Genomic DNA, 56,917 nt, shown 5'->3' on the forward strand with positions numbered 1-56,917 from the left:
CGCAGGGTGAAACCGTGCTCGATGCAGAAGTCGACCATGTCGCCGACCTCAGTATCGTTGATGCCGCCCATCACCACCATGTTGATCTTGATCGGGTCGAGCCCGGCGCGCTTCGCCGCCATCAGCCCGTCCAGCACCTTCTCCAGCTTGCCGCCGGTCACGTCCTTGAAGACCTCCGCGCGCAGGGTGTCCAGGCTCACGTTGATGCGCCCGACCCCGCCCGCGGCCAGCGCGTCGGCGTGCTTCGCCAGACGCACCGCATTGGTGGACAGCGAGATGTCGTCGATGCCCGGCAGGGCGTTCAGCCGCGCCGCCAGATCCGGGAGGCCGTGACGCACCAGCGGTTCGCCGCCGGTCAGGCGCACCCGCCGGGTGCCAAGGCGCCCGAAGGCCGCCATCACCCGCTCGATCTCGTCGAAGGTCAGCCAGTGCTCGGGCACTTCGAAGTCGCGAAAGCCCTCCGGCATGCAGTAAAAGCAGCGCAGGTCGCAGCGGTCGGTGACCGACACGCGTACGTATTCGATGCGCCTCCCGTGCCGGTCGACCAGACCCCGATCGCCGTTCCTGGATTGGTCAGACATGCTTGCTCACCGCCGCCGGCAATTCCACCGTGGTTTCCGACAGTCCCATCTCGCCGGCACGACAATCCGGACAGGCCTCCAGGTGTTCGGTCTCCAGCCCGCGCGCCTGCAGCTGCTGCAGCATGAACACCATGTCGCGGCCCATGGCGAATTCCTTGCCGCACACCCGGCAGGCGGCCGGGGCCTCCAGCGAGCGCTCGGGCGCCATGCGCGCGTCCAGTGCCTCTTCCAGCGACGGCCTGGCGGCGGTTTCGGCGTGCACTTCGGGAGCCAGGGCCTCCAGGTAGACCACGTCGGCCTCCAGCACGTCGCGGGTCACCCGCCCCAGCTGGCGCCAGGCTTCCGCGGTCGGGAGGTGCGTTACCGCCTCGTCCAGCTGTTCCAGCCATCTGGGGAACCACGACAGCATCAGCTGACGCACGAAATAGCGCGCATCACCGGCGATCGCGGCGCATTCCTCCCGGTCCTCCGTCTCCGCGGCCTTCGCATGCAGGAAAGCGACGAACTGGAGTTGCAGGGCCAGGTGATCCGGAAGATCGCGGAATTCGCGGTCCCGGGTCAGGCCGTGGCGCTGGTAAAAACGTTCCATCTCCACCGTGCTCTGCCCCATCAGGGCCCCGTCGAGCTGGATGCCGGCATTCAGAGGAGCCGGAAACGGAGGAGCCAGGAACAGTCGGCTGTAGACGCGCAGCAGGCCGCCCTCGGCGTCCGCGGTGGACCGCAGTGCCGACGCCAGGGCGTCCAGTGCCCCGGCTGCGGGGACTCCGGTCGCTTCCCGCAGGGCTTCGAGATCCGGAACCAGGTCGTCCCGCAGGGCATTCGCCCGCTCGGATTCCTTCGGCGTCAGGAACGCCTGCCCGAGGCAGAGCAGGGTCTCGCCGAAGGGGACCAGGAAATCGGTTTCGGTTTGCGTTGCTTCAAGGTTCATTTTCGCTCCTTGTATACAAAAACGGGCCGGAGGCGTACCCCGGCCCGTCCCTGTGGCCGTGCCACATTCACGCGGATGGCCGGCCGCTCAAGAGCGTGCTTCGGCCGTGGCTTCGGGTTCGGCTTCGGCCTCGCCCGGCTCTGCCTGCGGCATGTCGCTCAGGTTGAACAGCCGCTCGCCCAGGGCATACAGGGCGAAGACCAGGGCGATACCCATGACGGTCAGCACCCATTCCGTCGGCGACGGCACGTAGGCCACCAGGTCACGCTCCCAGGTGCCCTTGAACAGCGGGACCACCTGACCGCCAACCACGAAGTACAGGCGCTCGATGAACATGCCCACCAGCACCAGCACGGCGGCCAGCATCTGGATCGCCGGCGACTGGCGCAGGCCGCGTGCCAGCAACAGCACGAACGGCAGCAGGATGCCGCCCCACACGCCGAGATGGAACCAGCCCGAAGCCAGCAGGTAGTCCGCCCACACGACGTTCACTTCGGTCGCATTGGCATACAGCCCGGTGGTCAGACGCGCCAGGAACATCACCAGGGTGATGAACAGCAGGATCAGGAACAGCCGCGGCAGCGGGCCTTCCATGTCCATGCGCAGCGCCTTCGGCATGCGTTCGGTATTCATGCCGTAGCTCAGGTAGGTGAAGAACACCAGCGCGGCGACACCGGTCAGCGCGGCGGTGGCGTAGAACCACACCGGCAGGGTCGGGTCGTACCAGAACGGACGCATGCTCATCATGCCGAACACCAGCGCCAGCGTCCCGGCGGCCAGCACCACGGCGATGAAACCCGCGATTCCGACCTGACGGCTGAGCTTGCTGCTCCAGTCGCCGCGTTCCATGCGCTGGAACTTCCACAGCAGGAAGATCAGATCCGCCAGATAGAACACGCCCATCCAGAACATGGCCGACTCGACCTGCAGGTTCAGCGGGATGGCCCACAACATGCGGAAGGTGTGACCGATCTCCATGGCCAGCACCGCAAGCCCGGCGACCAGGGTGATGATCGCCAGCCAGATGGCCCGCTTCACCAGCGGGTAGTACTGCTTGAACCCGAACACCATGGCCAGCGCGGCCAGCAGCGTGAGCCCCGAGGACATCAGGGCGAAGTACACGTAGGTGGAAATGGGCAGACCCCACGCCACGTTCGCATCCATGTTGAATGCGGCGTGACCCTGGGTCATCAGCATGAAGCCGGAAAAGACGAACGCGATGATCGCGATCGCCGCTCCGACGTAGAGCATCGGCGTGAACAACGCCGGATTGCCCGATTGGTTGTCTTGCGCAGTCATGAATCGTCTCCCTTACGACTTGGGCTGGAACGCGGGGATGCCCGCGCCGGCGCCGAGGTAGTAGACCTGCGGGCGGTTGCCGGTGTGGTCCTTCAGGCGAATGCCGTTCTTGTTCCCGATCAGCTTGTTGACATTGCTGGCGGGATTGTCGAGATCGCCAAAGAACCGGGCCTTGGGCGGGCAGGTCCGCACACAGGCCGGAACGTAATCGACCAGCTCGGGATCATCCTCGTCGAGGTCCGGGACCCCTTCGGGGGCTTCCTTCACGCGGTGGTAGCAGAAGGTGCACTTGGACACGACGCCCTTGGGCTGCACGCCGATGCCACGGCGATAGTCGGTATCCGGGCTCTGCCCCGGCGGATCCCACAGCTGCCCGCCGCTGCCGGCAAAGACCTCCTTGAGATCCGGCTCCACCAGCGGCTTTTCATCCGCAAAGAACCGCACGCCGTAGGGGCAGGCGATCATGCAGTACTTGCAGCCGATGCACTTGTCCCAGTCGATGAACACGATGCCGCCCGCATCGTGGTCCTTGTAGGTGGCCCGGGTCGGGCAGACATGCACGCAGGACGGGTCCTCGCACTGCATGCAGGGCCGTGGCAGCCACTTCATCTGACCACTGGGATACTCCCCTTCGGTGTAGTACAGAACGTCCTGCCAGCTCTCGCCCGGCAGGGTGTCGTTCTCCATGTCACAGGCCGTGGTACAGGCCTGGCAGCCCGTACATTTATCGAGGTCAATGACCATTCCCCATTTCGCCATTCTCTAGTCTCCTCTTGCGTTCCGGACCGCGCGCTCAGACGCGCTCGACATCGACCCGGCCGGTGTAATAGGCCGCCAGGCCCGAGATCGGGTCCGAGACGTTTTCGGTCATTTCGTTGGGGTTACCCGGTGCGGTGGCACGCTCCTGGGCCTCGGCCCAGCGCCCCTGGGCCCAGTGCCCGTGCTCGTAGGGCAGGATGATGGTGTCCGGACGGTTCTGCGGCATCAGGCGCACGTAGGCCTCGATACTGCCGAGATCCGCCGTGATCCGGACCCGGTCGCCGTCCTTGATGCCGCGCTCGCGCGCCGTCTGCGGGTGCATCTCCACGTAACAGCGATCGTTGCCGCCAACGCTGGGCTGCATCAGGGCCGTGGCCTGCGGGATATTCCCGCTGCGACCCTCGGCGGTCATCGGGGTCTTGGGCGTGACGAAGTGCAGGTCCCGATTGCCGCCCGTGTATTCCGGATCCAGCCACTGCGGGAAACCGACCCGGTCCCGGCTCACGTTCAGATGCTGGGTGATGTAGTCGACCTCAGCGCGCAGGTAGGAGGAATCGAACTCGAACTTGCCCGATTCGGTGGGCATGAGCTTTTCCCTGACCTCTTCCTCGGTCATCTCGATGTTGTAGCCCTCGCCATCCCACTCGTAGAACACGCCACGGTGCTGCTTCCAGTGGTAGGGCTTCTTGTACCAGACCCCCTGCTCTTTCCAGGCCTCCCAGCCGTCGACGCCGTTGTCGCCGGGATCATCCTCGAATCCGCGGGCAAGGTGCTTCAGCAGGTTCTCGACGTTATCCACCTGACGGTAGTAGTCGCTGGTGGGCCCCTTAATCCGCTTGCCGATCTCGATCATCATGTTGCCGAACTCGGTGGTGTCGTAGATCGGCTCCACCGCCGGCACGCGCAGCGCGGTCATCGGCCAGCCCTCGAACGGATAGGTCGGCGAGTCCTGCAGGCGCTCGAGGTAGGTCGATTCGGGCAGCACGATGTCGGCGAACTTCGCGGTCTCGCCGGGATACGGCGAGGTGTCCACCACGAAGATCTCGCTCATCATCTTTTCCCACTCCGGCGCATCCGGTGCGGTCCAGATGGGATTGGTGGTGTAGAACATCGCCATCTTCAGCTTGTAGGGGTCGCCGGCGTTATGGTTCTTCGCGACCTCCTGCATCATGGTCCCGGCGAACGGCCAGCGCTCGGTGCCGGCCATGTCGATGCGGTCGTACCGGCCGTCCATGTCCTCGGCAATGTCGTCCATGTAGTCGTCCGCATCGGCCGGCCCGGAGGCGTAGGACGGGCCCATCTGGTAGAACAGCCCGCCCTCGGCGAACATCGAGCCCGACAGCGCGTTCAGCGCATGGATCGCCATGCCGTTATAGACCCCGTTGGTGTGCGCGGTGGGGCCGCGCTCGAAGATCGCCATGGCCGGGCGCGTGGAACCGAATTCCACCGCCGTCCGGCGGATGTCGTCCGCGTCAACGCCAGTGATCCCGGCCGCCCATTCCGGCGTGCGGTCCTTGAGCTCGGCGTTCCACCAGTCGGCGAGCCCCCGGGTCCAGACCTCCTCGAAGCGCTCCGCGTCCACGGTGGAGCCGGTGGAGAAGCGGTTCTCGCCGTCGTCGAAGTCCCCCACGAACTCGCGATCCCACAGCCCTTCGGTGAGGATCACGTGGGCCATGGCCAGGGCCAGGGCCCCGTCGGTGCCGGGTTTGGTCATCAGGTAGCGGTCCGATGCCGCCATGGTGGGGTTCATGCGCACGTCCACCGTGGTGACCCGGGTCTTCGGGCTCTTGGTGCGCATGTGACCCCAGACCTGCATCAGGTAGTTGTACGGGCGGAAGGCCTCGAGAAAGCCCGCGCCGAAGATCAGCAGGTAGTTGGTGTTCTTGTAGTCGTAGGAGTTGTACGACACGTTGCCTTCCAGTGCGCCCTTGGCGTGTTTGGAACCTTCCGCGCAGATGGAGGCATGACCAATGGCCGCGTTGGGGGTGCCCACCAGCTTGCCCCAGTCGCCATACAGGCCCGCGTCCGAGGGCCCCCAGCCGCGACCGTACAGATGCGCAATCTTGTGAGCCTCGCCATTCTCGCGCAGTTCGTTGATCCGCCCGGCGATCTCGTCGTAGGCCTCGTCCCAGGAGATGGGCTCCCATCCCGGATCCTCGTCCCGACCCTTGTTCGGGTTGGTCCGGCGCATGGGCTGCTTGAAGCGGTCCGGGTCGTAGAGGAAGTACGTTCCCAGATGCCCCTTCGGGCACAGCTTGCCATTGGCGATCGGATTGCCCGGGTCGCCGTAGATGCTCGTCACCCGCCGGTTACCGGTGGACGGGTCTTCATGGGTGTAGACATTGATGCCGCAGCGGGCCGGACACTGGTGGCAGATGTTCTTGGTCATCTGCAGGTCCTTCCAGCTGCCGTTGGAGGCCGCGGCCGCATTCGACGGTGCAGCCCCGCCCGCCCCGGCCGCGGAAAAGCCGGTCAGCTTGGCCATGCCGGCGGCGCCGAACGCCGCGGCCCCGGTTGCCCCGGAGGTCTGCAGAAACCGCCTCCGCGTGAACATGCTCTCGAGGATATTCTTCATATCGGACTCTCACTCCCTCTCGTCTTCGCATCGGCGCTGGCCGCATCGCGACTCGCCTGTTGTACCCGGGCACCGCAGCCATCGGGCGCCCGGGAATCGGGGGCCTGCCCGAAGAGCAGCTCGTAACCACCCCCCGCGAGCAGGCCGTATTTCTTGTCGCAGGACGGACAGAAACGTCCTTCGCCGCCCGCGAACGGTCTCCGGCATTCCGGACAACGGCGGAATGCATGCCGGGTCAGTTCTCCCGACTGCCCCCCTTCGGGGTACGAGGTGAGCGCGCGCTCGGGACATACGCGCACGCACAATTCGCAACCGATGCAGTCCTCCGGGCGGAACTGCAGGCCGCTGCTTCCCTCCGCGTCGAAGCTGTCCAGCGCGCCGGTGGGACACAGCGAGGCGCACACCCGCTGGTTGCAGCAGGCGTCCTGGTCCACGGTCAGTCCGGGGCGCTGGCTGGCCGGGAGCGTTTCATCGAAACGCTCGAGCGCGCGCACCATGCGCTGGCGCGGGGGCGCGGGGATGCGGTCACGCAGCGGGCGCGACGGGCCCTCGCCTTCGGCCTCAATGGGTGTGTCATTCAGCGCCCCGGCGACCTCGCCGGCCATGCGCCGGAACAGGCCGCGACGGCTTATCCCCGCCATCGCCGAACGCGAAGGCGGCCCCTCGCCGCGGGCGCGGTCAGTCGGCAACGGGTCCGCTTCAAAGCGCGGCAGCAGGGAGTCCACCGCGTCCGCCGCCTCCAGCGCCGCTTCCGCGGCCTCCACCGCGGCCCCGGCCGGTCGCTCGCAACCGCCGGCCGGGCACTCCCGGCACCAGCCACGATCGAGCACCACCACCGGCCCGTCACGCAGGCTGGTCAGCTCGGCCACGGTGCCCGCGTCCAGACCGCCGGTACACGGCACGCGCAGGGCCCCGTCGGGCGAGGCCTGCTCCGGGACCCGCCAGCAGTCCACATACAGGGGTTCATCCCGCCGGGGGGGCAGGTCCTGCAGCGCTTCGGTACGCGGAAAATCGGCCGCACGCAGCGCTCCGGTGGGACAGGCCGCCGCGCAGCGACCGCAGCGCAGGCAATGCGCATCCAGCGTCAGCCGGCCCTTCGCGGCCGCCAGCGCATCCACGGGGCAGGCTCGTGCGCATGCGTCACAGCGCGACAGCGGCGAACGCGCGGGCAGGCAGTCTTCCGCCAGAAACGCCAGCTCCGGGATCTCCGGATGCAGACGACGAAAGCGGATCGGGACGGATGCATCGGACGCCATGCACACTCCTGGCCGGTGGATTAAGGACCCGCGAAATCCGGGCTCTCCGCCGCTGGAGCAATGCGCGTGCCGGTGATCGGAAACCGCGTCATGGCGCGACTCCGGGGCCCACCGGGGAAACCGGCGTTACCGGTCGGTGACATCCGCCGGGGACCCGCGACCGAGGGTGTTACCGTTCGGTGACGCTCGCCGCACCGGCCACAAAAAAGCCCCGGCACCGTCTCCGGTACCGGGGCTCGGGGCCCGGGGCCTGCACCCCCGACCGACCGGAGGTGCTCCGGCTTCACGCCGGCCTTTCCATCGATCTATTCCATGAAGAGATAGGTGCGGTTGACGTTGGTGCGATGCCAGTCGCCGAAATGTTCCAGGTGTTCGAACTGCGGGGCATCACCGAGGTCGTCCACCGCCTCCTGCAGCGAGGCCCAGTCTTCCAGCGCCTGTTCCACGCCACTGATTACGAACCGCAGGTAGTCCCCGGTTTCGGCGGTCACGAGGTCCATGCCCGCGACGTCCCCGTGGCCGGGCACCACGGCGGCCGGTGCCTTCTCTTCCAGCTTTTCCACCGCGGTCAGCCAGGCCACCGGATCGCTCCACGGATGGATACCCAGCATGCGGTCGAGATAGACCATGTCTCCGGAGAAGAAGACATCGGTCTGCGGCAGATACACCACCGCGTCGCCGGGGAAATGGGCATCCGCCCAGAACTCCAGATGGAATTCGGTGCCGCCGATCTTCAGCTCGTGGCGGTCACCTTCCAGTGGCTCGTCGGTCACCACGGCCTCGGTACCCTCGAAACGGTCTTCGAGGATCCCCGACATGCGTTCGATGTGGTCGTCGGCAAAATCCCTGCGGGTCTCGGCCGTACGTTCCAGGGTGATCAGCTCGGCCCCCTGCTCGCGGAAATAGCCATCGGCCATCCAGCGGTGATCCTGCGAACCGATGCCGATGACATGCGTGACCGGCTGATCGGTGACTTCGCCGATCGCGGCCTCCAGCATCTCGCCAAAGGCGTACGACGGACCGGAGTCGATCAGCACCACCCCCTCGTCGGTCACCACGAAGCCCAGATTCATGGTCAGCCCGAGGTTGTCGTAGCTGCGCCCGTCGATGGAGCCGATGATCGCGTACACGTCTTCCGCCACGCGCACCGGCTGCAGTTCGTCCACCCGTTCCAGGTCGCTGGTGCGGGCATCACTCAGGCGCTCGTCTTCCGCGGGGATCTCCACGCCGGCCGTCGCCGTGCCGCCCATCGCCAGGGCCAGACACCCCGTCGCCAGCCAGTTACTCAGTTTCATGTTGGTTTCTCTCCTCGTTTGCATCACCGCCGGTCACGGGCCCCCTGCCCGGCATCCGGATTCTGCAGGGACGGGCAACCCCGTTGCGCCATTCCCCGAACCGGCGCGCACCGCCCATGTTACAGGTCCGTAACGGACCGCGCCCCGTTTCCGGCCGGGCCGCATGCCGGCGGGAAACGGACACCCATGAAAGGTCTTCATGTATCTGATTTAAAACACCCGAACAACTTTTGGCATCCTGTTTGCAGGGAAGTCCAACGAAGCGTGCTCCTCCTGTGGGCCTTGTCGGGGGTCCGCACAGCGCTGCGGACCCTGACCTTTTTGCTTCCTGAATCATTTTCCATGGCCCGGACCCGAAACATGCCGAACCCTGATGCCGTTACCGGCCGGACTCTGCGTTCCGGCGATACCGTACAGCTTCGCTATCGCCTGCTGGGCAAACCCGAACTCCCTCTGGAGATGGCGGGTCTGGATCGCGAGGAACACGAAACCCGTTTCCGTATGGACTGCGATCCGGCACCACTGCCGGGACTGGAACGAGCCCTGGTGGGACTGGCACCGGGACAAACCCGCCACGTGGACATCCCCCCGGGGCAGGCCTTTGGCGAACGCCGTCCGGAGCTGGTGTTCGAGGCGGTACGCGACAACCTGCCCGCCGATGTCGAGCTGGTACCGGGCCGGCCGCTGTACACCGGCGATCCGTCGGGGCAGCGCGCGTGGCAGCTGCGGGTGGTGGAACGCACCGAACGCGGGGCCATGCTCGACGGCAACCATCCGCTGGCCGGGCATACCCTGCGGGTGGAGGCCACGGTCGTCTCCATCGAGGCGGTCGACTGAACCGCGAAAGACCTGCCGTGTACAGCCCGCCCCGTCCCGGGCGAGAATGAAAGCCGGTGGGTCTGCGAGGCCAATGAGGCGGGTGATGGCCGTGGGGACAATCCTGGATCGACGCGGTTTTCTGGGGCTGGTGCTGGGCGCGGCGGCGGGCAGCCTGCTGGCCGACGACGGCGCCGGCGTCGACTCCGAACGCCCGCTGTATTTCGGACTGACGCCGGTGTTCCTCGACCACCGCGTGGCGCTGCTGCGGCGCTGGCGCGGGTTTCTCGAAAACCGGCTGGTACGGCCGGTGCGCTTCATCCAGCGCGGCAGTTATGCGGAGATCGTCGAGCTCCTGCGCCAGGGCGATCTGGACGTGGCCTGGCTGTGCGGCTACCCCTTCGTGCAGGAAGAGGCCTGGCTGGATCTGCTGGTGGCCCCGGTGTACGCCGGGCAGCCGTTGTACCGCTCCTACCTGATCGTCCCCCAATCCGACCGGGAGACCTCCACGATCACCGACCTGCAGGGCGGCTTCTTCGCCTACAGTGATCCGGATTCGCTGTCCGGTTACCACCTGCCGCGGCATGCCATCTTTGCCACCGGCGCCGACCCCGATGCCTATTTTGCCCGCACGGTGATGTCGTGGACGCATCGCAATGCCGTCGAGGCAGTCGCCGACCAGCTGGTCGACGGAGCCGCGGTGGACGGCTATGTATGGGACATGCTGCAACGCCACGAACCCGGAGTGACCGACCGCACCCGCATCGTGTCGCGCTCGCGTTTTCACGGATTCCCGCCGATCGTGGCGCGCGACGGTCTCCCCGCGGAGGACGCCCGGCACTGTCGCGAGGTCCTGGGGGCGATGGACGCGCACGACGAAGGCCGGGAAATCCTCGCGGCCCTGGGGCTGGACGGCTTCGCCCCGGTCGACCCCGCCCTGTACGACAGCGTTCGCCGGATCGCCGATGAAATGGCTTCCTGACTGGCTGGCCCCCGCCAACCTGAGTCTGCGCTACAAGATTCCGGCGCGGGCCACCGCGCTGATGCTGATCACCGCCATCGCCCTGACCAGCGCGATCGTCACGCGGGTCTACGATGAACTGCGCGAAGACCTGTTCGTCAACGCCGAAATCCTCGGCGGCGTACTGGGCGAGACCGTGGTCGAGCCCATGCGCAACGACGACGTCTGGCGGGCCTATGAGATCATCCGTGCACCACTGGCGGCCGGCGACAACGGAGCGGACAAGCTCCTGCTGGTGGACGACCGCCAGCGCGTGTTCGTCTCCAGCCAGCCCGGCGAAACGCGCATGCTGGCCGCGGTGGACGGCGAAGCCGTATCGCCGTCTCCGGTGGCCGAGGCCATCGCCGACATGAACCGCACGACCACCCGCGGCGACGACGCCGGGCAGCCCGCCCCTGCCCCGCGGCGCCTGGTCGAGGACGAGCACTATTACATGCTCCATCCGGTCATGGCCGATGGCGTGATACTCGGCACCCTGGTGCTTCGCTACCCGCGCGACATCCACTGGCCGCGCTTCGTGGGGATGCTCGAACGCGCTGCCACCGTCACCCTGCTGGTACTGCTGGCGCTGCTCCCGCTGAGCTGGTGGTGGGGACGGCGCATGGCGCGCCCGCTCACCACTCTGGCCGACTGCATGCGCCGGGTCGGGGACCGGATCCCGGAGGAACCCGAGTGCCGCCTGCGTGAATCCAGCGACGAGGTCGGTCAGCTGTCACGCCGGCTGCGCGAGATGCTGACCGAACTGCGGGAGAAGGAGGCGCTGGAGAAACAGGTCATGGCCTCCGAGCGCCTGGCCGCGGTCGGCCGCCTGACCGGCGGCATCGCGCACGAGATCAACAATCCGCTGGGCGGGATGCTCAACGCGATCAGCACGCAGAAGCGCCACGGCACCACCGACGAGCGTACCGCACGCACCCTGGACCTGCTCGAACGGGGCCTGCTGCAGATCCGCGACACGGTCTCGGCGCTGCTGGTGGAAGCGCGCCCCGATCGCCAGCCCCTGACCCCGTCCGACCTCGACGACGTCCGCACCCTGGTCCTGCCCAACCTGCAGCGGCGGGATGCCCGTCTGGACTGGGACGGCGGGCTGGACGAATCCGTGCCCCTCCCGGCTGCCCTGGTCCGCCAGACCCTGATCAACCTGCTGCTGAACGCCAGCCAGGCGGTGGAAAGCGGTGGTTTTGTCCGCTGCCGCATCCGCACCGACGCCGAGGGCCTTTCCCTGCAGGTCGCCAACAGCGGGCGCCACATCCCGCGCGCGCGTCTGGCCCATCTGTTCGAACCGGACGCCGCGCCCGGGACGGAAGGTAGCGAGGAGGCCTCCGGACGCGGCATCGGCCTGTGGATGACCTGGCAGATCGTCACCCAGCTGAAGGGATCCATCGACGTCGACAGCCGCCCCGGCTGGACCGAATTCCGCGTGCGTCTGCCCTGGACCGAGGGCCTGGACCCTGACGTGTCACCCATCCGCGACGAGCCCCGTGAACCATGACCGACACCGTCTGCCGCATCCTGCTGGTCGAGGACGACCCCATCATGGGGGAATCCCTCAACGACCGTTTCCAGCTGGAAGGTTTCGAGGTCGTCTGGTGCGCCAGCGCCGGCGAAGCCCGCGCAACCCTGGAGCGACAGCCACGCTTCCAGCTGATGGTCAGCGACATCCGCCTCCCCGACCTGCCCGGCGACGTCCTGTTTGCCCGGCTGCAGGAAACCCTCGCTCAGGACACCCCCCGCACCCTGTTCATCACCGGCTACGGCTCGGTCGAGAGCGCGGTCGACCTGCTCAAGCGCGGCGCCGCCGACTACATCACCAAGCCGTTCGATCTGGATCACCTGATCGACCAGATCCGGGATCTGTGCGCCGAGGAGCTCGCTCGACTGCAGGCCGCCGAGTCCATGGAATCCGCGGCCAGCAGCACGCTGGGGCGCTCGCAGCCGATGCGCCACATGGCCACCATGCTGCCCCGGGTCGCCGAGCGCGCCACCACGGTCCTGGTGACCGGGGAGTCCGGAGCCGGCAAGGAATTTGTCGCCCGGGCCCTGCACGAGGCCGGCCCCGACCCCGACAGCCCGTTCGTGGCCGTCAACTGCGCCGCCCTGCCGGAAAGCCTGCTGGAGGCCGAGCTCTTCGGCCACGAAAAGGGCGCCTTCACCGGCGCCACGCGAGCGCGCCGCGGGGTCTTCGAGCAGGCCGACGGCGGGACCCTGTTCCTCGACGAGATCGGCGACATGTCGCTGCCCATGCAGGCCAAGCTGTTGCGCGCGGTGCAGGAGCGCACGATCACGCCTCTGGGATCCGAGACCCCCCGCCCGGTACGGCTGCGGCTGGTGTGTGCCACCCACCGCAACCTGCGCGAAAACGTCGACCGCGGCGATTTCCGCGAAGACCTGTATTACCGCATCAATGTCGTGCACCTGCGCATCCCGCCGCTGCGCGAACGGCGCGAGGACATCCTGTGGCTGGCACACCAGACCCTCGCCGATCTGGCCGCGCGGGAAGGCGCTGCCCCGCGCCGCCTGACGCCCGCCGCCGAACAGGCGCTGCTGGAACATCCCTGGCCGGGGAACGTGCGCGAACTGCGACACTGCCTGGAACGCGCCACCATCTTTTCCGCCGGCGCGGTCCTCGACGAGCCCGACCTGTGCGATCCGGCGGATCCGCAGAACCCGCGAGCCGGGAACGCCGGCACCCCGGAGGAGAACGCCGCGGAAACGGTTCCGGCATCCGCCCCGCCCCTGGCCGACTACCTGCAGGCCCAGGAAGCCGCCTACATCCGCCAGGCCCTGGAGCACCACGAATGGCAGATCGCCCGGACCGCGCAACACCTGGGGATCAGCCGCAAGAACCTGTGGGAGAAGATGCGCCGGCACGGGCTGCAGCCGCCCCATGCGGAATAAACCGGACGCGCCACCGTCAACATCTCAGGGGCAACACCGGAGGGACCTCATGCGACACGCTCACACCACGATCACCGCCGCTGGCGCCGCCGCGCTTGGCCTGATGCTCGCCGGGGCCGCCCCCGCGATCGCCGAAACCGACCGCTGGATGGGCGAACCGGTGGCCGTCGGGATGACGGCCGGCACTACGCCGACAACCGTCGCGCGCGACGAGGAACGCGACCGCCGGATCCCCGACGAGTCCTGCCCGGCCTGACGGCACCCGGCCGGCGCCGGGCATCACGGGGTCAGCTGCAGTCCGCCGGCCAGCCTGCGAATGGCGTCGCCGGCGGGGGTTCTCCGGCATGGTCCGCGAACGCAAACAGCCCGCGCCCGCGATCCTTGGCACGGTACATGGCCTGATCGGCTGCATGGATCAGGGTGTCGCCGTCGCGCCCGTTTTCCGGGTAAACGGCAATGCCCACGCTGGATCCGATGTGGATCTCGTGATCGCGCACGTAAAACGGAGCCTGCAGTGCGTCGATGACCTTCTGGGCCACGATTCCCGCATCGGCCTCGCGCCGGATGTCCCGCACCAGCACGATGAACTCGTCCCCGCCCAGCCGCGCGACCAGGTCGCTCTCGCGCACGGTCTCGCGCAGGCGTGCGGCCACGGCCTGCAGGATCTCGTCCCCCACCGCGTGGCCCAGAGCGTCGTTGACGGGCTTGAAATGGTCAAGATCCACGAACAGTACGGACACGACATCGCCATGACGCCGCGCCTGCCCCAGCGCCAGATCGAGATGCTGATGGAAGGCGGTGCGGTTCGGCAGGTCGGTCAGCGGATCGGCGTGCGCCAGGTGGTCGAGGCGCTGCTGGGCCTCCTTCCAGCGGGTGATGTCCTCGAAGGTCACGATGAAATGGGTCGGCTGCCCCATCTCGCCGCGAACCGCGATCACCGTGGTCCAGGTGTAGCAGGGTCCGCCGTCACGGCGGCGCTTGACCAGCTCGCCTTCCCAGCGGCCGGCGCTGCGCACCGCGGCCTCGATGGTTTCCAGCAGCTCCGGGTCCTGGTATTCCGAATCCAGCAGTTCGCCCATCGGCCGGCCGTGCACCTCGCCGGGCTGGTACCCGGTGATGGACATGAAGGCGGGGTTCACCTTCAGCACACGCTGCCCCGCATCGGTGATCAGCAGCCCCTCGGAGGCGTTCTCGAATACCTGGGCCGCCAGGCGCAGCTCGTCTTCCATGGCCTTGCGCTCGGTGACATCGCGCAGGATCGCCAGGCTGGCGTCATCCCCGTCCCAGCTCAGGGCGGTCACGTGCATCTCGGCGACGCGCGGGGCCTCGCCGGGAGGCAGCACGTCGATCTCGGTGCGTCCGGGAGCCGTCGGGAAACCGAACCCGGTGCCCCTAAGGGCCTGCAGGTCGCGCCCGAACAGCCGGCTGGCGGCCGGGTTGGCATACCGCAGCACGCCCGCCGAGTCCACCACGATGATGGCATCGGCGGAGGCCTCGAGGATCGCCCGCAGGCCATCGCCCGACGGACCCGAACCGGCGAAGTCGCCGCCCCCGTCACCCGCCCACAGCACGGCGCCGGGCACTGCGGCCGGGGGCATCGAAAGGTCCGGATTCGGCATCATGTGTCCTCGTCTCCTTGCTGCACATGCACGGGATGCCCTTCGAGGATGCCCTCCACGCCGCTGAAGCGCTGGCCGATATGCATACCGCGATCGTCGATGTTGAAGCACCGGATCCCGGCGTCATGCCCCGCGCCGCGCATCTTCAGCACGGCCAGGCCGCGATGGACCCGCCCGCGCATCTCGACATAGCGCAGGACGATGATGGAATCGGTCAGGGTGGAGATGTGCGCCTCGGTCACCGAGGCGCCGCCCATCAGCGACGGCGTGGAAGCGGTGAACAGCCCCGCAATCTGACGCTCCTTGATGAACGAGGTCAGGCTGATCACGAACTCGCGGAACCCGCGCGGGCTGGCCACGCGCTCCAGCGCGGTCAGGCTGTCGAGGGCGACCCGGTCCGGGCGGAAGCGGTCGATCTCCTCCTTGATCCGGACCAGGTGGTCCTCCAGTCCGGCGGCCTCGGGGTAGTCGCAGCGGATTGTCAGATCCCCGGCCTCCTCCGCCGGCGCATAGTCCACGTTCCACCCGCGCGCGTTACGCATCAGCTGTTCGCGGCTTTCCTCGAAGGCGAACAGCATGCAGCGTTCGCCGGCGGCCAGTCCGCCCGCGGTGAACTCCGTCGCCATCAGGGTCTTGCCGGTACCGGTGGCACCGGACACCAGCACGATCGAGTCGCGGTAGAAACCGCCGCCGCACATCCGGTCCAGCTCGTCGTTGCCGGAGGTCGTGCGCACGTCGGTGGAATGCTGGGTCAGCTCCATCGCCGACAGCGGGATGGCGATCAGCCCGCCCTCCGGCAGGATGGTGAACGGGTACTCGCCCTTCTGGTGCTGCGTCCCGCGAAACTTGAGGATCTCCAGCGTGCGCCGCCGGGTTTCGTTCTCCAGGATGTTGCGCAGGATCACCACGTTGTCGGCGACGAACTCCTCGACCCCGTGACGGGCAACGGGGCCGTATTCGGTCTCGCGTTCGGCCGTCATGATGGCCGTCACCCCCAGGGCCTTCAGCCGCGAGGCGATGCGGAACAGGTCACGGCGCACCTGGCGCGTGTCGGGGAAGCGCGAGAACATGGCCCCCAGGGAGTCGATCGCCAGACGGCGGGCCCCGCTGCGCTCCACCGCATGCTCGATGCGCGCCACCAGGGCCCCGAGATCGTAGCTGCCGGCCTCCACCGTCTCCTCGTCCGGATCCGGCGACACGTCCACGAAGGTCCAGCGCCCGTCGGCTTCCCAGTCCGCCATCGACCAGCCGAAGGCGCCGAAATTGCGCCGCAGGTCCGCGGGCGCCTCCTCGCAGGTCACGAACACGCCGGGTGTGTCGTCGCGCTGGATACCGGCAGCCAGGAACTGGCCGGCAAACACGGTCTTGGCACTGCCCGGCGTACCGGCAACCAGCGTGGTGCGCCCCTCGGGCAGACCGCCCCGGGCAATCGCGTCGAAACCCGGGATCCCGGTGGCCAGCTTGTCGATCCCCGGCAGTGCGTCCGCGCTCATTGCAGGGACTCCCGCTGCCCGGGTGACACCAGCTCCAGCCCGTGCAGCACTTCGTCGCGGTCGGAGAGATCGCCGATGATGCGGCGGATCGGGGGAGGCAGCTCACGGATCAGGGTGGGAGTGGCGACGATGCGCTCGTTCTCGCCGCGCTCGGGATTTTCGAGCACGTCGATCACCTCGATCCGATAGCGTCCCTGGAGTTCCTCTTCACAGATGGCCTGCAGATTGGCCAGTGCCCGTGCGGACCGGGCCGTCTGCCCCGTCACGTACAGGCGGAGCAGGTATTCCTGCGCCACGTATCCTCCCCGGACGGCGATTGCGCCCTTGTCTCGAGCTGGGAATTATCCGGAAGCCTCCGGCCATGCGTCAACGCAACCCGGTCCGGGCGGGGGAGTCTTCAGCGACGCGGCTCATCCACCCGGGCGCCCGCTCCCCATTCGCACCGCAGCCGCTCGCGATTGAGTGCCAGCCACTGCAGCGCGATCACCGGAGCCGCCGAGTCGATACGCCCGTCCCCGAGCAGCTGCATCGCCTCGTCGAAGGGCACGGTGAACACCCGGATGTCCTCGTCTTCGGCATCCAGTCCGTGCACGCCCCCGGCACCGAGGCTGTCCACCTCGCCGCAATAGATCCGCAGCGACTCGGAATTGCCGCCCGGGCTGACATAGACCTCCTGCACGAACTCGATGCGCGCCGGGTTCACCCCCGCCTCCTCGAAGGCCTCGCGCCGCACCACCGCTTCCGGCTCCTCGCCCGGTTCGATCACCCCGGCGACGAACTCCAGCAGCCAGGGTCCGGCCGGCTTCTCCAGCGCGCCGATGCGGAACTGCTCGATCAGCACCACACGGTCGGCCACCGGGTCGTAGGGCAGCAGCACCGCCGCATGTCCGCGTTCGAAGCGCTCGCGCGTCAGCGGCCGGCTCCAGCCACCGCCGAACAGCCGGTGGCGCACCGTATAGCGGGCCATGCGGAAGAAGCCCTCGAACAGCGACTCGCGCTCGAGGACCTCGACGTCTCCGGGCCCCAGGCCCGGGCGGCGGCCATCGCCGGCGCTCACGGGGCCTCGACCTCGTCGATGTCCTGACGCAGCAGCTCCAGGCGTTCCTGTACCGGCTCGGGGTATTCCGCCTGGCGACGCCCGCCGATGTGCTCGGCGAGGAAGCCCTCCAGCCCGGCGAAGAACGCCAGGCGGTTGGTCTCGTTGACGAAACCGTGGCCCTCGTCCAGCGCCAGCAGGTACTCCACCGGATGCCCGGCGTCGCGCAGCGCGACCACGATCTGGTCCGACTCGGCCTGCTTGACGCGCGGGTCGTTGGCCCCCTGGGCCACCAGCAGCGGCGACTCGATGCGGTCAACATGGAACAGCGGCGACTGCTCCTTCAGCCGCTCGCGGTCCTCCGGATCGTCCGGGTCACCCACACGACCGTGCATGCGCTTGATCCCCGCTTCCCAGTACGGCGGGATGGACTCCATCAGGGTGATCAGGCTGGACGGCCCCACCATCGACACCCCGGCGGCGTAGAGCTCCGGGGTCCAGGTCAGCCCGGCCAGGGTTGCGTAACCCCCGTAGGAGCCGCCGTAGATCGCCACCCGGTCCGGATCGGCGATGCCCTCGTCGATCAGATGTTTCACCCCGTCGGTCACGTCGTGCTGCATCACGCCGGTGCCCCACTCCTGGTTGCCGGCATTGAGAAACGCCTTGCCAAAGCCCGAAGAACCGCGGAAGTTCGGCTGCAGCACCGCGTAACCGCGGTTGGCGAGGAACTGCACCTGGCCGCTGTAGCCCCAGGTATCGCGCACCCACGGGCCGCCGTGCGGCATCACCACCAGCGGCAGATCCTGGGCCCCGGCCCCGCGCGGCAGGGTCAGGTAGCCCGGGATCTCGGTCCCGTCGCGGGCTTCATAACGGATCGGCTCCATGTACGCCAGCACGTCCTCGGGAAGATCCGGCCGGGTGCGATACAGGCGTTCCAGTTCGCGTTCGCGCAGATCCGCCACCCAGGCACTGCCGGGGTCCACGTCGCGCTGCACGCCCACAGTCCACACGTCCTCGTCACGGGTCCGCGAGGAGAACGACAGCTCCGCGTCGCCCAGCTCCGAGCGCAGCCAGTCCAGCGCCTGCTCGAAGTCCTCGTCGTGTGCGTAGATCCGCTGCCGGTCGCCGGTGTACTGCGTGGCCAGCAGCCGGTGGTCCTCGTCGGAAAACAGCGCGCGCCCGAGATCCACCTCTCCTTCCGGATCACGGTGCACCCGGGTCTCTTCGCCGGAATCCGGGTCGAACAGGACCAGCTCGCTCAGATCGCGATCCTCGCCCGCGTTGGTGCGCAGATAGAGCCTGGCGCCGTCCGCGTGGAAGCCGGCCAGCGAGCAGCTCTCGCCGAACTCGCAGGCGTAGACCTGCCGAAAATCATCCTCGCCATCCACGCGCAGGATTTCGCTCCCGCCATCACCGGTGGTGCGCGTCGCCTTGCGCAGCTCGCCCTCGTGGAAATGCCAGCCCTCGATCTCCGCGGTGTTTTCCGCCACGAGCTCACGCTCGCCCGAGGCGATGTCGACCCGGTAGACATCGTGCAGCCGGGGATCGCGGTCGTTCAGCCCCACGAACAGTTCGCCCGGGGCTTCGCGGGGCACGTGAAAGATGCGTGCACGCACACCGTCCCCGCCGGCCAGGTGACGGGATTCGGGGTATTCACCGGCTTCGGGGTCGGGTTCGGCCGGGGCCTGCAGCGCGCGGATCTCGAAGTCCTCGTCGCCTTCGGCATCGCGCGCATACAGAAGGTACTCGCCATCGCGCGACCAGAAAAAGCCCGAGATGGAACGCTCTTCGGTGGTGACCGGCTGAGCCTGCTCGACCGGCTCGCCCCGCGCCACCACATGGATGTTCATCGCCCCCCCGTACGGTCGCAGGAAGGCGACACGATCGCCGTCCGGGGAGATCCGCGCGGAGGCGTATTCCGGGTCGCGGAAGAATCGCTCCAGCTTCACCAGCGGCGGCGCCTCCTCGGTCCACGGCCCGACGCCCTCCTCGGCCGGCGCGGTCTCGATCTGCGCACCGGCCAGGGCCGGCAGCGTCAGCAGCAGCGCCCCCATGATCGCGGTTCGCGCCGGCACCCCGATTGCTCGGTCGCGCACGCCGCGCCGGTTCGTCCTGTCCAGCGTCTCCTGCATTACGTCCTCCCCAGTCGCTCTGAATACAGGATGACAGCATCGGCCGGTTCACGGTTCCGCCGCCGCCCCGGGAACTTCTTTCCCCGTCCCCCATCTACCGGAGAGATTCCGGCGACAGGCCAGCTTCCCGAAAGGAGCCGCATGCCGCACCCGCCGGGAATCCGCCCGAACAACGAATCACCCGATGCGACGCAATCGACATATGGACGCAGTCTGATTTGCATTCTCTATAAGTATTGAACTACATTCGAAAACGCTTACATACCACCCAAACGGGAGACGTACCCATGCGTACCATGAAGACCCTCGCTGCTGCCGCCGTCCTGACCTTTGCCGGCGCCGGCGTCGCCCAGGCCGACGAACCCTCGAAGATGTTCGCCAGCGTCACCTCCGGCGACGACCACACCCAGTTCATGTCCATGGTGCTGGCCAACCAGGCCATGGGCCAGGGCCAGGAAGTGCGCGTGCTGCTGTGCGGCCCGGCCGCCAAAATGGCGACCGACGACTTTGACGGCGCGACCATGCAGCCCGCCGACCGCAACGCCCAGCAGCTGCTGATGAACCTGATCAATAACGGTGCGAAGGTCGAGACCTGCGCCATCTTCCTGCCCAACACCGACTACACCGAGGAAGACCTGATCGACGGCGTCACCCCGGCCGACCCGGAAGACGTGGGCGCCTACATGGCCGACCCGAACGTGCGCTACTTCTCCAACTAAGCCGCACGCTGCCCGGCCAATCCGGGCAGACGCCAGAGGGCCCTCCATCCGGAGGGCCCTTTTTTATGGGCGGGTCGGCTCAGCCGGAGTCGGGGGCGTGCGGTTCGATCTGCAGCAGGGTTCGCAGACGGGCTTCGTTGCGAACGATGTCGGCGAGGGTGTAGCGGTCGAGCACGGCGAGAAAGGCGTCGCGCGCCTCGTCGAGCAGGGGCTTGAGGCGGCAGGCCGGCGCGACCGGGCACCATGGCCGGGTGCAGTCGATCACGTCCAGCGTGGGCTCCATGTTGCGCACCACCTCGCCCAGGTTGATCTCCTCGGGCGCCACCGCCAGCCAGATCCCGCCGCCCTTGCCACGCCGGTTGGCCAGGTAACCGAGCCGCCCCAGGCGGTGGACGATCTTCACCATGTGGTTGCGCGGGACCTCGAAGCGCTCGCTGATCTCCGAGACCGTGGTGCGGCCACCCTCGGGCTGCACGGCCACGAACAGAAGCACGCGCAGCGCATAGTCCGTATGGCGGGTAAGCTGCATGGCACCGACCTCTTGCAGAAAGGCCGGCCCGCGCGCAACGCCGGGGCCGGCCCTTGTATTAGCTTCGACTAATTTATCATGCCCCGTACCCGGCGGCACGCGTCGAATACCGCGCCCGTCGCCTCCGGTGACATTACCCTCGTCGGGCAGCTCCAGCCGTACCGAGACATACGGCCCCGGCCGATGCCCGGGAACCGGCTCGCTGTCTTCCGGCACCAGCTCGAACGAGTGATCTCGCGACTCTCGCGTTCAAGCATGCGAACACTCCCCGGTCATTAAGACGAAGCCGCGGACCCTGATGAACCTGCAAACAGACTACCCTTTATTAATCAATCAAAAAACCGACGAAACGGTTTTATGATCTGCTTGACGCCAATCTACAATACACTGCTGATGTATTTATTTTACATCTTCTAGAGACGCAGGATGCTTGCACGCAACCGTCTGTTCATCACCATCGCTCTCGTCTATGCCCTGCTCGGTGGCGGGGTGGCCGTCCTCTGGCTGCTGGCGCCGGGCACGATCACCGGCGATGCGGTGCGCCTGCATGCCCACCTGATGCTGCTGGGCTTCGTCACCATGATGATCTACGGGATCGGCCTCCATGCCCTGCCCCGCTTTTCGGGACGCAACCTGTTTTCCGAGCGCACCGCCGATGCCCAGTTCGTGCTGGCCAACGCCGGTCTGCCAGCGATGGCCGCCGGCTGGCTGGCCGGCAGCCGCGAGATCCTGCTCGCCGGGGGCCTGCTGACCTGGGCGGCCATGCTGCTGTTTACCGTCAACATCCTGCTCACGGTGCGCCGGCGCGGCCCCGGGGAGGCCTGATCATGAGCGAATATCGCGGCTGCGAGATCCCCGAGGATCTCTACTACGATCTGGATTACCTGTGGGCCCGCGAAGAGGCCGACGGCAGTTTTACCCTGGGGCTGACCGACCCGGCGCAGACCATGGCCGGGCGCCTGCAGTACACCACGTTCAAGCGCCCCGGCACCCACCGCAGGCGCGGCAAGACACTGGCACGGCTGGAATCCGGCAAATGGGCCGGCGGAGTGCCCGCACCGTTCGACGGCACCATCGAGGAGGTGAATGCCGCGGTGACCGCACAGCCCGACCTGGTGAACCGTGCACCCTACGACGAGGCCTGGCTGCTGCGCCTGCGCCCGGACGCCCCGGAGACCGCGCGCGAGCACCTGTACACCGGGGAGCGGGCCCGCGAGTCGCTGGAACAGTGGATCGAACGTTACGGCGTCCAGTGCATGCGCTGCGCCGACTGATCCCGGAGGCACGCATGCGCGTACAGCTTCTGGTCTCTCAGTGGTGCCCCTCCTGCGATTCGGCCGAGGCCGTGTGGAGCCGGATCGCGGCCGAACGCGAGTTCGACTTCAGCGTGGTGGACATGGGCACGCCCGAAGGCCGCGAACTGGTCCAGCGGCTGCGCCTGAAGACCGTCCCCGCACTGGTCGTGGACGGCGAACTGCGCGGGGTCGGTGTGCAGAGTCCGGAGGAGGCGCGCGAAATCGTGGCCGGCACGCCCGAGCGCAGCGGCCACTCGACGCCGGTGGGCATCGCCCTGGCGCCGGCCAGCCGCGCCCATCTGCTGTCCGCGGTCGTATGGCTGGTGATCGCCGGGGGCCTGCTGGCCCTGCACGGCGGCCTGCTGCCACCCGACGGGCCATGGCCGGGTGTGCTGCATGTCTTCCTGCTCGGGTTTATCACCCCGTTCATCGCCGGACTGGCGGAACACATGATCCCGCGTTTCATGGAGCGGCCGGTGCGCGCGGGCCCGTGGTCCTGGACCCAGTGGGGCCTGCTCAACGCCGGGGCGGCCGTCACCGCCATCGGCGGCTGGGTCGTCGGGCCGGCACTGGCCGCCGCCGGGATCACCCTCGCCACGGCCGGGCTGGCGCTGCTGACCCTGCGCCTGTGGCCGGCCCTGTGGCCCGCGGCAGCACCCGCGCGCTGACGGACCCGGTCACTGTCCGGGACGGGCGTTGCCCTGCCCGCGGACGGGACACTTCCCGGCACGCGCCGCGCCCTCTATCCTGTGCGCCCGTTTCCCGACGACCCGCAGTCGCGGTGCCCCGATGTCCAGCACGGACCCCCTGCCTGATCAGAACCTGGTGCCGCCGCCGGAGCCGGCCTGGAGCCGACGCCGGCCGGACCCGGACGTGGAGGCCGCGGCGCGCGCGGCCGGACTGACCCCGCTGCAGGCCCGCCTGATCGCCGCCCGGGTGAGCGAGACCGACCCGGATGTCCTGCGGGCCGGCTTTGTCGAACGCCCGCTGCGCGCCCTGACACCCCCCGACGCCCTGCCCGATCTGGATACGGCGGCGCGGCGCATCCTGCGGTCGCTGGAGGCCGGCGAGACCGTGGCCCTGGAAACCGACCACGACGTCGACGGGGTCACCAGTCACGCGCTTTTGTATCGCGGCCTGACCCGGGTACTGGGCCACCCGGAGGCGCGTCTGCAGTCCTGGATCGGCCACCGGCTGCGCGAGGGCTACGGCCTGTCCGACGCCCTGGCCGAGCGCATCCTCGCCGCCCGCCCCCGGCCCGATCTGGTGATCACCGCCGACAACGGCTCCGGCGACGAGGCGCGCATCGCCCGCCTGCGGGCCGCCGGCATCGACACCATCGTCACCGATCATCACGTGATCCCGGCAGACGGCGTGCCCGCCTCGGCACTGGCCTGCGTCAGTCCGGCGCGCAGCGACAGCCGCTATGGCGACCCCGCGATCGCCGGCTGCATGGTGGCCTGGCTGCTGCTGATGCGCGTCCACCGCCTGCGCCAGCAGGACACCGGACGTGAGGACCCCGCCGGACGCACGCTGCTGATCGACCTGCTGGCCGAAGTGGCCGCGGGCACCGTGGCCGACTGCGTGACGCTGGGCGACAGCCTCAACAACCGGGTGGTGGTCCATCAGGGCCTGCGGCGCATGAACGCCGACGACACCCGCCCCTGCTGGCGGGTCGCGGCGCGGCGGCTCACCGGCGGGGAGCGCCCGCTGGACGAATCCGACCTGGCCTTCGGCCTGGGGCCGCGCATCAACGCCCGCGGCCGCCTGGACGAGGCGATGGCCGGGGTCCGTTTTCTGCTGGCCGAGGATGAGGCGGAGGCCGAACACTGGTGGTCCCTGCTGGACGAAGAGAACCAGAACCGGCGCCGCATCGAGCGCGAGCTCACCGTGCGTGCCCGCGAGGAGGCCGCCCGGGCCGCCGCCCGCGGGGTCTCGGGTCTGTGCCTGTGGCTGCCCGACGGCCACCCGGGGGTACACGGCATCATCGCCTCGCGCATGGTCGAGGCCCGGGGGCTGCCGGTGCTGTGCGTGTCGCCGGTATGGGAGTGCGACCGGCGGGTGACCGGCTCCGCGCGCGGGGTGCCCGGCTTCCATGTCGCCGATGCATTCGCGGCCATGGCCGCCGCCGAACCCGACCTGCTGGAGAAACACGGCGGCCACGCGCAGGCGGGCGGCCTGACGCTGGCCCGCGCCGACCGCGAACGCCTGGCCCATGCGTGGGAACGGGCCTGTGCCGACAGCCAGCGCGAGCACGGCTGGACACCCGGGCCGGTACTGGAGATCGATGGCGAGGGCCCGTCCCCGCGTGCCCTGGTGGCCGGGACCCTCGAGCAGATCGACGCCCTCGCCCCCTGGGGTCGCGGTTTCCCGCGCCCGGTGTTCGTCTGGGAAGGCGAGCTGCACGGCCTGCGCCGGATGGGCGACGGACGCCATCTGCGGCTGCGCCTGGAGACGGCCGATGGCGACCTGCAGGGGATCTGGTTCAATGCGCTGGAACCGGATGCACGGGATCCGTGGCCGCCGGGAACCCGGATACAGCTTGCGGGGTCTCCTGAATGGAACCATTACAACGGCACGTCAAGGCTGCAGGTCCGCATTCACGCGGCGCGGTCGGCGGCCGTGGGGAGAAAACCATGAACTTCGTTCGCCAGTCCCTCATCGTCACCATCGTCGGCGGCACCGCCCTGGCCCTGGCCGCCTGCACCCATCCACCCACCCGCGAACAGACTGGCGCGGTCATCGGCGGTGCTGCCGGGGGCGTCATCGGCAGCCAGATCGGCGGCGGCCGCGGGCAGATGGCCGCCACCATCGTCGGGACCCTGGCCGGTGCGGCCATTGGCGGTGCCATCGGCCGCTCCATGGACGAAGTCGACCGCATGCGCGTGCAGCAGACCCTGGAGACCGCCCCCGACCGCGAAACCCGGGAGTGGCGCAATCCCAACACCGGACAGCAGTACCGGGCGACGCCGAAACGTACCTATGAACGCGACGGCCGCCCGTGCCGCGAATACGAAGTCCTGGCGACCATCGACGGCGAAGCGGAGACCATCACCGGCACCGCCTGCCGCGATGTCTACGGCAACTGGGTCATGCAGTAGCCCGACGCGGCGCGGGCCGCGCGGTTTCACGCCCGGCTAACGGAATGGCCCATTGGGTGTATTGTTCCGCCGTGTGAATTCCCTCAAGGTCTGGCCAAGATGCTGAATCGGAGGGACCTTCACCCATGCATTCACCCATGCATTCACCCATGCATCCGCCCGGGCACCCCGACCCCCTGCGCGCGGACCTGCCCGGGCCCGCACCGGGCGCGCCCCCCGGGACCCCGTCGCAGGTGACCGCGTCCGGCGACCTGCTCCGGATCGAGCAGGACGCCCCGCCGGACCTTCGTCTGACCCTCCGGCGCCGGCGCTGGTGGCAGCGCCTGCTGCGCCCGTTGCTGGGGCCGCTGGAACGCCCCCTGCCGGATTCACGGCTGACCCGGCGTGTGCGCATTAGCGCCGCCTCTGCAGCGGATCACGAGGCCCTCAGGACCAGCCCCAGCGCGCAGACCGCGCTGGTCGACCTGTTCCGCGCCGAAAGCCACTGGCCGGTGGATATCGTGACCGTCGGCTTCGACAACGGCCGGGCGCGGATCGACGGCCGGATTCTCGAACCCCTCGATGAAGAACGGTCGCAGCGCCTGCACGCGGAACTGCATGCTCATCTCGATGCCGCCTCGCATGCCCTGGCGATGACCTTCAAGGGCCGCGCGGGCCGGCGGGCGCAGCGTGCTGCGGGGGCCTCCCCCGTGGTCATGCTCGGCCTGCTCGCCCTGGGCCTGGTGGCCATCCTCGTGGTGGCCCTGCTCTGACGACGGTGGACGTCCCCACCGGGGCGCGGCACACTCGCGCCTTTCGCATTCTCGGGAGGACGTCATGGCCGCGGACATCGAACAGGGTCGCCAGAAACTCGCCTGGGCAAGGGAGCACATGCCGGTGCACGCCGCCCTGCGTGAACGCCTCGGCCACAGCCGGCCGCTGGCCGGCATCACCCTGGGTGTCTGCTCTCATGTGGAGGCCAAGACGGGCGTGTTCGTCGAGACGCTCGCCGCCGCCGGCGCCGAGGTGGTGTTCACCGGCAGCGAGCCGGGCTCCAGTCAGGACGATGTCGTCGCCGCCCTCAACGAGCAGGACGGCATCACCGGCTACGCCCGGCGCGGGGTCTCCGAGGAAGAGCTGGAAGCGCTGCACCTGCAGGCCCTGGATCATGCCCCGCGCTTCATCCTCGACGACGCGGCCGAACTGACCGCGCGGCTGGTGCACCAACGCCCGGCGCTGCTCGACGACTTCATCGGCATGTGCGAGCAGACCACCACCGGCGTGCAGCGGCTGCAGGCGATGGCGCGCGCCGACGCCCTGCCGTTCCCCGCCTATGCGGTGAACAACACACCGATGAAGCACGAGTTCGACAACATCCACGGCACCGGCGAGTCCTCGCTCACCAACCTGCTGCTGACCACCAATCTGCTGCTGGCCGGGAAGAAGGTGGTGGTAGCCGGCTTTGGTGACTGCGGTCTCGGCATCGCCGGCAAGGCGCGGGCACTGGGGGCCCGGGTAGCGATCACCGAGATCGAGCCGCGCCAGGCGCTGCGCGCCCACATGGCCGGCTTCGAGGTCATGCCGATGCTGGAGGCCGCCGCCTGGGGCGAGATCTTCATCACCACCACCGGCAACCGCGACGTGATCCGCGCCGAGCACTTCGAGGCGATGCCCGACGGTGCGCTGCTGGCCAACGCCGGCCACTTCAACGTGGAGATCGACGCCGAGGCGCTGGCGGGGCTGAGCGTCGAGCCGCCGCACGAAGCGCGGCCGGGCATCATGGAGTATCGCCTGGCCGACGGCCGCCGCCTGCATCTGGTCTGCGAGGGCCGGCTGGTGAATCTGGCCACGCCCACCGCCATGGGCCACCCGGCCGAGGTGATGGATCAGACCTTTGCCATGCAGATCGTCGCCGCCTGCCATCTGGTCGAGCGCGCGGCGGGGCTGGAGCCCGGCGTCCACCCGGTGCCCGACGCGGTCGACCGCGAGGTGGCCGAACTCAAGCTGGAGACCCTGGGCATCGGCCTCGACACCCTGACCGAGTCGCAGCAGCGCTTCCTCGACGCCTGGCGCGACGATCAGATCAAGGGCGCCTGAGCACGTGCACGTCCCGCGTGGAGGCTAGCCGCGGCTGGCCTCCGCGGCGAGCAGTTCTTCCAGCCAGTGCCCGCCGCGGTCCGCCTTGGTGCTGAGATAGCGCAGGTTGTGCGGGTTGACGGTGCCATGCACCGGCTCGCGCGACGCCACTTCGATCCCGCCGGCACGCAGGGCGTCGATCTTGGCAGGATTGTTGGTCAGCACGCGCACACGGTCGATCCCGAGGAACTCCAGCATCTCCACCGCCGCCTCGTAGCGGCGCCCGTCGGCACCGAAGCCGAGCTGGCAGTCGGAGTCGATGGTGTCCATCCCGGCGTGCTGCATGGTGTAGGCACGCAGCTTGTTGGCCAGGCCGATCCCGCGCCCTTCCTGGGCGAGATACAGCAGCACCCCGCCGCCGCTGTCGTTGATCATCTTGACCCCGCGACGCAGCTGATCCCCGCAGTCGCAACGCAGGCTGCCGAACAGGTCGCCCGTCAGGCAGGCCGAATGCAGGCGCACCGGCACCGGATCCGGCCAGCGGCTCGGCTCGCCGATCACCACCGCCACGTGTTCCTGGATCCCGTTGCCCTCGCGAAACAGCATGAACCGGGTCACCGGAGCGTCCGCCAGCGGTACCGGGGCCTCGCTGACATGGGCCAGCTCCAGGCGCGGATGCTCGGCCACCTCGCGCGCCTGCGCGGCGTCCACGTCCAGCAGCATGCCGTCGGCCACTGCGGAGGCGATCGCCTCGGGCTCCGGATCGGGGATGGACGACGTCACCACCGCCGGCAGCAGCCGACCGGCACGAACCAGCTCCAGCGCGGCGGCCTCGCTCTCGCCGGCGCGCTGGAGCACCGCGCCTTCCAGCAGGCGGGCGGCGGAACTGGCATCATCGGAGCCTTCGGGCGCGCTGGCGAGGACAAACAGCGATTCCGGATCCACCGTGCCGGTCGGCTGCAGCGCCACGCCTTCCCAGCCTTCTTCCAGCGGTTGCGGCCAGCCCATTGCCGACGCCCGGTGGGGGGTTAGAATCAGACGGGGCCGTCCGCCGGTCATCACGGTCAGACGATCGAGCTGTCCCGGTGTCAGGCCCTCGACGGCCGCTGCAAGGACATCCGTTCCGGAACCGCTGACACGAATCGGATGGCCCCGGCGAAGGTCAAAGATCCCGCGATCGGCGTTGTGCATCGGGTACTTCCATACGGAGTCGGGTTGATGAAGTTAGCTCCTCGAACGGTCAGACTACCCCAACTGCCCCGCCGCCGTCCCCAAACCCTGCTCGGGGAGAAGCCATGAGCGAAGAAATCATCACCGAAGCGCGGGCCTGGCGATGGCTGCTGACCCGCTGTGACAATGCGGCCTGCCAGCCACTGCCGGGCCCGCTGGCCCCGGCCGCGCACGAGGTCCTGGACCTCTACGGCCCGATCCTCGAACCCGACACCATCGCCATCGGCCAGCTGGGACAGAGCCTCGACGGACGGATCGCCACGCATACCGGGCACTCCCAGTACGTGACCGGACCGGAGGACATCCGCCACCTGCACCGACTGCGGGCCCTGGTGGATGCCATCGTGGTGGGCGCCGGCACCGTGGCCAGCGACGACCCGCAGCTGACGGTGCGCGAGGTCGAGGGCCGCAATCCGCTGCGCGTGGTGCTGGACCCCGAAGGCCGCCTCGCGGCCGATCACAAGGTGTTCGCGGCCGGCGGGCCGACCACCCTGGTCCTGCACAAGCCCGGGCATGCCCCCGATCACCTGCCGGCCCACGTGGAACGCGCGGAGCTGCCCGTCGAGACGGTCATGGCCGACGGCGAACAGCGCGAACGCTTTGCCCCCCGCCGGGTGCGCGACCACCTCGAGGCACGCGGCCTGAACCGCCTGCTGGTGGAGGGCGGCGGGCGTACCGTCTCGCGTTTCCTGGCCGCGGACACCCTGGATCGCCTGCATCTCACCATCGCCCCGATGATCATCGGCTCCGGCCGCCCGGGTATCACCCTGCCCCCGATCGACTCGCTGTCGCGGGCGCTGCGGCCACCGTTTCGCGAGTTCCGGCTGGGCGGCGACAACCTCTATGACCTGGACTTGCGCAGCAAGCCCTGACCCCCGCCCGCCTCCGGAGCGCGCATGACTCGCCTCGCCCGCCTCATCCCGGCACTGCTGTTCGGCCTGCTGCTCGGTGGCTGCGCCGCCACGCCCGCCGGCCTTCCCGCACCGGCCACCGAGAATCCCGAGCCCGCGCGGCTGGAACAGGGTCTGGCCCGGATGCCCGACGGAACCGAACTGCCACTGCGCCGCTGGGGTCCGCGCGAGCCCGAACGGGTGATCCTGGCCCTGCACGGTTTCAATGACTACGGCGGCAGCATGCACGCCCTTGCACGGCCGCTGGCCGCCAGCGGCATTGCGGTCTACGCCCCGGACCAGCGCGGTTTCGGCCGCACCGACTCGGCCGGGTACTGGGCCGGCCACGCGACCCTGGCCGCCGACGCCCGCGCCCTGCTCCACGCCCTGGACGAACGTTACGCGGACCTGCGCCCGCTTATGGTCGGCAAGAGCATGGGGGCGGCGGTGGCGACCCTGGCGGTCACCGGCGAGCCGGCACCGCCGGTCGGCGGGACGGTCCTGATCGCCCCGGCCGTCTGGGCACGCGATGCCCTGCCCTGGTATCAGCGCATGGCCCTGTGGACCTCCACCCGGCTGTTCCCGGGCCTGCGGCTGTCCCCCGAAGACGCCGCCCACCTCGATATTCGCCCTACCGACGACCCGGTGGTGGCCGCCGGCCTGCGGCGCGACCCCTGGGTACGTGCCAATGCCCGGATGGACAGCCTGGACGGCCTCACCACCCTGATGGACCGCGCGCGTGCCGCCGCCCCGGACCTGCCACCTCCGAGCCTGGTGCTCTACGGCGGCCGCGACGACCTGATCCCGCCGGAACCGGTGGCGGACCTGTTGCGCACGCTGGCCGAAGGCGGACCCGGGCACCGGGCGGTGTTCTATCCCGAGGGCTACCACCTGCTCACCCGCTATTCGGGGGCACGGCAGACCCACGCGGATATCACCGCGTGGATCCTCGACCCCGACGGCGACCTTCCCCACGGCGAGATCGGCCCGGCCGGGAACATCGCCGATCGCATTCTCTCCGAAAAACCTTGATCCAGCTCACAACCTGGCCGCCTCTTCCCCCGCAAAGTGCAGGGTTTGACGGGATCGCCACACCCGTTCATCCGAAAAGCTCCCTCAGAGGACTGCATGCCGAAGCCTTCCGAGCCGGTTCAGCCACGCCGCACCCTGCGCCTGCGCTATTTCATCGTGACCGCCATCATGGGGGTCGCCCTGCTGGTCTTCGTGACTGCGGGCGTCACGTCCTCGCTCATCTACGAACGGACCATGACCCGGCAGGCCGAAGAGACCGCGAGCGGGATCGCCCATCAGACCTTCGCGTCCATGTTCCAGATCATGAGCGAGGGCTGGACCCGCGAGGAGCTCGAGGAATTCTCGGCCGGGATCGAGGAGTCCTTCCAGGGCACACCGCTGCGACTCGACCTGTTCCGCGGCGACAAGGTGTCCGAGGTCTACGGCGAGGTGGAACAGCCGGAACGCGACGCCCGGGTGCGGCGGGCGTTTGAAACCGGGGAGATCGAAAGCTCCTCGGCCAACGAGGAGGTCCGCTACACCTTTCCCCTGCGTGCCCGCCAGGCCTGCCTGCAGTGCCACGGCAATGCCGACACCGGCGACGTGCTGGGCGTGATGGAGGTTCGCCAGGACATGGGCGAGGCCCTGGTGGACGCCCGCGGGCAGCACCTGTGGACCTTCCTCGCCACCGGCGCCGGCACGCTGCTGGCCGCGGTCCTGCTGGCCGCCTGGGCGACCGGGCCGATCAGCCGCTCGGTACGCCGCTTTCAGAACCAGGTGCGCAGCATCAATTCGGTGCGCGATCTCAACCGCCTGGAGACGCGATCCATCAGCACCGGATTCGTCGAGCTGGATCAGGTCGTGCGCCAGGTCGACGAGCTGGTGCACAAGCTGCACGGCGTGGCGGTAGACAAGGAGATCCTGGAATTCGAACTGAAGCTGCTGGACAAGTTCATCATCACCTCCGACGTGGTGCGGGACTGGCGCGAATACATCAGCGTGCTGCTCAACGAGATCAACACCATCATCGACGCCTACACCCTGTTCACGCTGTTCAAGGCGGACGAGGACCACTACGAACTGGAGATCTTCTGGCGCAGTGAACCGCCGGAGGCCACCCGCCGCACCTTCGAGAAGCTGGCAACCCGGCGCATCCGCGCGAACGACGACTTCGTCGAGGGTGCTCGGATCACCGTGCAACACAACGTGGCGGATCCGCACACCGACCTGCACGAACTGGATGCCAGCGAGATCGAACTGGCGACCAAGTCACTGATGCTGGAGACCCCGCGCATCGGCGGCGTGGTCGGCATCGGCGTGCAGTCCGATCTGGTGCGCGATCCGGTCCGGCACGTGGTGATCGAGAGCATCCTGTCGACCCTGCTGAACCTGGTCGGCTCGGTGAAGGCGATCTACAAGTACACCCAGGACCTCGAGTACTACGCCACCCGCGACCCGCTGACCAACCTCTACAACCAGCGGGTGTTCTGGGAACTGTTCGGTTACGAGCTCAAGCGGGCCGCCAGTCACGACTACCCGTTCGCGGTGATGGTCGTCGACCTCGACAACTTCAAGACCATCAACGACCGCTACGGGCATTCCTTCGGCGACCGGTTCCTGCAGGCGTATGCCGACACTATCCGCAACGCGGTGGAAAACGAGCACATCCTGGCGCGCTACGGGGGCGACGAATTCGCCCTGATCCTGCCCGAGACGGGCGCCGAAGCCGCGCGCGACCTGGCGGTGCGGATGACCGAGGCCACCGACGAGATGGCCCTGAGTGCCCCCGACGGTACCCGGGTGCGCGCCACCACCTGCATCGGGATCGCGGTCTACCCCGAACACGGCGACAGCACCCGCGACCTGTTCCTGGTGGCCGACAACATGATGTACAAGGCCAAGCGCGAGGGGAAAAACGCGGTCTGCCTGCCGGACGAGGACGAGGTGGCGACGGTGTTCCGCGAGGCCGGCGAGACCGGCATGATGATCATGCAGGCCCTGGAGGAAAAGCGCATCGTGCCGGTGTTCCAGCCCATCGTGGATGTCCGCTCCGGCGAAACCGCCATCCACGAGCTGCTGATGCGCATCGAATCCAGCGGCAGGCTGCTGCCGGCCAACGAGTTCATCGAGACCGCCGAGAGCATGGGCGTGATGCACCAGCTCGACTACCTGCTGATCGAGCAGGCCTTCCGCCACATCCACGAGACCGGTTACGACGGCCTGCTGTTCATCAACCTGTCGCCGCGCGCGCTGATCATCGGTGAATTCATCGGCAAGGTGCGCACCCTGGCGACGGATTACCGCATCGACCCGACGCGTATCGTGTTCGAGATCACCGAGCGCGACACCGTGTCCAACCTGAACGTGCTGGAGACCTTCGTGCAGGCACTGAAGGAACAGGGTTTCCTGTTTGCGGTGGACGACTTCGGCTCGGGCTTCTCGTCGTTCCACTACCTCAAGCGCTTCCCCATCGACTACGTAAAGATCGACGGCGACTTCGTGCGCAACATGGCCCGCGACCCGCGCGACCGCGCCTTCGTCAACAGCATCGCGGCGCTGGCCCGCGACCTGCAAATGCGCACCATCGCCGAATTCGTGGAAGACGCGGAGGTCCTCGAGGCCGTACGCGAGATCGGCATCGACTACGCCCAGGGACATCACCTCGGCTACCCCGACACCGGTTTTACCCCGCGGCGGCCCGGCGTGGAGGCCACCGGCACGGACTGAAACCACCCGGCCCGAGGGCGGATCAGGCCTCCGGCGCACCCCGCTGACCCTGCCACAGGCGGCGCACGAAGCGCGGCAACAGCAGGGTCATGGCGATCACCGCCAGCACGGCGAGGCCCAGCTGCACCCGCCCCTCGGCCCCGTTCACCGCCTCGCGCGCACTGTGCCCCAGCCAGGCGTAGGCGAACAGGCTGGGGATCAGCGTGATGACGGTGGTGAGGGCAAACACGCCCACCGGGATGCCGGTCACGCCCAGGACCACGTTGGTGGGCGCGTAGGGAAACACCGGGACCAGCCGGGTCAGAGCCACCACACGCCACCCTTCCTCGCGCACGTCGGCACACAGGCGGCGTCCGCGCGGCCCCAGGCGCGGCGCCACCCAGGGGTAAAGAAAATACCGCGACGCCCAGAAGGCGATCACCCCGGCCAGGGTCGCCGCCAGCAGGCTCAGAAGCCCCCCGTACAGGGGCCCGAACAGCGCCCCCGCCAGCAGAATCCAGGCGGTACTCGGCAACGGAAGCAGGGCCAGGACCACGAACGCCAGCGTGAACACCAGCGGGGCCAGCACGCCGAACCCCGCCAGCCAGTGCTCCAGGTCCTCCAGCCGCAGATCCTGCGGACGGACCTCCCCGGTGAACAGCAGCCAGGCCAGGGTCAGCAGGAGCAGGATCGCCGCCACCGGCAGCCAGCGGCGCGAGGGTCGCGGATTCATCATCGCGGTGTCATTGCCATGCGCGGCCCGGGCATCCGGCTACACCCCGACGTCCCCGGAGCCGTCATCCCGGCCGTCGCCCCGCAGGGCGTCCAGCCGCTCCGCCAGCACCCGTTCGGTGCCGGCCCGTTTCGGCGTGTAGAACCGCCGGTCCAGCAGCGGTTCCGGCAGATAGGTCTGGCCGCGGGCCACCCCGTCGGGCTCGTCGTGGTCGTAGCGATAGCCCGCACCAAAGCCTTCCTGACGCATCAGCTCGGTGGGGGCGTTGCGCAGATGCAGCGGCACCTCCGGGCTGCCGGTCTCCGCGATCGCCGCCCGCGCCTGTCCGAGGGCCGCATAGGTGCTGTTACTCTTGGGGGCCCCGGCCAGCTCCAACGCCGCCTGTACCAGGGCCAGGTCGCCCTCCGGGCGGCCGAGGCGCTCCATGGTCTGCCACGCCGCCAGCACGCGCTGGCCCAGCCCCACCGCGCCCAGGCCGATGTCCTCGTAGGCCATGCGCAACAGGCGCCGGCCGAGATAGTCCGGGTCGCAGCCGGCATCCAGCATGCGCACCAGCCAGTACAGCGCCCCGTCGGGATCGGAACCCCGCACCGATTTGTGCAGAGCCGAGATCTGGTCGTAAAACGCATCGCCCTGGCGATCCATGGCCAGCGACTGGGCCCCCATCACCGCGCGCAGGGCCTCGCCGGTGATCACCCCGTCACTCGCCAGGTCCGAGGCGGTTTCCAGCCAGTTCAGGGCGCGCCGGGCGTCGCCGTCGGCCGCCCCCGCCAGGCGCCGGCGTTCTTCGTCGGCCAGGCTCAGCCCGCGACCGCCCAGACCGCGCTCCGCGTCCGCCAGGGCGCGCCCGATCAGGTCCTCGATCGCCGCCTCCCCCACCGATTCCATGCGGTAAACCCGGGCGCGCGACAGCAGCGCGCTGTTCAGCGCAAACGACGGGTTCTCGGTGGTGGCACCCACGAACGTGAGCGTACCGTCCTCGATATGCGGCAGCAGCGCGTCCTGCTGCCCCTTGTTGAAGCGGTGGATCTCGTCGATGAACAGCAGCGTGCCAACGCCATTGCGCCGCCGGGTCTTCGCCGCATCCACCACCGCGCGCACGTCTTTCACCCCGGCCAGCACCGCCGACAGCGTCACCAGCCGCTGGGCACCGGCCTCGGCCACCAGCCGCGCCAGCGTGGTCTTGCCACAGCCGGGCGGCCCCCACAGGATCATCGACGGGGTCTGACCGCTTTCGATCGCGCGGCGCAGCGCGGCATCCGCGCCCACCAGGTGGTCCTGCCCCACCATCTCGTCCAGCCGCGCCGGGCGCATGCGCTCGGCCAGCGGGGCGGCGGGATCCACGGTCGTTGCCGCGGCTGCGGACTGCGATGACGGGTGGGCCGGCCGGTCGGCCTCCGGGCCGCCGGCGGGATCGTCCCCGAACAGGTCGTTGTCGAACAGGTCGTCACTCATGCCGGGATTGTAACCCCGCCGGGAACGGGTCAGGGCCGGTAGACGTCGGCCCCGTCGGGCACCTCGAAGCGGAAGGTGTCCGGATCCAGCTCCGGGTTGCGCTCGCTGGCGCTGAACCGCACGTCGGTGACCTGCCCGAACAGGTCCTCGAACTGCATGCGCACCAGGTCGCCGTCCGGGGTCAGATCCAGCATCATGCGCACAAAGTCCGCATGCTCGTCGCGCGGCAGCAGCAGCAGCCGCAGGGCCTCGCCATCCGGCACCGGCAGGATCAGCGTGCGAAAGTGCTCTTCCAGCCGATCCGGCTGGCTGATGGCGGCGATCGGCGTGGCCTCCAGCGCGTCGCCCAGCGGGCGCACCGTAGCCTGCGCCAGATCCGGTTCGAACGTCCACAGCTCACGGCCGTCGCTGACCACCACCTGCGGAAACGGCTCGTGCACTTCCCAGTACAGCCGGTCGGGAAGCCCCAGATGCATCACCCCTTCGGATTCCTGCAGGGTGAAGCCGGTCTCGTCACTGACCGTCTGGGTGAACTCCGCGGAGAACGTCTCCAGGCCGGCCATGAAACGTTCCAGCGCCAGGCGGGCATCATCGGCCGCGCCCGCCGGAGCCGCGAACAGGAGCAGCAACGCCGCCACCAGGCCGGGGAACATGGAAGACCCGCGTAGCGGGCGAACATCAAAACTCGGGGGACGCGGGTTCATGCGATCTCCGTCAGGGAAACTCGGATCAACAGATTGCGCGGCGACAGCTTAATCCGCGGTGAACGAGGCCGTGCACCTCACTCGTTCGAGCGATCGGGCACCAGCACCTCGCGATTGCCGTTGGACTGCACCGGGCTGACCAGTCCGGCGGTCTCCATGTCCTCCACGATCCGCGCGGCGCGGTTGTAGCCGATCTTCAGCCGTCGCTGTACGTAGGAAATGGAGGCCTTGCGCGACTCGGTGACGATCTGCACCGCCTGGTCATAGAGCGGATCCGACTCCGATTCGTTCCCGTCACCCGATTCCAGCCCGGGAATCGCCGCCGCGCCGGCCTCCGGCTCGTCGAGGATCGCCTCGTTGTAGTCGGGTTCGCCGGTGGACTTGAGGTACTCCACCACCTGGTGCACCTCGTTGTCGCCCACGAAGGCCCCGTGCACGCGCTCCGGCATCGCCTTGCCCGGTGGCAGGTAGAGCATGTCGCCATGCCCCAGCAGGTGCTCCGCGCCCATCTGGTCAAGGATGGTGCGCGAATCCACCCGCGACGACACCTGGAAGGCGATGCGACTGGGGATGTTGGCCTTGATCAGGCCGGTGATCACGTCCACCGACGGCCGCTGGGTGGCGAGGATCAGGTGCAGCCCGGCGGCACGCGCCTTCTGCGCGAGCCGTGCGATCAGCTCCTCCACCTTCTTGCCCACCACCATCATCATGTCGGCGAACTCGTCGACCACGATCACGATGAACGGCAGCGGCTCCAGCTCCGGGGCCTCGGTCGCGGTCACCGACTGCGCCGGATCGAACAGCGGATCCTTCAGCGGCTCGCCGGCGGCGCGCGCGTCGCGCACCTTCTTGTTGTAACCGCCGATGTTGCGCACCCCCAGGGCCGACATCAGCTTGTAGCGCCGCTCCATCTCGCCCACCGCCCAGCGCAGGGCGTTGGAGGCGTCCTTCATGTCGGTGACCACCGGGCACAGCAGATGCGGGATGCCCTCGTAGACCGACAGCTCCAGCATCTTGGGGTCGATCAGGATCAGCCGCACCTCTTCCGGGGTGGCCTTGTACAGCAGCGACAGCAGCATCGCGTTGACGCCCACCGACTTGCCGGAGCCGGTGGTCCCGGCCACCAGCAGATGCGGCATCTTCGCCAGATCGGCCATCACCGGCGCGCCGCCGATGTCCTTGCCGAGGGCCATGGTCAGCGGCGACTTGCCGGAGTCGAACTTCTCCGAGCGCAGGATCTCGCTGAGCGCGACGATCTCGCGGTTGTCGTTGGGGATCTCCAGACCCACCGTGGAGCGTCCGGGGATCACCTCGACGATGCGCACCGCGATCACCGACAGCGAGCGCGCCAGGTCGGTGGACAGCCCGGAGATGCGCGAAGCCTTGACCCCCGGGGCCGGCTGCAGCTCGAAGCGGGTGATCACCGGCCCCGGCTGCACCGCGACCACCTCGACCTCCACGCCGAAGTCCTTCAGCTTGAGCTCCACCTGGCGCGACAACGCCTGCAGGGCCTCTTCCGAATGCCCCTCGGAGGCCGCCGGGGGTTCGTCCAGCAGGCCCAGCGGGGGGATCGGATCGGCGCCCTCGCCCGCGGTGAACAGCGGCACCTGCTTTTCCTTCTCCACGCGCGGACTGGGCGGCGGGGTCTCGACCTTCGGCTCCACCCGTTTCGGCGGACGGTCCGCGGTGCGCTTGCGCTCCTTCTCCACGCGCTCTTCGCGCCCGGCCCGCTGCTGCTTGCCGATACGCCGGTCACGCGCCAGCTCCAGCCGCGCCCTTGCGGCCTCCCAGCCGCGCACCAGCGTACGCCCCAGGCCATCCATCAGCGCAAACCACGACAGCCCGGTGAACAGCGTGACCCCGGCAAGGAACAGCGCCAGCAGCACCAGCGTGCCGCCGACCAGCCCCAGCCCGGCGACCGCCCAGCCCCCGAACAGGTCGCCCAGGATTCCCCCGGCATGCACCGGCATGCCACCCGGCAGCAGGTGCAGGGCCGCCAGCGCCGAACCGGCGATCAGCGCCCCCACCAGGGCCGCGCCGCGCACGCCGATCTCCAGGGCACTGGCCATACGCGCATCGCGCCGGTGACGGAACAGCCACCAGCCGATGCCGGCGACCGCCAGCGGGATCAGGAAGGCCAGATGGCCCAGCAGGTGAAAGGCGATGTCGGCGAACCACGCCCCGGTGGTTCCGCCGAGATTGCGCGTCCCGTCACCGTCCCCGGTAGTGGACCAGGCGGCGTCACCCGGGTGATAGGTCACCAGGGCCACCAGCAGGTACAGCGCCAGCATGCCGAAGATCAGCAGCGCGCCCTCACGGAGCCCGCGCAGCAGTTGACCGCTGAGCGTCGGCGGTGCGGGAGGCTCCGGCGTCTTCGTATCCCGAGCCCGCGCCTGCTTCGGGCCCGGTTTCTGACCCTGTTTCTGGCCCGAATTCTGGCTCTTGCTTCCCGATTTGGCCTTGCTTGCGGCCATGCATTCCCCGTCGGTTCCGGCCCGCATGCGCGGGTATCTCGAATCAGAATGCAGTTTACCGGTTAAGAGCCCCGCCGTGGGGACTTGTACCCCATACCGCAAAAACCGGATCCGCATGGTCCAGGCGGCCTGCGTAAGGGTCACCCGCCGGCCGCGGCAGGCCGCGCAGGCTGAACGTGGTCAGGTCGACGAAACCCGCATCCAGGAACCGGTCCAGCACCAGTCCCATGCGCTCGAAGTCGAACAGCCGCTCCCAGACCGCGATCGCCCTGGTGGGGAAGCAGCGGTCCGAGAAGGTCACCACGAACACTCCACCCGGGCGGAGCACCTCCCGCACCGAGGCAAAGACCGCGCCGGGCCGGGTCAGATATTCGACCGAAGCGGTACAGACCACCACGTCCAGGCTGTCCGCCGGGAATGGCAGACGGGGACAGGCATTCAGGTCCTGCACCAGGGCCTGGCTCAGCGCCGGGTTGGCGGCCAGCTCTTCCCGATTCATGCCCAGACCGATGACGGCCTCCGGTTCGGCAACCCGGTCCAGATGCGATGCCCAGCTCGCCATGAGATCGAGGACCCGTGCGCCCGGCGGCACCAGCGCGGCGTACAGTGCCGCGACCCCGGCGCGCGCGGTGGCATCCAGATGGTGGACCATGCGCGGCCGCGCGTAGAACGTCGCATCATCCTCCGGGCCCTCCCGCTCGCAGGCACCGCCACTCCAGAAATCCGTCGGAACCCCGCGCCAGCGCGCCTGCATCCCCGGCCCGCGTTCGGTCAGCCGCCCGGTCACGTCGACCGCGGCCCCCTCGCGGCCCTCGGGATGTACGCCCACCACCCGACCGGTCAGACGCAGCTCGCGCCCCGCGAGGGGGTGATTCAGGTCCGCCAGCAGGCGGGCCTCTTCCAGGGCCCCCACGCGAAACAGCGCGCGATCGCCCTTCTCGATCCCGGCGTGCCCCGCAATGAACCCCCGTGGATAGAACCTTCCGGCCCGCGGCTCGACCACCCGGTGGCGCCGCAACCGCCGGTTGAAGGCCGCCGGCGACAGCTCCACCACCCTTGCGGGATCGGCCGCGGGTACCAGGGGCGCCGCCGGCCACTCGCAGGCCTCGCCCGGCGAACTTCCGATCACGCCGGAACCATTGCCAGCGGGCCAGACATCCCGCTCGGGATCCAGGCGCGGGAGGCACAGGCATTCGCGATGGCGGGCCTCGTCGCTGTTCCAGTCCAGCGTCCAGCCAATATCGGCCGTCCCTCCCGCCGGCAGTACCCCGGCATCCGGGATCTCGACAATGTTCGACTCGGGTACAAACGGATCCAGCATGCCGTTCTCCTTTCGTTCCCCTGCGTTATCATGCGGCGAACCGCCCGTACGCGGCCACCCGGAGGGAGCCATGACCGAGCCTTCACCCGTCCTGCTCGTCGCCGTGATTGCCGGCGATCTGGAGGAACGCGCCGTGCATATCGCCGCCGAGGAGGGCGCGCCGAAACCGTCGCTGCACGAGGGCTTCGGCATCGGCTTTCCGGAGCACATGCGTTTTTTCGGCGTGACCTACCAGGGACTCGAATCGGTGTGCATCTGGAAGACCGATCCAGCACGCGGTGAACGCATCGCGCGGCGGCTGAACCTGGAACTCGACCTGCTGCAGCCCTATAACGGCCTGGCCTTTACCCTGGAGGCCTCCGACGACACCGATGCGCTGCTGGACATGGCCAATGCCCGCCCGCAGGCACCGGGCTCGCCCGGACACGCGCCGCCCCCGCCGGCCGCCGGACTGCCGCTGTCGCTGCTGGCGGTGATGTTCCCCGACACCGAACGCGACCGCGCGGTGGAGATCGTGCGCCGGGGCGGCGGCGCCGGACTCACCCTCATGGATGCGCGCAACGCCGCCACCGACCATCACCCGCGCATCCTCAGCCTGCACTACGAGGGTGCCCGCACCCTGCTGCTGGCGATCCTGGAGACCGGTCACGGCGAACGCCTGCGCACCACGCTGGACACCGAACTGGGACTCGCCGCGCACGGACGCGGCCTCGGGCTGGTGCTGCCACTGCGCGGAGTGGCCGGGCTCAAACCGGAGCAGATCGAGCGGCTGCTGGAAGACGGCGACCGCTGACCCCCTGCGACCGCCCCGCCAAAGCCGGTACACTGCGCGGCATGGCACAGCTTACCTTTCAGGGCGCCACCGGCGAGGTCACCGGTTCGCGCTATCGCATCGACACCGACCACGCCCGTTACCTGCTCGAATGCGGCATGCAGCAGGGCGGCAGCGACGCCGACGAGCACAACCGCGCCTCGCTGGCCGAGGTGGCGGCGAACACCGACGCCGTGATCCTCTCGCACGGCCATCTGGACCACTCGGGCCTGCTGCCGAAACTGGTGCGCGACGGCTACCGCGGCCCGATCTTCTGCACGCCGGGGACGCTGGAACTGCTGGACATCATGCTGCGCGATTCGGCCTTCGTGATGGCGAAGGACATCGAATGGGAGAACAAGTGGCGCGCGCGCAACGACCGCGAGCTGCTGGAGCCGCTGTACGACGAACAGGACGTGGAGACAACGCTCGAACTGTGCGAGCCGGTCTCCTACGGCCAGCCCCGGCATCTGGACGACGGCTCGCGTCTGACCTTCCACGACGCCGGGCACATCCTGGGTGCCGCCATCGTCGAACTGGTGGTGCCGTCCGGCGGCCGCGAGCGGCGGCTGCTCTTCTCCGGCGACCTCGGCAACCCCGAGTCGGTGCTGATGAACGAGCCCGCACGGCCGGAGCAGGCCGACCATGTACTGCTGGAAAGCACCTACGGCGACCGTGACCACCGCCCGCTGGAAGAAACCATCGAGGAATTCGCGCAGATCCTGCAGGAGGCCTGGGACGATGGCGGCAACGTGCTGATCCCGGCCTTCGCCGTGGGCCGCACGCAGGAAATCCTCTACCACCTCGGCATGCTGCACCACGCCGGACGGGTACCGCAGCAGAAGATCTTCCTCGACAGCCCGATGGGGATCCGCGTCACCGAGCTGTACGCACGCTGCCGCCAGTCCCTGAACGCGGAAGACCTGGAGCGGCTGCATCAGGCGGCCAACGGGAATCCGCGGGAATACCTCCCGCCGCTGGAGTTCACCCGCACGGTGGAAGAATCCATGGCCATCAACCGCATCTCCGGCGGCGCGATCATCATCGCCGGCGCCGGGATGTGCAACGGCGGCCGTATCCGCCACCACCTGAAATACAACCTCGAACGACGCAGCACGCATCTCGTGATCGCCGGTTTCCAGGCCGCCGGGACCCTCGGCCGCCAGCTGGTGGACGGCGCCCGCTCAGTGAAGATCCACGGCGACGACATCGCGGTGAAGGGCCATGTGCATACCCTGGGCGGGCTCTCCGCGCACGCCGGCCAGTCCCGGCTCGTCGACTGGGCCGCCGGCTTCCGCGACCGACCGGTCTTCCATCTGGTGCACGGCGAACCGGCCGCGCGCGAGGCCCTGGCGCAGGTGATGCGCGAACGCGACCTGGACGCCCGCATCCCGGACTATGGCGACACCATCGAGCTGTAGCCGCCGCCCGGCCCCGGGCCCGGAAAAGGGCTCGGGATCGGGCCCCGGGGTACAACCATGACCGGGGCTCCCGACACCGGCGCCCTGGCGCTGATCGCCGGCTTCCTCGGCGGTCTGGGCCTGTTCCTGCTGGGCATGCACCTGCTCACCGACGGTCTGCGCACCGCCGGGGGCAAGGCCCTGCGCCGGATCCTCGGCAGCTGGACCCGCAGCCGCAGCCGGGCACTCGCCACCGGCGTGGGCGTGACCGCGCTGGTGCAGTCCTCCAGCGCCGTCACCCTGGCGATCATCGGCTTCGCCAACGCGGGCCTGCTGACCCTCGGCCAGTCGGTCTGGGTCATCTTCGGCTCCAATGTGGGCACCACCGTGACCGGCTGGCTGGTGTCCATCCTCGGGCTGGAGATCCGCATTGAGGCCTTTGCCCTCCCGGCCATCGGGCTCGGGGCGCTCGTATTCATCATCATGCGCGGACCCAGACTGCGCTACCTCGGCCTCGCGCTGGCCGGATTCGGCCTGTTGTTCCTGGGCATCGACGTGCTGCGGGCGACCTTCGTCGACCTCGGCGACACCGTGGACCTGGGGGCACTGGCCCGCCCCGGCTTCCTCGGCCTGGTAATCATGGTCGCCATAGGCATGCTGCTGACGCTGGCCATGCAGAGTTCGTCGGCGGCCATGGCCATGGCCCTGACCGCCGCCATGAGCGGCGCGATCCCGCTGGAGGCGGCCGCCGCCGCGGTCATCGGCTCCAACCTCGGGACCACGGTCAAGGCGGTGCTGGTGGTGATCGGCGCAACCGCCAACGCCAAGCGCGTGGCCGCCGCCCATGTCATCTTCAACGGCCTGACGGCTGTCGTCGCCCTGTTGATGCTTCCCTGGTTCCTGGCCGGCATCGAATGGATCTGGGGCGGACCGGAGGCCGCTCCCGCTCCGGCCATGCTGCTGGCCCTGTTCCATACCGCGTTCAACGTCCTGGGCGTGATCCTGATGATCCCGCTGGCCGGCCCGATGATCCGGCGGCTGCAGCGCCACTTCGGCGGCGCGGATCTGGACGAGGCCCGGCCCCGCTACCTGGACGACAGCAGTGCAGGCGTACCGGAGCTGGCCCTGCAATCGCTCGTCATGGAAGTCGACCGGGCCGGAGATCTGGCCTACCGCATGGCGCGCGACGCGCTCGGCGAGACCCCGCCGGCCGAATCGGGGCTGCGCCAGCGACTCGATGTTGTCGAGCGGCTGGTGGAGGCCATCGGCGAGTTCGCCAACCGCGCCGGGCGGGTGTCGATGGCGGACGCCACGGCCGAAGGGATCGCCGAGGCGGTGCGTGTCGCCCGCTACCATCAGGACATCGCCGCACGCGCCGCCGAGATCGCCGAACTTCGCCGCAGCGCCAGCGACGACACCACTGCGGAGATGACCGCGCGGCGCCGCGCCTGGCAGGGCCGCGTGATCCGCGCCCTGGACTGGGCGCGCCTGGAGGGCGACGAGGAGACGGCCGGGACACCCGCGGAGGAGGTATCCCGCGCGGTGGAGGACGTTGAAGCCGCCTATCAGGAACTCAAGGCGGCGCTGCTGCGCGAGGGCACCTTCGGCGCACTGTCGATGGCGGAGATGGACCGCCAGCTGCGCATCATCAGCCTCGCCCGCCGCCTGGCCGGCCAGGCGGCCCGGGCGCACGAGCGCGGGACCGCCCTGCACGCCCTCGCCGGCAACGGGCCGGGCTGAGGCGTGCCGGCGCAATGTACGCGCCCGCGGCCGGGGCGATACACTGGGGCATGGACGCCGCAACCCTTGATCAGGCCCTGGAACAGGGCCGCGCCCGCGAGCAACAGTTCGCGAGACTGACCTCCCACCGCCTGCTGGAGAGCGTGGATGGCTTTCCGCGCGGCAGCGTGGTACTGCCCGACGGGCGCGTCCTGCCGGGCTACCCGTCCATCGCCCGCATCCAGTCGCTGGCCGCCGGCCTGCCGCGCCAGTTTGACGGCCCGTTCCGGGCCGAGGAGAAGATCGACGGCTTCAACGTGCGCATCCTGCGCGAAGGCGACGCGATCTACGCCTTCTCGCGCGGCGGCTTCGTGTGCCCCTTCGCCACCGACCGGGTGCCGGATTTCGTGGACCCGCAGGTGTTCGAGGAGGACCCGGAGCTGATCCTGTGCGCCGAGATCGCCGGGCCCGACACCCCGTACATGGAGGGCACCAGTGCCCAGGTGGAGGACGACATCGGGCTGTTCGTATTCGACATGATGCGCCGCGATCACGCGGGCTTTCTGCCGCATGCCGACAAGCAGCGCCGGATCGAGCGCCACGGCCTGCCGCAGCCGGCGCAGCACGGTGTCTTCCACCCCGACGAGCTCGAGGCTCTGCGCCATCGGATCCTGGAACTGGACGCGCGCGGGGTGGAGGGGCTGGTGCTCAAGGCCGAGGACAACGGCACGCGCGCCAAGTACGTGACCGGCCGTTCCTGCATCAACGATATCCGTGTCTGCAGCGGGCAGCTACTCGACCTGCCCGCGGAGTATTTCACCCACCGCCTGATGCGGCTTGCGGTCTTCCTGACCGAGCACGGACACACCGGCGACCCGGAGATCGAGCGCGCCCTCGGGCGCGCTTTCCTCGAAGGCATGGACGACGCGGTCGCCTCCAGCGAGCAGACCGGCCATGTCGGCCAGCACTACCGCTGCCGCTTCCGCGAGCGCGCCAACGCCCTGCGGTTCATCGAGCACATGCGCACCACTGGCGGACGCCATGTACGCGTCGACCCCGCCAGCCCGCAGCCCGAGACGGGCGAGCGGGAAGGCTACTGGCGGGTGGACCTGGAGCGCCGCTTCGACCGCATGACCGGCACCCTGGCCTCGGCCCTGCGCGGCGACTCGCAGTTCGACTGAATCAGTCGCGGGTGTAGGTGCCCACCAGCCGGTTCATGCCGATCACGTGCGGTTCGGCACGCTCCAGGAACTGTTCCAGGGTCAGCCCCGGCGGAGCCTGGAGATCGGCATCCAGCGCCAGCACCCAGAAGAAGTAGTGGTGCACGCCGTGCCCGCCGGGCGGCATGGGGCCGCCGTAACCGCTGCGGTCGAAATCGGTGTGCCCGGCGGTCCCCAGCGAGGTGCCGGCCTCCAGGTTGGTGACGTCGGGTGGCAGGTTGTACAGCACCCAGTGCACGAAACCGTAGGCGCCGGGCTTGACCAGCGGGGCATCGGGATCGTGACAGATGATCGCGAACCCGCGGGTGCCCTCGGGGGCCCCGCTCCAGGCCAGCGGCGGGGACACATCCTCGCCCTCGCCGGTGTAACGCGCCGGGATCTTCCCGCGCGACTCGAATTCCGGGCTGATGAGCTGCATGTCGGACAGGGCAAAACCCATAAGGACCTCCTGGAACGTTGGTGTGGCCTGTAGCCACCTCACCGTAGCGACCCTGCCGGCCGGATGCCAGGGGGCCGGGGCGAAAGCTGTGTCCATTTGCAGCGCCGGCCGGGCTGCCTGATCATACCGGCGTGATGATCCGCTGGCTGCGCAATCCGTTCCGTCGCAGGAATCCGCTGGACACTGCCGCGCGCGCGGTGGACCGGGGGCGCGCCGGCGTGGAAACCGTGCTGGGCCTGCCGCACCGCCTGGCGGTGCCGCTGCTGCAGCGCCATTTCGGCGATGCGGCGGTGCCCTCCAGCGAGGGCTTTCGCGAACATGGCCGGGACGGTTCCTGGACGCTTCCCGCGCCCGCCCCGGAGTTCTCCGTGCGGCTGGATGCCGACTCCGAGGGACGCCTGATCCACGGCCGCATCACCGGATCCGGCCCGTACGCCGGGCTGATCGTGTTCAGCGACTGGAGCCCGGACCACCCCGCCGCGGTCTGGCAGATCCACGTCGAGGAACCGGCCGGAGAACAGGCCACTGCCCTGCATGACCATCTGCTTGACCCCGAACGGAACTGAGGAACCGCGCCGTGCCACAACCACCCAGGACCGTCTCGCTCGTGCTCGGCAGCGGCGGGGCCCGCGGTCTCGCCGAGATCGGGGTCATCCGCTGGCTGGAAGACCACGCGAACTACGAGATCCGGACGATTGCCGGCTCCTCCATGGGGGCAGTGGTCGGCGGCATCTATGCCGCCGGACAGCTGGACACCTACGAGGAATGGGTGTGCACCCTGCGGCGCCAGGACGTCTGGCGACTGCTGGACTTCTCGTTCTCCGGGGCCGGTCTGTTCCGCGGTGAACGCCTGGTCGAAAAGCTCCGCGAGATGCTGGGCGATACCGACATCCGCAATCTGCCCATCCGCTTTACCGCGGTGGCCACGGACATCGAACGCGAGCGCGAGGTGTGGCTCAACGAGGGCGCGCTGTTCGACGCGATTCGCGCGTCCATCGCCATCCCCACGGTATTCACCCCGGTGCGCCTGAACGGGCGGCTGCTGGTGGACGGCGGCCTGCTCAACCCGGTCCCCATCGCTCCGACCCTGTACGACGACAGCGACGTCACCATCGCGGTCAGTCTCAACGGACGAGTGGACGAGCGTCTGGGGCCGAAACGCAGTTCGCCCGGAGACCATCAGGGGGATTCCGCCGCCACTCGCCTGCGCGACGGCCTGCGCAGCGCGCGCGACGTGCTGCCCGACCGCATCGGCTCCTGGCTGCAGGACTGGCAGGGGCGACTGGGGCTCGGCGAGACCGACTCGCGCCTGACCGAGGAGCAGGAGGCGCGGGCGCTGGGCCTGATCGACATGGTCTCGCATTCCATCGAGGCCATGCAGGGCAGCATCGCGCGTTTCCGCGTGGCCGCCTACAACCCCGAGCACCTGATCGAGGTCCCCGTGAACGCCTGCGGGGTGTTCGACTTCCACCGTGCACGGGAGATGATCGATCTGGGATACGAGCTGGCCGAGCGGCGTTTCGCGCTGGAGCGCTGACGCCGGCCGGCCTCAGGTGCGCGGCAGCGTGACCCCGCGCTGGCCCTGGTACTTGCCCCCGCGGTCCCGATACGAGGTCTCGCACTCCTCGTCCGACTGCAGGAACAGCATCTGCGCCACGCCTTCATTGGCATACACCTTGGCCGGCAGCGGCGTGGTGTTGGAGAACTCCAGCGTCACGTGGCCCTCCCACTCGGGTTCCAGCGGAGTCACGTTGACGATGATGCCGCAGCGGGCGTAGGTCGACTTGCCCAGGCAGATGGTCAGCACGTCGCGCGGGATGCGGAAGTACTCCACCGTGTGCGCAAGCGCGAAGGAATTGGGCGGGATGATGCAGACGTCGGCATGCACGTCGACGAAGCTGCCCTCGTCGAAGCCCTTGGGATCGACGATGCTCGAGTTGATGTTGGTGAAGATCTTGAAGTGATCCGAACAGCGCACGTCGTAGCCGTAGCTGGACGTACCGTAGGAGACGATGCGCTCGTCGTCGCGATAGCGGATCTGGCCGGGCTCGAAGGGATCGATCATCCCCTCGGCTTCGGCCATGCGACGGATCCAGCGGTCGGACTTGATGGTCATCCCTGATCGCCCGCCGTCATCAGTTGTTCTGGATGACGATGTTGGGGAACTTGCTGCTGTAGTCCCGCGCCTGTTCCGCCAGCCGGGCGCCGGTGCGCCGCGCGATCTCGCGGTAGATCTCGGTGATGCGACCATCGGGGTCGGCGATCACCGTCGGTTCGCCGCCGTCGGCCTGCTCGCGGATGCGGATGTCCAGCGGCAGCGCCCCCAGCAGGTCCACGCCGTATTCCTCCGACATGTTCTCCGCGCCGCCCTGGCCGAAGATGTACTCCTCGTGACCGCATTTCGAGCAGATGTGGATGCTCATGTTCTCGATGATCCCGAGCACCGGCACCTCGACCTTTTCGAACATGCGCAGGCCCTTGCGCGCGTCCAGCAGGGCAATGTCCTGCGGCGTGGTCACGATCACCGAGCCGGAGACCGGGATCTTCTGCGACAGCGTCAGCTGAATGTCGCCGGTGCCCGGCGGCAGGTCGATGATCAGGTAGTCCAGATCCTGCCAGTTGGTCTCGTTGATCAGCTGTTCCAGCGCCTGGGTCACCATCGGCCCGCGCCAGATCATCGGCGTGTCCTCGTCGATCAGGAAGCCGATGGACATCGCCTGCACGCCGTGGCGCTCCAGCGGTTCCATGTGCTTGCCGTCCTTCGACTCCGGCTTGTCCTTGATCCCCAGCATGCGCGGCTGGGAGGGGCCGTAGATGTCGGCATCGAGGATGCCGACGCGCGCGCCCTCGGCCGCCATGCCCAGGGCCAGATTGACCGCGGTGGTGGACTTGCCCACCCCGCCCTTGCCCGAGGCCACGGCGATGATGTTCTTGATCCCGGACATCGGCTTGAGGCTCTTCTGCACCGCGTGGGTCAGGACCTTGCAGCCGACATTCACCTCGACCGCGTCGACCCCGCCCACTCCGCGCAGGGCCTGCTCGACCACCGAACGCAGCTCGTCGTGATAGCCCGAGGCGGCGTAGCCGAGCTCGATATCCACCACGACCCGCGAGCCGTCGATGCGGATATCCTTCACCTGGTTGGCGGACACCAGGTCGGTTTCGAGGTACTTGTCCTGCACCTGCTTCAGGGCGGATTCGATCTGCTCGCGCGAGAGTTCAGCCATGGTTGCCCGGTTTCCGTTGATTGGGAGTGTGATCGCGCGATTCTACTGCCCGCAGACCGGGACGCCAATGACTGCACGCCACGGCCGACTTTCGGCGTCCCCGGATCCGGGCCGAGAGGAGGCCTGTCAAGGCCCCAGCCCGACAGATTGTCCGATTTGTGCACATCCGCGGCGATCGGCCACCCCGGCGGGACAGGATAGCGAAAACAGCCGGAAAGACACTCGACAAAACTTTTTCAAGTCCCTGTTTATGAATAGTTTTTAAAAAGTTGGTCGTTTTTTGACCAATCTGAGGCAAAGCCCCGTCTGACAAGGCTTGCGGACAAATGCCACGGGTTTTCCCACAGAGTTATCCACAGGTTCTGTGGACAGTCACGGGGCTTGACACCCGTCACCCGATAGCTCCGGCAATGTGACCCGGCCGGCAGAACCCGCCCGCCGTGCATGCCGCGCCGTGCATCCCCCGGCCAAAGCCCTTAATGTAGAATCTCGCGCGGCGCGCATCCGAATGCGACGTCGGCAGCCAGCGGTACGGAAACGGACAAACAATGCTCAAGCAAGTCGCCATCGGCGGTGCGGTCCTGGTGCTTGCCGGACTGGGTTACCACCAGTACGAAATCGGTCAGATCGAGGGCAGCCTCGACGATCTCGCGGCCGAGCTGCGCCCCCTGGGCGAGCTGGACTATTCCCGGGTGCGCATCGGCGTGAACGGCCACCTGCATGTGGAAGGGCTCCGTTTCGATCCGCACGCCCTCCCCGGGAGGCTGCAGGCCGAGCGGATCAGCCTGGAGAGCGAAAGCATCCCGGAGCTCCTGCGCCTGCGCCGGACCCTGGCGCGTGACCGTCTGCCGCGGGCCCTGGGCGTCTCGGTGCACCAGCTCCGGATCCCCGCGACATGGTCGCGCGCGAACGCGGACGCCCCCCTGGCCCGTTTTTTCACGCGCCTGGATACCGCCGGCTGCGCCGCCCTTGCCGACAGCGACCACACCCGCGTTCTCGACCGTCTGGGCCTGGATCGTCCGCCGGTCGACCTTGCGCTGTCCTACCGTATCGAGGGCAGCGGCGAGCGGATGGAGCTGCGCAGCGAACACCACGCCGGCGGGCTCGGTATCTTCCACACCCGGATGGAACTGGAACCCCGGGCGGGCACGCGCAATCTGGACCGCCTGGCCCCAGCGCTGCTGGAGGCACCGATGCGCGAGCTGACCTTCGAATACCGCGATGCGGGCTATTATGCCTCCCTCCAGGACTTGTGTATCCGCGAAAGCGGCATGGCGGCAGAACCCTGGCGCGAGCACCACATGGGCGAATGGCTGCAGGTATGGGCCGATGCCGGACTGCAGCCGGGGCCGATCCTGACGCATGGCTACCGCGAATTCATCGCGAACCCCGAGTCCGTCGAGATCCGGGTGGGGCGCGTGCGCGAGCCGCTGCGGGAGACACGGGGCATGGATTCTCCGGTGCAACTACTGGATCAGCTCGACCTGCGCCTTACGGTCAACGGCGAGCGCATCGGCCCCGTGGACCTGCACACGGGGAACTTTGTCGGCCTGCCCGAGGAGGACCAACCCGCCCCCGAGCAGGATCCGACGGCCGCGGAGACGGCAACCCTCCCCGCACCCGATTCCGGGACTGAAACCGCGCTCGCACCGGGCGCCCCGACGGGCGGAATCCTCGCCTGGGAAGCCCTGCCGGGGCATGTCGACCGATACGCCATCGTGATTACCGAACGCGGGCACCGTCGCCCGGGCCGACTGCTGGAGGCGGGCGACGATCACCTGCGCCTGCGCCAGCGACTGCATGGCGGGTTCATCGTGATTCGGCTGCAGCGTGACGAAATCCGCGAGGTCCGTGCCGCCCGCTGACACACTGTATCCTGCGCGGTTTTGCACAGACCGGCACGCCCCGGGCAGAGTCGGCAGCCGGGCACGCATCACGGCCGGATACGACACGCGAAAAAATTGCAAGTTTTTGTTTCGACGGGATTTTATTCAGGGTGGTTAATATTTGCCCAATCTGATGCAAGCCACGCACTGACAAGGGTTTGGCTCGCCTGCCACGGTTTTTCCCACAGAGTTGTCCACAGGTTCTGTGGACAACGGCCGGCTTGACCGGCACCGGGAAATGGATTAAGCCGGCCTCCTCGTCCGTTCCGGCGGCTCGACATCCCGCCGGCCACACCGGACAATATCCGTTTCCGGATCACCCGCCGGCTGCACCGTCCGTGGCCGGACACCCGCGACCCGACACCACAGATCCCGAGGCCCATGACCGACACGCCGCGCAAGATCCTCGTCACCAGTGCCCTGCCCTATGCCAACGGGCCGATCCACCTGGGCCATCTGGTGGAGTACATCCAGACCGACATCTGGGTCCGTTTCCAGCGCGCCCGCGGCCACGAGGTGGTGTACGTCTGCGCGGACGATGCCCATGGCACGCCCATCATGCTCAAGGCGCGCGCCGAGGGCATCGAACCCGAGACCCTGATCGAGCGCGTCCGCGAGGAGCACGAGGCGGATTTCGCCGAGTTCCACATCGGCTTCGACCACTACCATTCCACGCATTCGGCGGAGAACCGCGAACTGGCCGGCGAGATCTACCGCGCCCTGCGCGACGCCGGCCACATCGCCACCCGCACCATCGATCAGGCCTATGACCCCGAGGCCGGGATGTTCCTGCCGGACCGCTTCGTGAAGGGCCGCTGCCCGAAATGTGGGGCCGAGGACCAGTACGGCGACTCCTGCGAGACCTGCGGCGCGACCTACAGCCCGATGGAGCTGCAGGAGCCGGTGTCGGCCATCAGCGGGGTCTCCCCCGAGTCGCGCGAGTCGGAACATTTCTTCTTCCGCCTGGCCGACTTCGAGGCCTTTCTGCGCGAATGGACGGGCTCCGGACGCCTGCAGGACGCGATCCGCAACAAGCTGGAAGAATGGTTCGAGGCCGGCCTGAGCGACTGGGACATCTCCCGCGACGAGCCCTACTTCGGCTTCGAGATCCCCGAGGCGCCGGGCAAGTACTTCTACGTGTGGCTGGATGCGCCCATCGGCTACATGGCGAGCTTTCGCGCCTGGGCGCGCGAACACGGCGAGGACTTCGGCGCCTGGTGGCGGCCGGATTCCGATGCCGAGCTGTACCACTTCATCGGCAAGGACATCGCCTACTTCCACACCCTGTTCTGGCCGGCCATGCTGCACGGTGCGGGCTATCGCACGCCCTCGGCGGTGTTCTGCCACGGCTTTCTGACCGTCAACGGTGCCAAGATGTCGAAGTCGCGCGGGACCTTCATCCGCGCCCGCGACTACCTCGACCATCTGAACCCCGAGGCCCTGCGCTACTACCTCGCCGCCAAGCTGGGTGACGGGGTCGACGACCTCGACCTCAATCTCGACGACTTCATCCAGCGGGTAAACTCCGACCTGGTCGGCAAGGTGGTCAACATCGCCAGCCGCTGCGCGGGCTTCATCACCAAGCGCTTCGACGGCCAGCTGGCCGCCGAACTGCCGCGCCCCGACCTGCACCAGGCGTTCGTCGACGAGGGCGACGCGATCGCCACGGCCTACGAGAACCGCGAATTCGCCCAGGCCATGCGCCGCATCATGGCGCTGGCCGACCAGGCCAACCAGTACATCGACGAGGCCCGGCCCTGGGTGCTGGCGAAGGAACCCGGACGCGAGGCCGAGGTGCAGGCCATCAACACCCAGGGGCTGGACCTGTTCCGCATCCTGATCGTCTACCTCGCACCGGTGCTGCCGAAGCTGGCGGACGAAGCGGCGGCCTTCCTGCGCGAGGACGACCTCTCCTGGGCCGGACGCACCCGGGCCTTCACCGGCCGTTCGATCGACCGCTTCAAACCCTTGATGACCCGCATCGAAGGGAGCACGGTGGAAAGCCTGCTGGAGGCCTCGAAGGCGTCGCTGGGCGGCGGCGAGGCCGCGGCAAACGAGGCGGCGAGCGGGGCGGCGACCGGGGACGCGGAACCGGACCCGGCGGTGGAGCCGATCGCCGATACCATCGACTTCGACACCTTCGCGCAGGTCGATCTGCGGGTCGCGCGCATCGAGGTCGCGGAACACGTGGAGGGCGCGGACAAGCTGCTGCGCCTGGAACTGAACATTGGCAGCGAACGCCGCCAGGTCTTCGCCGGCATCAAGTCAGCCTATGCCCCCGAAGACCTGGTCGGCCGCCACACCGTGATGGTCGCCAACCTCGCCCCGCGCAAGATGCGCTTCGGCGTCTCCGAGGGGATGGTGCTGGCCGCCGGACCGGGAGGCGACGAACTCCGGATCCTGAGCCCCGACGACGGGGCCCGGCCCGGCATGCGTGTCAAGTGATCCGCATGCCGGTGATGCGGGTCATGGATTTGCATCCGGTGCTCGCGTAAGCTGCCCGCCTTTTGCCAACAAGGGACGCATGGAAAACAGTCTCGAATTCAAGGCCCAGGTGAGCCTGCTCGCCGATGCCGGTGCCCGTCTCGCGGCACGCGGCTGGCTGCCGGCCCGCGCCGGGCACTTTTCCGCGCGCCTGGACGACCGCCATATCGTGGTCTCCGCTCCCGGGCGACAGAAGGACATGCTCGACGAGAACGACTTCATCATCGTCGATCTCGACGGCAATCTGCTGTCCCCGGCGGAGCGCACGCCGTCGCCGGAGACCTTCCTGCACATCATCATGTACCGCCGCGACAAGGACCTGGGCGCGGTCCTGCATACCCATTCGGCCAATGCCACGGTGCTCTCGCGCCAGCTGCCGGGCGGGCTGCATCTGAGCGACTACGAGGTCCTGCGTGAACTGCCGGTGGTGCAGTACCCCGCCGAAGGCATCGACGTACCGGTGTTCGCCAACGACCCGAACGTGCAGCAGCTGGCCGCGCAGGTCGATGACCGCATGAGCCGGCAGCCGGATCTGGCCGGCTATCTGATTGCCGGGCACGGCCTGTACACCTGGAGCCACACCGTGGAAACCGCGATCCAGCGGGTCGAGGCCTTCGAGTTCATGTTCGAGTGCGAGATCCTCGCGCGCCAGCTGCACCCATGACCCCGACGCCCCGGGCAATCGTGCTCGCCTTCGAGGGCGTCCTGGCCCCGGCGGACGTCCTGGCCGAGACCCTGGAGCCACGCGCCCGCGAGGAACTGGGCCCGTTCCTGGAACAGCACGCCGATGACCCGCTGGTGAAGCGCACCCTCGCCGACCTGCGGGCCTATGCCGGGCGCGACCTGGACGACGCCGAGCTGCGCGTGCGCATCGACGCCTGGATACGCGCAGGGCAGGACATCAGCCCGCTGCGCCAGCTGCAGGGCCTGATCTGGACCGAGGTGCTGGAACAGGGCGGCCTGCGGCCCGAACTGGACGCGGATACGGTGGCGGCGCTGACGCGACTGGCACGGGCCGACATCGCGCTGTACAGCTTTGGCGCCACGCCGGTCACCACCCAGCGCGAGTGGCTGCGGCGTGGCCCGGACCGCAACTTCGAGGCCCGCCTGGCGGGCTACTTCGATACCCGCCTGGGCGGACGCCGCGACGCCGGCAGCTTCGGGCGCCTGGTCGCCGAGAACGGGCTGCAGGCGGACCAGGTTCTGGTGCTGTCGCCGGACCGCCGGCAGCTGGATGCCGCGCGCCAGGGCTGGCTCCGGACCGCCCGCCCGGCGCCGGAGCCCGACGCCGGCCATGCGGATCCGGACGGGGAGCCGCACCCTGCCCTGAGCCTGAACGCCCTGGCCGAACGCTGGGGAACCGCCGCCTGACCACCCGGCCATGACCGTGGCCGGGGCAGGGTTGAGGTGCCATCCACGGGGGTCGATACTATGTTGTTGACCCTGTTACTCGGAAATTGCGGGCGGGAGCCGACTTGGAATACCTCCTGATCCTCATCAGCACGATCCTGGTGAACAACTTTGTCCTGGTGAAATTCCTGGGGCTGTGTCCGTTCATGGGGGTCTCGCGCAAGGTCGAGACGGCCACCGGCATGGGCCTGGCCACGACCTTCGTGCTGACGCTGTCGGCAGTAGCCTCCTACGTCATCAACGGATTCGTCCTCGCCCCGCTGGACCTCGAATATCTGCGCACCATCGCGTTCATCCTGGTGATCGCGGCCGTGGTCCAGTTCACCGAGCTGGTGGTGCGCAAGACCTCGCCGCTGCTGTACAACGTGCTGGGGATCTTCCTGCCGCTGATCACCACCAACTGCGCGGTGCTGGGCGTGGCCCTGCTGAACGTGCAGGAGGCGCACAACTTCGTCGAATCGGCGTTGTACGGCTTCGGCGCCGCGGTCGGCTTCTCGCTGGTGCTGATCCTGTTCTCGGCGATCCGCGAACGCATCGCGGTCGCCGACGTGCCGGTGGCGTTTCGCGGCAGCGCGATCGCGATGATCACCGCGGGCCTGATGTCGCTGGGCTTCATGGGCTTCTCCGGGCTGGTAACCACCTGACATGGACATCCTGATCGCCATACTCGCCATCACCGCGCTGGCCGCCCTGTTCGGCCTGGTGCTCGGCTATGCCGCGCAGCGCTTCCGCGTGGAGAGCAACCCGGTGGTGGACCAGATCGACGCGCTGCTGCCGCAGACCCAGTGCGGACAGTGCTCCTACCCCGGCTGCCGGCCCTACGCCGAGGCCATCGCCGCCGGCGAGGCCGACATCAACCGCTGCCCGCCCGGCGGGCAGGCCACGGTGGAGGCCCTGGCCGATCTGCTCGACCGCGACCCCAAGGCACTGGAGGAGGAAGAACAGGAAAAGAGCGTCGCGGTGATCGACGAGAACCTGTGCATCGGCTGTACCCTGTGCATCCAGGCCTGCCCGGTGGATGCCATCGTGGGCGCCGCCAAACAGATGCACACCGTCATCGAGGAAGAATGTACCGGCTGCGAGCTGTGCATCGAACCCTGCCCCGTGGACTGCATCTACATGGTGCCGGTGGAGACCGACATCAGCGAATGGGGCTGGTCGGAACCCGAACCCTCGCCCATCGAACGGCCGCGCGACGCACCGCGGGCCTCCGCCTGATACCGCAACCATGCAGCTGCACCGTTTTCATGGCGGCCTGAAACTGGCCGACAACACGGAAGCAAGCACTGCCGAGCCGGTGCTGACCATGGGCGTGCCCGAACGCCTGACGATCCCGCTGGGCCAGCACATCGGCGATCCCACCGAGCCCTGCGTGCAGGTCGGCGACCGCGTGACCAAGGGCCAGCGCATCGGTCAGGCCGCCGGCTACATCGCGGCGCACGTGCACGCCCCCACCTCGGGCGTGGTGGAGGACATCGGCGAGTACCCGGTCCCGCACCCCTCGGGCCTGTCCGCCCCCTGCGTGGTGATCCGCGCGGATGGCCGCGACGAATGGGGCGACACCCGCATGGAGCCATGGCTGGACTGGGACACCCGCGACAGCCGGCGCCTGCGCGAGCGCATCCGCGAGGCGGGCGTCGTGGGCCTGGGCGGGGCGGCGTTCCCCACCGCGGTCAAGCTCAACCCGCGTGCCGGGCAGAACATCCACACCCTGATCGTCAACGGCGCCGAGTGCGAGCCCTGGATCAGCGCCGACGACATGCTGATGCGCACGGCCCCCGAGGCGGTCTTCGAAGGCATCCGGATCGTCGCCCACCTGCTGGGCGTGGAGCGCATCCTGTTTGCGGTGGAAGACAGCATGCCGGAGGCCATGCGCGCCCTGACCGAGAACACGCCGGCGGAACTGGCCGACCGCCTCGAGCTGGTCTCCATCCCCGCCATCTACCCCACCGGCGGCGAGCGCCAGCTGATCCAGGTCCTGACCGGCCGCGAGGTCCCCAGCGGCGGGCTGCCCGCCGATCTGGGCATGGTCTGCCACAACCCCGGGACCTTCCGCGCGATCTGCGACGCGGTGATCCAGGGCCGGCCGCTGGTCTCGCGCCTGGTCACCGTCACCGGGCCCGGGGTGCACAGGCCGCGCAACGTGAATGCCCTGATCGGCACGCCGTTCGCCGACCTGGTCGCGGCCACCGGCGGCTACGACGCCGAGGTCGACCGCCTGGTGATGGGCGGGCCGATGATGGGCTTCGCCGTGCACGACGACGCCCTGCCGGTGATCAAGGGCACCAACTGCCTGCTGGCCACACGTCCGCAGGACACGCCCTCCCCGGGCCCGCGCATGCCCTGCATCCGCTGCGGCGAATGCGCGGCGGTGTGCCCCGCCCGACTGC

General features: G+C 68.6%; 51 protein-coding genes (1 of these 51 cut by a window edge). 29 read left to right on the top strand and 22 right to left on the bottom strand.

The features are described from left to right. From D893_RS10735 to D893_RS10765, 7 genes are all read right to left on the bottom strand, one after another. Positions 1 to 581, bottom strand: a 581-nt coding sequence (locus D893_RS10735) for a radical SAM protein (RefSeq protein ID WP_146220550.1), incomplete at its 3' end; no start/stop codon positions are given. After that, a complete protein-coding gene (locus D893_RS10740; protein ID WP_018946171.1) occupies positions 574 to 1,509 on the bottom strand; it encodes a molecular chaperone TorD family protein in 936 nt (311 codons plus the stop codon). The genes D893_RS10740 and D893_RS10735, both read right to left, overlap by 8 nt. Before the next feature lie 87 nt (positions 1,510 to 1,596). Next, positions 1,597 to 2,808: an NrfD/PsrC family molybdoenzyme membrane anchor subunit gene (gene nrfD / locus D893_RS10745; RefSeq protein WP_018946172.1), complete on the bottom strand. Its 1,212-nt coding sequence runs from the start codon at positions 2,806 to 2,808 to the stop codon at positions 1,597 to 1,599. A gap of 12 nt (positions 2,809 to 2,820) precedes the next feature. Next, positions 2,821 to 3,567, bottom strand: coding sequence for a 4Fe-4S dicluster domain-containing protein (locus tag D893_RS10750; RefSeq protein ID WP_341853163.1), 747 nt, complete (start codon positions 3,565 to 3,567; stop codon positions 2,821 to 2,823). A gap of 34 nt (positions 3,568 to 3,601) precedes the next feature. Further along, positions 3,602 to 6,142, bottom strand: a complete 2,541-nt coding sequence (locus tag D893_RS10755) for a molybdopterin-dependent oxidoreductase (RefSeq protein WP_110619783.1) — start codon at positions 6,140 to 6,142, stop codon at positions 3,602 to 3,604. Then, positions 6,139 to 7,398: a 4Fe-4S binding protein gene (locus D893_RS10760; protein ID WP_110619784.1), complete on the bottom strand. Its 1,260-nt coding sequence runs from the start codon at positions 7,396 to 7,398 to the stop codon at positions 6,139 to 6,141. The genes D893_RS10755 and D893_RS10760 overlap by 4 nt, the downstream gene beginning before the upstream one ends. Positions 7,399 to 7,703: 305 nt before the next feature. After that, positions 7,704 to 8,693, bottom strand: a complete 990-nt coding sequence (locus tag D893_RS10765) for an MBL fold metallo-hydrolase (RefSeq protein WP_110619785.1) — start codon at positions 8,691 to 8,693, stop codon at positions 7,704 to 7,706. A gap of 360 nt (positions 8,694 to 9,053) precedes the next feature. Between D893_RS10765 and D893_RS10770 the strand changes: the two genes are divergently transcribed. The 5 genes from D893_RS10770 (at position 9,054) to D893_RS10790 (ending at position 13,684) form a co-directional block, all read left to right on the top strand. Then, complete coding sequence (locus D893_RS10770) at positions 9,054 to 9,530, top strand: FKBP-type peptidyl-prolyl cis-trans isomerase (protein ID WP_110619786.1); 477 nt, start codon at positions 9,054 to 9,056, stop codon at positions 9,528 to 9,530. Between the two features lie 85 nt (positions 9,531 to 9,615). After that, positions 9,616 to 10,491: a PhnD/SsuA/transferrin family substrate-binding protein gene (locus D893_RS10775; protein WP_246863914.1), complete on the top strand. Its 876-nt coding sequence runs from the start codon at positions 9,616 to 9,618 to the stop codon at positions 10,489 to 10,491. After that, positions 10,475 to 12,022 carry a HAMP domain-containing sensor histidine kinase gene (locus D893_RS10780; protein ID WP_110619787.1) on the top strand — a complete coding sequence of 516 codons (1,548 nt, stop codon included), beginning with the start codon at positions 10,475 to 10,477 and terminating at the stop codon, positions 12,020 to 12,022. Before D893_RS10775 ends, D893_RS10780 begins: the two co-directional genes overlap by 17 nt. Further along, complete coding sequence (locus tag D893_RS10785; RefSeq protein WP_110619788.1) at positions 12,019 to 13,428, top strand: sigma-54 dependent transcriptional regulator; 1,410 nt, start codon at positions 12,019 to 12,021, stop codon at positions 13,426 to 13,428. Before D893_RS10780 ends, D893_RS10785 begins: the two co-directional genes overlap by 4 nt. 49 nt (positions 13,429 to 13,477) lie before the next feature. After that, positions 13,478 to 13,684, top strand: coding sequence for a hypothetical protein (locus D893_RS10790; protein ID WP_110619789.1), 207 nt, complete (start codon positions 13,478 to 13,480; stop codon positions 13,682 to 13,684). 31 nt (positions 13,685 to 13,715) lie between these two features. Here D893_RS10790 and D893_RS10795 read toward each other — a convergent pair whose 3' ends face one another. The 5 genes from D893_RS10795 to D893_RS10815 all read right to left on the bottom strand — a co-directional run bounded on the left by D893_RS10795 (position 13,716) and on the right by D893_RS10815 (position 19,708). Continuing rightward, positions 13,716 to 15,050, bottom strand: coding sequence for a diguanylate cyclase (locus D893_RS10795; protein ID WP_110619790.1), 1,335 nt, complete (start codon positions 15,048 to 15,050; stop codon positions 13,716 to 13,718). After that, positions 15,047 to 16,540: a circadian clock protein KaiC gene (kaiC, locus tag D893_RS10800; RefSeq protein ID WP_110619791.1), complete on the bottom strand. Its 1,494-nt coding sequence runs from the start codon at positions 16,538 to 16,540 to the stop codon at positions 15,047 to 15,049. The genes D893_RS10795 and kaiC overlap by 4 nt, the downstream gene beginning before the upstream one ends. Next, a complete protein-coding gene (locus D893_RS10805; RefSeq protein WP_018946184.1) occupies positions 16,537 to 16,836 on the bottom strand; it encodes a circadian clock KaiB family protein in 300 nt (99 codons plus the stop codon). The genes kaiC and D893_RS10805 overlap by 4 nt, the downstream gene beginning before the upstream one ends. Positions 16,837 to 16,937: 101 nt before the next feature. Next, the gene (nudF, locus tag D893_RS10810; protein WP_018946185.1) at positions 16,938 to 17,597 is read right to left on the bottom strand and encodes an ADP-ribose diphosphatase; all 660 of its coding nucleotides are present in this window, start codon (positions 17,595 to 17,597) and stop codon (positions 16,938 to 16,940) included. Beyond that, positions 17,594 to 19,708: a S9 family peptidase gene (locus D893_RS10815; RefSeq protein ID WP_110619792.1), complete on the bottom strand. Its 2,115-nt coding sequence runs from the start codon at positions 19,706 to 19,708 to the stop codon at positions 17,594 to 17,596. Before D893_RS10815 ends, nudF begins: the two co-directional genes overlap by 4 nt. Positions 19,709 to 19,995: 287 nt before the next feature. Here D893_RS10815 and D893_RS10820 point away from each other — a divergent pair, with 287 nt between their 5' ends. Next, positions 19,996 to 20,427, top strand: coding sequence for a DsrE family protein (locus tag D893_RS10820; protein ID WP_110619793.1), 432 nt, complete (start codon positions 19,996 to 19,998; stop codon positions 20,425 to 20,427). 79 nt (positions 20,428 to 20,506) lie between these two features. Here D893_RS10820 and D893_RS10825 read toward each other — a convergent pair whose 3' ends face one another. Beyond that, a complete protein-coding gene (locus D893_RS10825; RefSeq protein ID WP_110619794.1) occupies positions 20,507 to 20,956 on the bottom strand; it encodes an Rrf2 family transcriptional regulator in 450 nt (149 codons plus the stop codon). 426 nt (positions 20,957 to 21,382) lie between these two features. Between D893_RS10825 and D893_RS10830 the strand changes: the two genes are divergently transcribed. The 7 genes from D893_RS10830 to D893_RS10860 all read left to right on the top strand — a co-directional run bounded on the left by D893_RS10830 (position 21,383) and on the right by D893_RS10860 (position 27,428). Beyond that, positions 21,383 to 21,781, top strand: coding sequence for a hypothetical protein (locus tag D893_RS10830; protein ID WP_110619795.1), 399 nt, complete (start codon positions 21,383 to 21,385; stop codon positions 21,779 to 21,781). Then, positions 21,778 to 22,230, top strand: a complete 453-nt coding sequence (locus D893_RS10835; RefSeq protein WP_210434100.1) for a glycine cleavage system protein H — start codon at positions 21,778 to 21,780, stop codon at positions 22,228 to 22,230. The genes D893_RS10830 and D893_RS10835 overlap by 4 nt, the downstream gene beginning before the upstream one ends. Before the next feature lie 14 nt (positions 22,231 to 22,244). Next, a complete protein-coding gene (locus tag D893_RS10840) occupies positions 22,245 to 22,919 on the top strand; it encodes a thioredoxin family protein (protein ID WP_246863915.1) in 675 nt (224 codons plus the stop codon). A gap of 121 nt (positions 22,920 to 23,040) precedes the next feature. Continuing rightward, the gene (locus tag D893_RS10845; protein WP_110619798.1) at positions 23,041 to 24,891 is read left to right on the top strand and encodes a DHH family phosphoesterase; all 1,851 of its coding nucleotides are present in this window, start codon (positions 23,041 to 23,043) and stop codon (positions 24,889 to 24,891) included. Continuing rightward, positions 24,888 to 25,352 (top strand): glycine zipper 2TM domain-containing protein, encoded by a 465-nt coding sequence (locus tag D893_RS10850; RefSeq protein WP_018946192.1) that lies wholly within the window; start codon positions 24,888 to 24,890, stop codon positions 25,350 to 25,352. Before D893_RS10845 ends, D893_RS10850 begins: the two co-directional genes overlap by 4 nt. Before the next feature lie 125 nt (positions 25,353 to 25,477). Next, on the top strand, positions 25,478 to 26,104 hold the full coding sequence (locus tag D893_RS10855) for a hypothetical protein (protein WP_246863916.1): 627 nt from the start codon (positions 25,478 to 25,480) through the stop codon (positions 26,102 to 26,104). 64 nt (positions 26,105 to 26,168) lie between these two features. After that, a complete protein-coding gene (locus D893_RS10860; RefSeq protein ID WP_110619800.1) occupies positions 26,169 to 27,428 on the top strand; it encodes an adenosylhomocysteinase in 1,260 nt (419 codons plus the stop codon). 24 nt (positions 27,429 to 27,452) lie between these two features. Here the strand turns inward: D893_RS10860 and ribA are convergent, their stop codons facing one another. Further along, positions 27,453 to 28,598, bottom strand: a complete 1,146-nt coding sequence (ribA, locus tag D893_RS10865) for a GTP cyclohydrolase II RibA (protein ID WP_018946195.1) — start codon at positions 28,596 to 28,598, stop codon at positions 27,453 to 27,455. A 104-nt stretch (positions 28,599 to 28,702) separates the two neighbouring features. Here ribA and D893_RS10870 point away from each other — a divergent pair, with 104 nt between their 5' ends. From D893_RS10870 to D893_RS10880, 3 genes are all read left to right on the top strand, one after another. Then, positions 28,703 to 29,509, top strand: coding sequence for a RibD family protein (locus tag D893_RS10870; RefSeq protein WP_018871195.1), 807 nt, complete (start codon positions 28,703 to 28,705; stop codon positions 29,507 to 29,509). Between the two features lie 24 nt (positions 29,510 to 29,533). Beyond that, positions 29,534 to 30,559, top strand: coding sequence for an alpha/beta fold hydrolase (locus tag D893_RS10875; protein ID WP_110619801.1), 1,026 nt, complete (start codon positions 29,534 to 29,536; stop codon positions 30,557 to 30,559). 96 nt (positions 30,560 to 30,655) lie between these two features. Continuing rightward, entirely contained in the window at positions 30,656 to 33,265 is a 2,610-nt protein-coding gene (locus tag D893_RS10880; RefSeq protein WP_110619802.1) for a bifunctional diguanylate cyclase/phosphodiesterase, read from the top strand. Between the two features lie 22 nt (positions 33,266 to 33,287). Here the strand turns inward: D893_RS10880 and D893_RS10885 are convergent, their stop codons facing one another. The 5 genes from D893_RS10885 to D893_RS10905 all read right to left on the bottom strand — a co-directional run bounded on the left by D893_RS10885 (position 33,288) and on the right by D893_RS10905 (position 39,931). After that, a complete protein-coding gene (locus tag D893_RS10885) occupies positions 33,288 to 33,977 on the bottom strand; it encodes a TVP38/TMEM64 family protein (protein ID WP_246863917.1) in 690 nt (229 codons plus the stop codon). Between the two features lie 39 nt (positions 33,978 to 34,016). Then, the gene (locus tag D893_RS10890; RefSeq protein ID WP_110619804.1) at positions 34,017 to 35,432 is read right to left on the bottom strand and encodes a replication-associated recombination protein A; all 1,416 of its coding nucleotides are present in this window, start codon (positions 35,430 to 35,432) and stop codon (positions 34,017 to 34,019) included. Between the two features lie 29 nt (positions 35,433 to 35,461). Further along, entirely contained in the window at positions 35,462 to 36,085 is a 624-nt protein-coding gene (lolA, locus tag D893_RS10895; RefSeq protein ID WP_077243882.1) for an outer membrane lipoprotein chaperone LolA, read from the bottom strand. 128 nt (positions 36,086 to 36,213) lie between these two features. After that, the gene (locus D893_RS10900; RefSeq protein ID WP_110619805.1) at positions 36,214 to 38,610 is read right to left on the bottom strand and encodes a DNA translocase FtsK; all 2,397 of its coding nucleotides are present in this window, start codon (positions 38,608 to 38,610) and stop codon (positions 36,214 to 36,216) included. A gap of 55 nt (positions 38,611 to 38,665) precedes the next feature. Next, a complete protein-coding gene (locus tag D893_RS10905) occupies positions 38,666 to 39,931 on the bottom strand; it encodes a methyltransferase domain-containing protein (protein WP_110619806.1) in 1,266 nt (421 codons plus the stop codon). 70 nt (positions 39,932 to 40,001) lie between these two features. Here D893_RS10905 and D893_RS10910 point away from each other — a divergent pair, with 70 nt between their 5' ends. The 4 genes from D893_RS10910 to D893_RS10925 are packed head-to-tail and all read left to right on the top strand — an operon-like array spanning position 40,002 to position 45,042. Continuing rightward, on the top strand, positions 40,002 to 40,724 hold the full coding sequence (locus tag D893_RS10910) for a hypothetical protein (RefSeq protein WP_110619807.1): 723 nt from the start codon (positions 40,002 to 40,004) through the stop codon (positions 40,722 to 40,724). 41 nt (positions 40,725 to 40,765) lie between these two features. Beyond that, positions 40,766 to 42,163, top strand: a complete 1,398-nt coding sequence (locus tag D893_RS10915) for an MBL fold metallo-hydrolase (RefSeq protein WP_110619808.1) — start codon at positions 40,766 to 40,768, stop codon at positions 42,161 to 42,163. Between the two features lie 57 nt (positions 42,164 to 42,220). Further along, on the top strand, positions 42,221 to 43,882 hold the full coding sequence (locus tag D893_RS10920; protein WP_018946205.1) for a Na/Pi symporter: 1,662 nt from the start codon (positions 42,221 to 42,223) through the stop codon (positions 43,880 to 43,882). A gap of 50 nt (positions 43,883 to 43,932) precedes the next feature. After that, entirely contained in the window at positions 43,933 to 45,042 is a 1,110-nt protein-coding gene (locus D893_RS10925) for an RNA ligase (RefSeq protein WP_110619809.1), read from the top strand. A gap of 1 nt (position 45,043) precedes the next feature. On the opposite strand, the gene D893_RS10930 is transcribed toward D893_RS10925, so the two are convergent. After that, positions 45,044 to 45,520 carry a YbhB/YbcL family Raf kinase inhibitor-like protein gene (locus D893_RS10930; protein ID WP_019570572.1) on the bottom strand — a complete coding sequence of 159 codons (477 nt, stop codon included), beginning with the start codon at positions 45,518 to 45,520 and terminating at the stop codon, positions 45,044 to 45,046. A 134-nt stretch (positions 45,521 to 45,654) separates the two neighbouring features. On the opposite strand from D893_RS10930, the gene D893_RS10935 reads away from it, so the two are divergent. Both D893_RS10935 and D893_RS10940 read left to right on the top strand, forming a co-directional pair. Continuing rightward, positions 45,655 to 46,086 (top strand): hypothetical protein, encoded by a 432-nt coding sequence (locus D893_RS10935; protein ID WP_110619810.1) that lies wholly within the window; start codon positions 45,655 to 45,657, stop codon positions 46,084 to 46,086. Between the two features lie 11 nt (positions 46,087 to 46,097). Continuing rightward, on the top strand, positions 46,098 to 47,057 hold the full coding sequence (locus D893_RS10940) for a patatin-like phospholipase family protein (protein ID WP_210434095.1): 960 nt from the start codon (positions 46,098 to 46,100) through the stop codon (positions 47,055 to 47,057). 12 nt (positions 47,058 to 47,069) lie between these two features. Here the strand turns inward: D893_RS10940 and dcd are convergent, their stop codons facing one another. Then, a complete protein-coding gene (gene dcd / locus D893_RS10945) occupies positions 47,070 to 47,636 on the bottom strand; it encodes a dCTP deaminase (RefSeq protein WP_110619812.1) in 567 nt (188 codons plus the stop codon). Positions 47,637 to 47,655: 19 nt separating this feature from the next. Beyond that, positions 47,656 to 48,747 (bottom strand): iron-sulfur cluster carrier protein ApbC, encoded by a 1,092-nt coding sequence (apbC, locus tag D893_RS10950; RefSeq protein WP_110619813.1) that lies wholly within the window; start codon positions 48,745 to 48,747, stop codon positions 47,656 to 47,658. A gap of 548 nt (positions 48,748 to 49,295) precedes the next feature. On the opposite strand from apbC, the gene D893_RS10955 reads away from it, so the two are divergent. The 7 genes from D893_RS10955 to rsxC form a co-directional block, all read left to right on the top strand. Further along, positions 49,296 to 50,612, top strand: coding sequence for a hypothetical protein (locus D893_RS10955; RefSeq protein WP_110619814.1), 1,317 nt, complete (start codon positions 49,296 to 49,298; stop codon positions 50,610 to 50,612). Positions 50,613 to 51,014: 402 nt separating this feature from the next. Continuing rightward, positions 51,015 to 53,078 carry a methionine--tRNA ligase gene (gene metG, locus D893_RS10960; protein ID WP_110619815.1) on the top strand — a complete coding sequence of 688 codons (2,064 nt, stop codon included), beginning with the start codon at positions 51,015 to 51,017 and terminating at the stop codon, positions 53,076 to 53,078. 79 nt (positions 53,079 to 53,157) lie between these two features. Further along, positions 53,158 to 53,781, top strand: a complete 624-nt coding sequence (gene mtnB, locus D893_RS10965; protein WP_018871177.1) for a methylthioribulose 1-phosphate dehydratase — start codon at positions 53,158 to 53,160, stop codon at positions 53,779 to 53,781. Further along, a complete protein-coding gene (locus D893_RS10970) occupies positions 53,778 to 54,488 on the top strand; it encodes an enolase (protein WP_110619816.1) in 711 nt (236 codons plus the stop codon). The genes mtnB and D893_RS10970 overlap by 4 nt, the downstream gene beginning before the upstream one ends. Before the next feature lie 104 nt (positions 54,489 to 54,592). Beyond that, complete coding sequence (gene rsxA, locus D893_RS10975; protein ID WP_110619817.1) at positions 54,593 to 55,171, top strand: electron transport complex subunit RsxA; 579 nt, start codon at positions 54,593 to 54,595, stop codon at positions 55,169 to 55,171. A 1-nt stretch (position 55,172) separates the two neighbouring features. Next, the gene (gene rsxB / locus D893_RS10980; protein WP_018946216.1) at positions 55,173 to 55,745 is read left to right on the top strand and encodes an electron transport complex subunit RsxB; all 573 of its coding nucleotides are present in this window, start codon (positions 55,173 to 55,175) and stop codon (positions 55,743 to 55,745) included. Positions 55,746 to 55,755: 10 nt separating this feature from the next. Further along, a protein-coding gene (gene rsxC / locus D893_RS10985; RefSeq protein WP_110619818.1) for an electron transport complex subunit RsxC crosses the window boundary here: on the top strand, positions 55,756 to 56,917 show its 5' portion. 557 nt of this gene lie beyond the right edge of the window; 1,162 of the gene's 1,719 nt are visible here — the first part of the coding sequence; it begins with the start codon at positions 55,756 to 55,758; its stop codon lies beyond the right edge, outside the window.

Source organism: Thioalkalivibrio sp. ALE21 (genome assembly GCF_003208255.1).
Lineage (GTDB): Bacteria > Pseudomonadota > Gammaproteobacteria > Ectothiorhodospirales > Ectothiorhodospiraceae > Thioalkalivibrio > Thioalkalivibrio halophilus.

What these genes read in the sequence shown, in the direction of transcription:
- D893_RS10740 (WP_018946171.1), bottom strand. Translation starts at nt 1,509, where the DNA reads ATGAACCTTGAAGCAACGCAAACCGAAACCGATTTCCTGGTCCCCTTC.
- nrfD (WP_018946172.1), bottom strand. Translation starts at nt 2,808, where the DNA reads ATGACTGCGCAAGACAACCAATCGGGCAATCCGGCGTTGTTCACGCCG.
- D893_RS10750 (WP_341853163.1), bottom strand. Translation starts at nt 3,567, where the DNA reads ATGGCGAAATGGGGAATGGTCATTGACCTCGATAAATGTACGGGCTGC.
- D893_RS10755 (WP_110619783.1), bottom strand. Translation starts at nt 6,142, where the DNA reads ATGAAGAATATCCTCGAGAGCATGTTCACGCGGAGGCGGTTTCTGCAG.
- D893_RS10760 (WP_110619784.1), bottom strand. Translation starts at nt 7,398, where the DNA reads ATGGCGTCCGATGCATCCGTCCCGATCCGCTTTCGTCGTCTGCATCCG.
- D893_RS10765 (WP_110619785.1), bottom strand. Translation starts at nt 8,693, where the DNA reads ATGAAACTGAGTAACTGGCTGGCGACGGGGTGTCTGGCCCTGGCGATG.
- D893_RS10770 (WP_110619786.1), top strand. Translation starts at nt 9,054, where the DNA reads ATGCCGAACCCTGATGCCGTTACCGGCCGGACTCTGCGTTCCGGCGAT.
- D893_RS10775 (WP_246863914.1), top strand. Translation starts at nt 9,616, where the DNA reads ATGGCCGTGGGGACAATCCTGGATCGACGCGGTTTTCTGGGGCTGGTG.
- D893_RS10780 (WP_110619787.1), top strand. Translation starts at nt 10,475, where the DNA reads ATGAAATGGCTTCCTGACTGGCTGGCCCCCGCCAACCTGAGTCTGCGC.
- D893_RS10785 (WP_110619788.1), top strand. Translation starts at nt 12,019, where the DNA reads ATGACCGACACCGTCTGCCGCATCCTGCTGGTCGAGGACGACCCCATC.
- D893_RS10790 (WP_110619789.1), top strand. Translation starts at nt 13,478, where the DNA reads ATGCGACACGCTCACACCACGATCACCGCCGCTGGCGCCGCCGCGCTT.
- D893_RS10795 (WP_110619790.1), bottom strand. Translation starts at nt 15,050, where the DNA reads ATGATGCCGAATCCGGACCTTTCGATGCCCCCGGCCGCAGTGCCCGGC.
- kaiC (WP_110619791.1), bottom strand. Translation starts at nt 16,540, where the DNA reads ATGAGCGCGGACGCACTGCCGGGGATCGACAAGCTGGCCACCGGGATC.
- D893_RS10815 (WP_110619792.1), bottom strand. Translation starts at nt 19,708, where the DNA reads ATGCAGGAGACGCTGGACAGGACGAACCGGCGCGGCGTGCGCGACCGA.
- D893_RS10820 (WP_110619793.1), top strand. Translation starts at nt 19,996, where the DNA reads ATGCGTACCATGAAGACCCTCGCTGCTGCCGCCGTCCTGACCTTTGCC.
- D893_RS10825 (WP_110619794.1), bottom strand. Translation starts at nt 20,956, where the DNA reads ATGCAGCTTACCCGCCATACGGACTATGCGCTGCGCGTGCTTCTGTTC.
- D893_RS10830 (WP_110619795.1), top strand. Translation starts at nt 21,383, where the DNA reads ATGCTTGCACGCAACCGTCTGTTCATCACCATCGCTCTCGTCTATGCC.
- D893_RS10840 (WP_246863915.1), top strand. Translation starts at nt 22,245, where the DNA reads ATGCGCGTACAGCTTCTGGTCTCTCAGTGGTGCCCCTCCTGCGATTCG.
- D893_RS10845 (WP_110619798.1), top strand. Translation starts at nt 23,041, where the DNA reads ATGTCCAGCACGGACCCCCTGCCTGATCAGAACCTGGTGCCGCCGCCG.
- D893_RS10850 (WP_018946192.1), top strand. Translation starts at nt 24,888, where the DNA reads ATGAACTTCGTTCGCCAGTCCCTCATCGTCACCATCGTCGGCGGCACC.
- D893_RS10855 (WP_246863916.1), top strand. Translation starts at nt 25,478, where the DNA reads ATGCATTCACCCATGCATTCACCCATGCATCCGCCCGGGCACCCCGAC.
- D893_RS10860 (WP_110619800.1), top strand. Translation starts at nt 26,169, where the DNA reads ATGGCCGCGGACATCGAACAGGGTCGCCAGAAACTCGCCTGGGCAAGG.
- ribA (WP_018946195.1), bottom strand. Translation starts at nt 28,598, where the DNA reads ATGCACAACGCCGATCGCGGGATCTTTGACCTTCGCCGGGGCCATCCG.
- D893_RS10870 (WP_018871195.1), top strand. Translation starts at nt 28,703, where the DNA reads ATGAGCGAAGAAATCATCACCGAAGCGCGGGCCTGGCGATGGCTGCTG.
- D893_RS10875 (WP_110619801.1), top strand. Translation starts at nt 29,534, where the DNA reads ATGACTCGCCTCGCCCGCCTCATCCCGGCACTGCTGTTCGGCCTGCTG.
- D893_RS10880 (WP_110619802.1), top strand. Translation starts at nt 30,656, where the DNA reads ATGCCGAAGCCTTCCGAGCCGGTTCAGCCACGCCGCACCCTGCGCCTG.
- D893_RS10885 (WP_246863917.1), bottom strand. Translation starts at nt 33,977, where the DNA reads ATGAATCCGCGACCCTCGCGCCGCTGGCTGCCGGTGGCGGCGATCCTG.
- D893_RS10890 (WP_110619804.1), bottom strand. Translation starts at nt 35,432, where the DNA reads ATGAGTGACGACCTGTTCGACAACGACCTGTTCGGGGACGATCCCGCC.
- lolA (WP_077243882.1), bottom strand. Translation starts at nt 36,085, where the DNA reads ATGTTCCCCGGCCTGGTGGCGGCGTTGCTGCTCCTGTTCGCGGCTCCG.
- D893_RS10900 (WP_110619805.1), bottom strand. Translation starts at nt 38,610, where the DNA reads ATGGCCGCAAGCAAGGCCAAATCGGGAAGCAAGAGCCAGAATTCGGGC.
- D893_RS10905 (WP_110619806.1), bottom strand. Translation starts at nt 39,931, where the DNA reads ATGCTGGATCCGTTTGTACCCGAGTCGAACATTGTCGAGATCCCGGAT.
- D893_RS10910 (WP_110619807.1), top strand. Translation starts at nt 40,002, where the DNA reads ATGACCGAGCCTTCACCCGTCCTGCTCGTCGCCGTGATTGCCGGCGAT.
- D893_RS10915 (WP_110619808.1), top strand. Translation starts at nt 40,766, where the DNA reads ATGGCACAGCTTACCTTTCAGGGCGCCACCGGCGAGGTCACCGGTTCG.
- D893_RS10920 (WP_018946205.1), top strand. Translation starts at nt 42,221, where the DNA reads ATGACCGGGGCTCCCGACACCGGCGCCCTGGCGCTGATCGCCGGCTTC.
- D893_RS10925 (WP_110619809.1), top strand. Translation starts at nt 43,933, where the DNA reads ATGGACGCCGCAACCCTTGATCAGGCCCTGGAACAGGGCCGCGCCCGC.
- D893_RS10930 (WP_019570572.1), bottom strand. Translation starts at nt 45,520, where the DNA reads ATGGGTTTTGCCCTGTCCGACATGCAGCTCATCAGCCCGGAATTCGAG.
- D893_RS10935 (WP_110619810.1), top strand. Translation starts at nt 45,655, where the DNA reads ATGATCCGCTGGCTGCGCAATCCGTTCCGTCGCAGGAATCCGCTGGAC.
- dcd (WP_110619812.1), bottom strand. Translation starts at nt 47,636, where the DNA reads ATGACCATCAAGTCCGACCGCTGGATCCGTCGCATGGCCGAAGCCGAG.
- apbC (WP_110619813.1), bottom strand. Translation starts at nt 48,747, where the DNA reads ATGGCTGAACTCTCGCGCGAGCAGATCGAATCCGCCCTGAAGCAGGTG.
- D893_RS10955 (WP_110619814.1), top strand. Translation starts at nt 49,296, where the DNA reads ATGCTCAAGCAAGTCGCCATCGGCGGTGCGGTCCTGGTGCTTGCCGGA.
- metG (WP_110619815.1), top strand. Translation starts at nt 51,015, where the DNA reads ATGACCGACACGCCGCGCAAGATCCTCGTCACCAGTGCCCTGCCCTAT.
- mtnB (WP_018871177.1), top strand. Translation starts at nt 53,158, where the DNA reads ATGGAAAACAGTCTCGAATTCAAGGCCCAGGTGAGCCTGCTCGCCGAT.
- D893_RS10970 (WP_110619816.1), top strand. Translation starts at nt 53,778, where the DNA reads ATGACCCCGACGCCCCGGGCAATCGTGCTCGCCTTCGAGGGCGTCCTG.
- rsxB (WP_018946216.1), top strand. Translation starts at nt 55,173, where the DNA reads ATGGACATCCTGATCGCCATACTCGCCATCACCGCGCTGGCCGCCCTG.